Here is a 57,671-nt window from a genome sequence, read left to right as displayed (position 1 = left end):
GGTAAACTTGAAAGCGTTCTAAAAGAAAATAACATTGATTTTATATGGAATGCCTACCAACAGCTTATCATTGCTATCAAAGATGATAGTGGTGAGACTAAAAAGTATCCTCTCGAACTTTCATTCCAAAGCGCCCATAAAGGTCTTACATTGAGTCAGCCCATACCTAAAGAGATATTTAGTGTGGCTGATGTACCTGTCGCTAGCCCTGAAATATTAGTGGCTCTATGGTGTTTGGCAGCAAGTAATGGCCACTCTAAGTCTTATTACGATGCCCAAATGATGATTAAGCTAAAGTTAGCAGATGTTGATAGATGCGCTGCTGTGATTGACAGTCTTCTTGAGAGTGATGCGAATAAAGTATTGCGTTCAATTCTCACAGGTAATGCTATGTATGTCGATACGATCAATATGGAGGAGGCGTTGATGATGCCGTCTGAACTAATCCAAACTCATGAAGAGATTGAGCGGGCGAAAGCTCATCGCTATAACGCTGCACAAGAGCGTCGGCGTCAATTGTGTAAGGCAATACAACAGACGAAATAAGATGATCGTTTGCGCTTTTATTATACTGATGTTATAAGCTGGTAGAATGGGCGAATAATAAAAGTGTTAGCTTGGTGGTATGCATATTTAAGCAGACTGCTCTAAAGCATTCGTACAAGCTTCAGCCAAATAAGGATCAACCGTATCTTGTTTAAGCAGCCATTTAAGATAGCCAGTACCTTCAGAGCTAGCGGCTAAATCTGCAATAGCCTGACCCTTGTATTTACCAAAGCTTAAATGCGTCGGTATACGCGCCATTTCACTAAATTCATATAAGCTTTCTATATCATTTATCTCATGGCCTTGGCTATTAGCTAAATCAATCAAACTACCTAGCACCAGCTCAGTGAAGTAAATATCAGCAATGGCAGCATGTGCATCCTTTGCTTGAGCACGGGCTATATCACGGTGAAAGTGATAGAGCAGGGATACTAGCTTATGGCTTTCAAGCGTAGGAAGCAGGAAGTTAGACATTGCATTGGTACATATCAGATTAGGTACATGGGTCACGCCAGCATTTTTAAGAACAGCCATATCAAAATCAATATTGTGACCGATCAAGTACTCAACACTACTAGGTAGTCGAAAGTCTGTGTGAGGTGGCTCATCCATCACATCCTCATCACAGATATGTGATATCGCCATAGAGCCTAAGCTGATTTCTTTTAGAGGGTTGAAGCGCTTCGCTCTCGGCTCCTGCAACACATTTACCTTACCATTAATGATATCAACAATAGAGTAGGCGGCTTCAGTCATGTGTGGCTCAATCAGCCCTGTGGTTTCGGTGTCGAGTATATAGGTGGTCATAATTGGCCTTGGTCGTTTTGACTTGTTATAAATAGCTGTATTATATCAGCCTATCTCTAATTGTTATTGTCATAGATTGATTATGTGAAACGCCTCAGCTAAATGAGGGTCAACCGTATTCTGTTTAAGAAGCCATTTCAGATATTCAGCATTACCCGAATGGGGCGCTAAATCTACAATCTAATACTTTAGCATTATTTCCGTTTTATCTTCTCTAAGTAATCAAGATATTGAGTTGTAGAGTCTTTTTTGACATTGAGGTTCTGAGTAGTGTTGTCTGTACGTCGAGTTCTTATTATTCTTGGTTTAGACTTAGTTTTTAATGGTTGTTTACTTATAGCATTAGTTGCGGATTCTCTTTCATTGGTGTTCGATGCTACTTTATCTCGTGGAATACGTACAAATCGTTCCTTAACGACTGTTTCAATCTCACTATTTGAACTAATAGTTTCTTCATTAATTAGCTTTAATTCAGACGTAAGACGCTCATTACTTTGTTCTAAGATACTGATATGTGTCTGACCTCTTTTAATAACTTCTTTCAATCTGCTTATTTCATCATTTACCTCTGCAAATAATTTACTCTTTTCAATCAGCTCATTCTCTAATTCAGTTTTTTCATAAGCTAAGTTATGGTAGATAGATAGAGTGACTGGTTTTCTTTTCTTGTTCTTTCCTATTCGTTGGTCTGTTGCTATCTCAACAGGACGCTTGCCTTCCATACCAAGATCTAACTCCAACATCTCACACCACTCATCCAACATCATTAGTTCATTTTTGAGTTGATAAATTTTATCATCTTTATTCTCAAGTATATTGAACGGTTCAAAGTTAGGTTCTAACATTGAAGTTAAGGATAAGATCCGTTCATCTTTATCTGCTACTTCAGTAGTTAGTTGCTGGTTAATAATAAGTTGATTGTGAAAGACACTTTCATAGTGACTGCGACGATTTTTGGCTGTGATCATCTCAGACTTGGTTTCCTCCATTCTATATTCTAATTTTTCAATTGCTTTATTTAAGTTCTCAATCTTTTTATCTCTATCTTGAAGAGTTTCTAGCACATTGGTTGTTGTGCCATGTATTGACTCAAACTCAGACCTGTACTTTGCAACTGCTTCACGCAACAAGTCTATAACTTTTTGCTTATTTTTCAGCCGCTTTTCTAACTTTAAATTTTCTTCATATACTTCGATAACTTCATCAAAGTCAGGATCGGTAACAATTTTAAGTACCTTTTCATATTCTACTTGAACCAGCTCTAGCTCTTTAGAAATCTTATTTTTAATAAAACCTAAGTCTTTGTTAGAGCTTTCCTCGTCAATAGAGTCCACCTGACGCTTAGACTCCTCCAGACTTTCGTATAATCGTTCTAGGTTGTCTTCTAAAAACTTTGCAAGTCCCATGTAGTAACTCCTCAATTAACTAAGACGATAGTAATCTAGTTGGTAAATAGGAAGGGTTTATCAGAGTTTAATGACAGACTACGTTGGATAGTAAAGCCTGACTAACTAGAAGCGAACTTAGCTTCAGCATTTGATTATTCAAAGCGTTTTTGAAGTGCCACAATTAACTCTAACAAAAGTAGTTTAGTCAAGTAATATCAGGGTTTAGTAGTAACTCAGGCAGTCCATCAAAGCTGACATAGACCACGGCATTTTGGCTGAAGGCACAACACAGTTTGAGGCTGGTTTCTTTATCTATCGGATAAGTAAAGAAGCTGTCTTCTCGCCACTTACCGTCCTTACTTACACCATAACCATCAATTACATTCAGGCCTCGTGTCAGTAACTCTGCTTTTAATTTTTGATTGGCTTTCTGGTTGTCTTCAACCTTTGAGCTATGCTGAAGAAACCGTAGAGATAAACTTGGTAAACTAAGCGTATTAATCGGAGTTTACCATGACCAAGAAAATAAGAACCTACAGTAACGAATTTAAAGCCGAAGCTGTTAAAAAGATCACAGACAACAACGGCAATATTTCAGCAACTGCAAAGCAGCTTGGCATCGCCATGCAAACCTTATCGAATTGGAACAACAAAGCTAATCAAGGCAAGCTTGTAGGCACTGAGCAGTATGATCCACAGCTTATAGCTGTTCTAGAAGATAACAAGCGCCTCAAACGACAGCTTAAAGTTGCCGAAGAGGAGCGAGAGATATTAAAAAAGGCGACGGCGTACTTCGCCAAGCACAGCTAGTCAGGTACGCCTTTATTAAAGACAATCAGCAGATATTTAGCATCACCACTATGTGCTTGTGTTAAGCGTCAAACCATCAAGTTATTACGACTGGAGTAGTCGCGATATCAGCGAGCAGCAGATACACCGCAACCATTGTGAGCTACTAGTTAAAGCCGCTCACAGTGAAAGTAAAGAACGTTATGGTTATGAGCGTTTGCATGCAACGCTCACCGAGCAAGGCCATGACATTAGCCTATACATGGTTAGAAGCATTAAAGAGGAACATGGCATCAAATGCCGTCGCCACAAGCGCTTTAAAATTACGACAGACTCTAATCACAATAAGCTGGTCTATCCAAACGTACTGGATCAGAAGTTTCATGCCAGTCGCCCTAACCAAGCGTGGGTCAGTGACATCACCTATATCTGGACAAATGAGGGCTGGCTGTACTTGGCAGGCGTTAAAGACTTATACACCAAAGAGCTGGTCGGCTATGCCATTAACAAACGTATGACCGCTGATCTAGTATGCCGTGCACTCAATATGGCAATCAAAAATAAACGTCCAAGCCAAGGATTGATTGTGCACTCTGACAGAGGCAGCCAGTATTGCAGTCATGCCTATCACAAAATCATCAATCAGCATCATTTTAAAGGCTCAATGAGTGGTAAAGGTAATTGCTTTGACAACGCTCCGATAGAAAGCTTCTGGGGCACATTAAAGAATGAGCTGGTGTATCACCAAGACTATAAAACAAGGTTTGTAGCGATCAGCGATATCATTGGCTATATTGAGTTGTATTATAATCAGACTAGGATTCAAAAGGGCTTGGGCTATAAAACGCCAAGACAGGTGTGGTTTGACTTTTATTGTCAGGCTGCGTAATTAAAATCTCCCAAGTTTAACTGTACGGATTTGACGGCAGGGGTCACTTAAGCTCTTTTCCTAGCGGGTTCCAAGCTGTGATAAACAATCCGCCATCAGTAGCAAATGGCCGCAAAAGAGCAGCAGCTTTCGAGGAACGCTCATCAACATTAAGTAAAATGTCGCCAAAGCAGTAGTTAGTTTGATGATAAGCTTCTAAAAGAGAAGGGTTTAACATAGCTTGCTCGCTAAAATAGTAGTTTAAGTCGTTAATGAAAATACAAAGCGATTATCACTTCAAAACCACCTTGCCAGCCGCACCATCCATTCGATAGTCTTTAATGTCTCCTTCGATAACCAAATTAATGGCTTTTTCAATCTCATCAAGGGGAACATTGAACCACTCTGTTGCCTTGTATAGGTTATCGTTTGCTGCTTTTGAGGATACTTTTACTCTTTGATCATAAAAGAAAGCGTGTAAAACACCTTCCACGCTGCGGGCATTGGCGTCATAAACTTGCCACTCAGCAATGATATCTACTGGTTGTTGTAGGAATGCGGTATCTCTAATCGAGTGCTTTGTGCGAGCCTCTCCTGTAAGGGTAGAGAAACCTACTTTATGCAGGTGCTTATAGTGTGCTAAATTGCTTGGCGTATCAGTTAGCTTGGCGACATAAATGACACCAGTAAGCTGTCTATCATCTCCGAAGTTTTTGCTAATTCATCGTCCATCCAGTCGGGATCAGTAATGAGTAGCTGATAGCTGTTTTCATATTTATATTGAGCAGTAGCTAAAGAGCGAATGAGCATGTTCGACTCAGTACCGTTAGCAAACACCAGACGAAGTCGCTGCTGGTTACGCTCATTCTTTCGATTCTCTGCTTGGTATATATCCGCCACATAACACAAAATCCCATTTAAAACGAAGACACTGCCAATATTGATATCTTTCACTGATGAAAAGTTGGTTTTAGTAAAAGCCCCCGTTTGAATGGCGTGAGATATACGCTCAAAGGTTGCCTCAAACTTATAAAAGTCCTTACATTCAAAGCGAGTTGCTATTTCTTCATCATCGTATTGATCATAAGTATTGCGAGAATTGAGCTGACTATCACTGACTAATATTTCAGAATGAATGTTGTCAAAAATACCTAGGTCATCACTGTTGAAAATATCATCTAGACTATTAATAATAGGTAGCTCGCTAACAGCCTCGGTTACTGGCTCAGCTTCTTTAGTGCTAGCGCTGACTGCGTTTTTAGACCCAGCACCCTCATTACTCATACTTTTGTCTGAGAGTGTCGGTTTGTCGTCAGATGGGGTAGACGCAGTATGTTGAGCAGTTAGTAAACCATGCTTATCTAAAGCTAGTAGTTCTTGCGAGTTTGCGTGGTTGGTTTGTATGGTAGCTAAGAGGCGAGCATTTATCTTTTCATTAATATCGCTAGCACTGCTACTAGGCACGCGCCCCTGTTGATCGATAAAAACGTTAATACTGTCAAACTGCTGCGCTAAAACGCTGTTATTTGACGAGCTTTTGGTAGCAGGCTTTATATCGTCTAGTAGACCAGTACTGTCATTTAAAAAATATCGTCTAGTGTCTTGTACTCACGACTTTGATAGATTTCATCGAGTTTAATCATGACTATTGGCTTCTCGCTTAGCTTTTTGGTTTCTGACATAGGAGATAACTTCAGTCATGCGCCGCTCGATAGCGTCTTCTGAATTTCTATTAGGCTGACGACCTTTATTTTTTATGAACGCAACTATCTTTGGCCACATCAGGACCGCTTCTGCCTCAGTGACGGTAGAGCGGCTGGCATGCACGACATCGTTAATGGTTTGTAGCACTTCTTTATCGACGGTTCTGGAGAGGACTTCATACGCATCATGAAAGGGGTTGACCGATTTCACGAGATCGATGGGAAGGTTGTTCACATTGACAAACTTACTGCCAACCTTCACAAAGCCGTTGCTAGGATTTGAGTCATTACTGCTGCTTGATTTGGTTTTAGGGTTATATATTTTTGCGTTAGCTGGCAGGTGGCGCTCTTTAATAATGTCGTTTTCATTGAGCTGACTTTTTCGTTCAGCATTTAGAGTAGCGATATCTACATACTCTGTGCCTTGCTTAATGAAACAGCGCTCATTTTCGATGATGGCATCTTCAGGAATATCTTTACCTTCAACCACGCCACCTTGGCGGTTGATTGCCATATATTGCATGACACCTTCTTGTACTTGCCGTACTTCATTGGCATCTAGTGATGGATACTTGCTACGAATAATACTTGGGATGACGGTATCCGATACAGCCTCGGTCTCGACGTTATTGGTTTCGGCGGCGATATACTTTTTAATATGATCTGCGTTCTGGCATAGCTGAGCCAATATCTCTTCACGGTCTTGGTTAAGTATATTCATCACTCGATCAGAGGGAGAATTCACAGTGTCATCAATAACAATGGTACCTGCCGGCAAGTCTAGCATGCCTAATATGTCTATCTCACTACGGCGTTTAAAGTTGATGTTAGGCTTGAGTACTTGCTCCATCAGTAGGGATAAAGTAATGGCCTTTAGTAAGTCATTAACAGAGCTTGTCACCTCAGACTTATCCGCTTCTGGCTCAGCGATTAGGTTAGTAAATTGAGCATGGTGTTTGCCCGCGCTATCTCGTGTTGAGCGCCCAATGATCTGCACCACTTCGGTCAGCGAGCCGCGATAGCCAATGGTTAATACATGCTCACAATACTCCCAGTCGAAGCCTTCTTTTGCCATCCCAAGAGCTACGATGATATCCATCTGGTCGCGAGAGGTAATATCAGCTAAGTAAGCTTGCGTATTCACCCTTATGGCGTCATCAGTGACTAGGTCTGCGAGTAGTAAGCGTCTGCCATCATGCGTACGTATGGTGATAACGCCAGTATTCTCATCACGAGATTCACTTTCACCGATAATATCTATGATGCGACCAACGGTTTCGTATTTGTCTGTCTCAGCCGTTAAGCTATTGACGTTAGGGATGTGAATAATGGTCTTTTTACTGGTATCTAAGCACTCGTTTAAAGCATCAAAGAATGACTTTTTATAAAAGTGATAGCCCAGTCCCAGTGACTTTAAGTGTTCATAACCATTTAGCTGTTCGTAATAGGTGTAAGTCACCTTATCGAACTTTTCTTCATCGCTATCTGACAAGATAGGCACTGAATCGCCACGGAAGTAGGAGCCAGTCATTGCCACGATATGCGCGCTAGTTTGCGTCATAATGCCATCTAGTATGGCTCCCAAGCGGTTAGAGTCATCTGCTGATACATGGTGGAATTCATCAATACCGATAAGTACATCGTTAAATAGCTCAATACTGCCGCCATCTTCGATTACCTTATCAAAGCCATATCGAAAGCTATGATGGGTGCAGACTAATACTTGGGGTAAGGAGTCATCACTGCTATCTGTGGTCAGAAACTCTGAGAATATAGCGGTCCTGCGCGTGTCACTTTGGGCAACACTCAAGCATAAGTTATAGCGATCGGCCACCTCCCAATCGGCAAAAAAACCATAATCACTAAGCGCGGTAGATTTAAAAGACTTGCCAATGCTCATCTCTGGCACGGCAATGATGACCTTTTTGACACCTTGGTTGATAAGCTTATCCAAGGCCAAAAACATCATGGCGCGTGACTTACCAGAGGCAGGCGGCGACTTAATAAGCAAATACTGGCTATGACGCTTCTCGAACGCACGTGCCTGCATTTCACGCATACCCATCGAATTATGTGTTTTGCTTTGACCAGTACGGGCGTACGTTTGGTTTAAAATATTAACTGGCTGAGACATGGTTTACTCTGCTATAGAAAAGATGTGTGGCGTTATTTTTTAGGCTATGATTCGTATAACAGCTACTTAGCTTTCTTTTTGATTTTACTTTGCTTTTCCGCTTCGATAAGCTGCTCATAGCGTGCCAGCAAATGCGCCAAGCGCTCTTCGGTATTGGTAAATCCTTGCGGGCGATACAGCTTATCCACTGCATCATCGAGTGTGCTATGCGCTTGTTTTAAGTCGTCAGGCATCTTATCAGGGTCATATAATTCTGCGAGAGTCATGCCAGCATTACTGGCGCGGGCAAGTAGTATTTCTTCCGCGAGATTTTCAATGTTCTTTTTCTGCTCGTCAGTGGCATCAGGAAAGGGAAAGGTGTTGTAGACGATGGTTCCAGAGTATCTGTAATCGCTTTTGAGACGTCCAGCAACTAGGCGCATCCAGTCGTTATGTGCCATTGAAGTTAATATGCCAAACTCATATAAAGTGCCATTGGGAATCATTTGATTAGCATCAGAAGATATAATGTCATGATTAAAAAATCCCATTGGTACATATTGACGACGTTCTGAAGAAACCCTAGGTACAAGAATATAGTTACCTTCTAAGGGCTGAATTACAAGTTCAAATAAATGAGGTTTCGCAGATAGCTCTCTAGTTGATAGCTTTTTGCTGGCAAGCCTCATTGTTTTCACACCCTCTAAGCGTTTGTGAATATGAGGTATTTTATTGAGTTCATCTAAACTTGTATTGACAAACCATAAGCACCATCTGTTTTCACTATGCAAAAACTCGCGAGCACCTAGAATCTTCCTTATATATTGTCTAGCAATGGGTTCTTCACTTTCTAGAGTTTCTTTTTCATCATTAGTTAAAAACAAATTGCCTCCGTCTGTTGGCATGTTTCCTCTAACCATCTTTTTACCATCATGAATAGGACGACTTCTACTTTGAACAGCAATATTTCCACCAGCTACCAGATAAGGGCTGATGTTGTTGGTAGTCTCACTATGCCAAGTTTTACCAATCAATTTAAAAATGGTTTTATAAGTACTTGGAGTGGCAGATAGACCGATAATCACTACATGAACCGCAGCATTGCTTTTGGCATTATTTTTCCAAGGAAACGTCTGATAAGCAAAGCGAATATGTATGCCCAAATCAAAAATAACAGGGAATAGCATCGCTACTTGCTCACCTTGGGCAATAGAATTGGTCGATACCAATGCGAGCTGTGAATTTGAATTGGCAATATATTGTGAGCCTTTCCAGAACCAAGAAGTGACATAATCAAGAGATTTAAAGTTTTTAAACTCTTTGAATACCTTGGTCATATCTTCGGTTTGCTCATCATTACGACTACCAGTACCTCCAAACGGCGGATTACCAATAATATAAATCTCATCACTGCCATTATTTGGACAGACTTCATTCCAGTCCAACCGTAAGCTATTGCCATGAACGATATGACCACTGTCTTTCAGCGGTAGCATCGGCTGAGAGACACCAAACTCCTGCTCACACAGCACATTCATTTGATGCTCAGCGAGCCAGAGAGACAAGCGTGCAATCTGACTGGCAAAGTCGTCATACTCGATACCGTATAAGTTATCTAAGCTCACCATACTATCAAAGCCTAAACCCAGCAGGTTGTCTTTAGAGCCTATTAAATCGCGTTGTGCCTTTAATATATCAATTTCTAGCTTCCGTAGCTCTTTATACGCAATGATCAAAAAGTTGCCTGATCCACAAGCTGGGTCAAATACTTTGATTTGGCTGATACGCTTGAGTAGAGCATCTAAGCGTTCGGCTTTATTATTCTTATGGCGATTGTCATAACTTAGCGCTATAACTGTGTCTAGCTCTGTACGTAGCTCATCTAAGAATAAGGGCTGTATGACCTTCATGATATTGCTAACACTGGTGTAATGCTGTCCTAAGCTGCCACGCTGCTCAGGATCAATCACCGCTTGAAACATGGAACCGAAAATATCTGGGTTAATCTCGGCCCAGCTTAAACGTGCGCACTCTAGCAAGATACGGCGGGTACGTGCATCAAACTCAGGAATGGCAAACTGATATTCAAATAAGCTGCCGTTCACATAGGGGAATGCACTTAGGTGAGTGGGCTTGGAATTACGTTCAGGGCTAGACTCAGGTAAGTCTAGAACCTCAAATAGCTCAAACAATGTGCTATCGACATCGCTGCCATCTATATTGGTGGTTCTATCAATAACGTCATAGAACTGGTCTGCTTGAAAAATACCCGTATCTTCGGCATAAAAGCAGAATAGTAGTCGCGTCAAAAATATATTAAGAGCGTGTAAGTCATCAGCAGTATTAAACTCGTTGAGCTTGCGGATATGGTCAAACAAGCGCCCCATTTTCTCTGACGCTTGTACATCAGCAGGGTGCTCTGAGTACTCACGCGCACGCTCTAGGCCGGCAAGTGGCAATAGGAAGTGGTAGTTTTTATAAAGATCGGTAAAGTCGCAGTCAAGCGTCTCATCATACTTAGTGTCGTTAATCAGTACGGTGTTGAAGTCCGTCACCATCACCATACGGATTTTGTGCTGGTTGATGATTGGGCTGTTCATGACATCTTTTAAGGCTTTAGCAAGGTCTTGATCTTCATCTACAGGCTTAAAGTAGATTCGATGCTTATTGGCAACCTCGCCAGCCTCAGGATTGGCGGCGACGTTAAAACGACCGTCATTCTTTTTAAGTGAGGTTATCGTAGATTTTGAGACATCTAGCAGCGTTAGAAAATCGTATATAAAGTCGTCTTTTTTATTCTTATCAATGACTTTGGTGGTTAATTTTTCTAAATTTTCAAAAAACTGGGTTTGGTTAAATGCCATGTTCGAAGCTCTCTTTCATCAATTTGTATATTAATTTTTTATGTTAGCGACTACTAATTATCAAAATCGATATATGCAACATTTCTTATAGTTTTAAGTGCCTTATTCTTACGACTAGAATCTTCTCTCATAGGCATAATAATATGTATAAAGTCATCAACACCTTCTATTGTGTACACAACTGGTCCAACTCCGTCTTTTGGATGATTTACTGGCCAAAACTGAGGAGATCTATTGGTACGTAAGAGCTTAGCAATATCGTACAAATCTTTAAGATAGTGACAATTAATTAAGGGGTTGTCAGAAGCGTTTGGTTCTAAACTTATTCTAGAAAAAACTCCTTTATCAATATCAGGATAAGGTTCATCTATCAATTTTGTGATTTTAGATATTCTAGTATGTAACGTCCCATCAGGAGTTAAGCGCACTTCATGTTCTCTTGCAAGAAGAGCCTGCTCAATAGCATCACGGTGAATAATAAATTCAAAATCCTCACCTTGATATGTTGTTGTTATTAACCATTTACTTAAACGATGGCCATCGGATGAAAAAGCCTCAACTCTTTCGTCGATGCCACGAATATAGATCCCCATAAGGTATTCACGTCTATCTTGTTTAGGTGTGGATATAAGCATTGCCTTTAGGTAGCTACTATAAAGTACAATCATTGTGAAACCCTTCTAGGGTTGATTATTATTAGCATATTGTCTCACATAGCCTTAATAGGGCAATAGGTAAACTCATGTTTAATTTATTTTTCTAGATAAAAAATTAGAAGATAGTAGGATTATTGCGAAAGCATAATCCTACTAATATTAACTATGGAAGTTTATACCCCTAAAGATGAAAAGGTTTTATACACATTCTTGAAGAGGGTTTCTACTGTTCCTTATGTTTACTATGTTTTTGGACTCTCAGGACCATCTATTATTTCTTAAATGCTAATTCTCAATCGCTCTTTGTTCATTCATTTATGTTACCATTATGTTATCTTTTTACATAATGTAACTAAAGGTATGGTCTATTATTTTGAGAATTTATTGACACATATCATTCGAAATGAAATTAACTTGACTTTAATTTAGCGTTATTAGGGTGTAGCAGCTTGAATCATAAAGCGAATGCTCTTTTATTTTATCTGAACGGGTGGTATTGATGGATTGGTTCAAAATAGCTCAATTTGTGCAAGAGTATTATGTTTTTCCTATACTGGTTTCCATCTTTCTGATATTTATTCTTATTCGATTTATCTTGAATTATTTTATACCTGCTCATGTACTGAGTAATAAACTATCGAAATTAACTGATGAGTTAGATAGTCTGGATGGTAGTTCTAATATCGATAAGGATTTATTGGATGCAAGTTTTGAAGACACCCTATACTTAAAGCAGGCATGGCTAAATTATAAAAAAACCTTCCATGATATTCATGACGTGAGAGACGGTGAAAGCGTTATAGATCACTCGCGGGCAACGGTGCCAAGTGAAGTATTTTTTACCGAATCAATTATCATCGATACGCCCTTAAAAGTAGATTTTTATAAGCATTTACCCGGTATGATTACTGGTGTTGGTATTATCGTGACATTTGCAGGTCTGTTGATTGGATTATTAGCTTTTGATCCGGCAGGAAACCCTGACAATGTTCAAGACAGCTTAACGTTATTGCTAAAAGGCGTGGGAGGCCTTTATGGCTTCTGGATTGGCTATTTTCACAGCCATGGTTATTACGTTTTTTGAAAAATCTTTATTAAGGAAATGTTATGAAAAATTACAACGTTTAAATACTGCCATAGATAATGCCTTTACTTTTGATGAAAGTGGTGAGGAATATCTGGCTAAATTACTTAAGTCTTCTCAAGCAAATGAAGCTAATGCTCGGCAGCTTAAAGATAGTCTGGTTAATGATTTAAAAGCTATGATGACTAACTTGGTCGAAGAGAATAAAAGAAATCAAGCTGCTTTTGCTTCACAACTAAGTGATTCTTATGCGCAAACAAGCCAGTCGATGGCAACACAGATTGGCGAGTCTATTAAAGATAGCCTCCAAGACCCTTTAGATAAAATTGCTTCAAGCGTGCAGCAAGTCAGTGGTGACCAAGGCTCGGCTGTGCAAGATCTTATGACTGATGTGCTAACTGCGTTTATGAGTAAGTTAGAAACAACGTTCGGTGGTCAAATGACGGGCATGAGTGAGATGATGACCCAGTCTGTTACTGCTATGCGCGAGATGCAGTCAGGTTTCTCTCAATTAATGATAGATATGCAAACTAACAGTGAAGTGTCGACTAAAACGTTAGAGACACAAATGGCTAAAATGATGGAGGATATCCATCAAAAGCAAAATGAGATGTCTACCCAAATGAATGAGATGGTAGAAAATCTATCTGCAGGTTCGGCTAAAATTGGTGAGCAAGGCCTACATGTGGTTGAGCAGTTGAATAGTAAGGTTTCAGATCTTGTCTCAGGTTTAGGTACTTCAATGTCAGATCTACTGTCAAATGTTGCAGAGCAACGTATCGAGCAAGATCGGCAGATATCAGATAATCAACAAAAACTACACGAACAGTCCTCTGTATTGATTGATAACTTAGGTAGTGAAATTAAAGAGCTCATTACGCATAGCAAAGAAGCCGTTCAAACTCATAAAGAAAACATCCAAAAACTGTTTCAAGTAACCACCGATAGTATCACTGGTATGAATAGTGGTGCAGAAAGAATGCGCTTGGCTGCTGAGCAGTTTACTACGGCTGGTAGTTCGCTAAGCACAGTGACTAGTAAGACATCAGAGCTTATTGCACAGGTTAATACGACTTCAACCAACATGACCAGTGCAAGCAGTAGCCTTATTGAGTTGATAAGAGATTATAAGAATTCTCAAAACAGTGTTAATACTGCCATTGAAGCACTAGAAAGTCTCATTCAGCAATCAAAGTCTGAAGCTGGAATGACTAGTCAAATGCTTAATGATATGCAGAATATGACGACAGCTTTAAGCCAAGTAAAGAGAGAGATGCAAGAATATTTGGCAGAAGTTAGTGATGTTCTAGTGAAGAGCTTTGATAGCTTTGGTACTTCCGTTGAAAGTAGTTTAAATCAATCGTTGGTGTCTTTTGACAACACACTTAATCAAGCCGTTCAACGCCTTGCAACTGGTGTTGAAGGCTTAGGTAATGTGGTTGAAGACCTTGAAGATCTTACCCAAAGAACTAGACGCTAATTTTGGAGTGTATCGCTAATGATTGGTAATAGGTACGCTAAAAACCTCGTTCGAAGGATGAGGGTGAGAAGCCTTTTTGGATCTCATTTGCTGACTTAATGACAGCACTAATGACGCTCTTTTTAGTAGTGATGGCAGTATCTTTAATGGTAGTCACTAAGAAAATTAACGAAGCAACGCAAGCTGAAAAAGAACGCAGTTCAGAGATCTTGGATATTTGTACGAGTATTAAAGACGACCCTACTTTAAAGAATCAGCTTATCACCGTAGACTGTAAAGAGAACCGTATTAACTTTGGTGAAGCAGGTCGCTTTGGACACAATGATTACCGATTGAATGCAGAGGGCATAAAAGCTCTAAGTGCTTTAGTACCTGTGGTCTTGGAAGCAGCTAATAGTGAAAACGGCAAAAAATGGTTTAAACAGATTGTAATTGAAGGTTTTACAGATACTGATGGATCATATTTATATAACTTGAATTTAAGTCTACGCCGTTCGGAGTGGGTGATGTGTAGCTTATTGGATCCTACATTTAACCCAGAGCTCACTTTAACTGATGAGCAAAAAAACCAAATAAAACAGCTGTTCCTAGCTGGAGGTGTATCGTTTAATGCAGCAAAAGACAGTAAAGAAGCTTCGCGCCGTGTAGAACTAAGAATGCAGTTTTATGGTTTAAAAGAAAAAGAAAGTGCTGAGGCGCAGCCTATTTTCGTTTCTGCCCCTATTGAAACCTGTCAGCTGGCAAGGTGAATGTGATGAGTATCGCTATATTAAAGCAGAGGTTAAATCAGAGTGTCGATAAGTTCTCTGAACCTGCCCAAATGCATAATAAATTTGCCAGACCAAAAAAATTAATTAAGACATTAGAGCTCATTGAACGTAAGTTTGATGATATGGAGAATACTCAGCCTATCGAAGAAAAAATTGTTAACTCAATTTTAAAATTAGAAAATCATGGTACCGACTATCTAACAAAACGCGATTGGAAGAACCTAGCGTGGTCACTCAGTAAAAAGCTGCTAAGTTATGAGGACAAGATGCTTTTCACTTTCAAAGGTAGCGAGCTCATTGAACAATTTAGCAAAATGGAGCCTGATTTACTAAAAGCTGTTTATTTCCCTCTGCTTTATAGTTATTTTGCGGTAGAACAAGATGAGATAAATAAACGGCCAAATAACTGGATTGGGCTCAGAAATATCTTAAATACCAACCGTTCTACGTTGTTTCAAGCCACTCTTAGGCCTAAAAAATGGCTTACTACGTTAACTGATCATCCTGAAGTGCTTTCGCTAGATCCTTCCAAAAGATTTATTCATGACTTTTTACATAATAGTGATGACAGTAGAGTGAGTAGTCAGTTAGAAAGCTTAAGTATCGCTCCTAATAGCTGGTTCTGGGATAGCTTAGTAAGTTCATCTATCAAATCAGTTAAGACAATGAAAGAAGATGACTACTTTAAACTGATACCTCGTTTCTTGCTCCTCCTCGAAAAAAATCCAATTTATACCACAGCTATTTTAACGGCTCTACTTGAACGTTATGCTTCTACTTCAAGACGTACACTTGTACACGAAGCTTTAAAGTATGTTTGTTTGACGCAATGGGGTAACCCGCAATATGACTCAGCAGCAGGTTGGCGGAATGTAAACCCAGATACTAGAAAAATGGTAGTTCAGTGGTTTGTCAGAGCAGATTTAGAGGCTTTCTTTAAATTATTCAGCCAAACAGCTGATGTCGACCGCTTTGATTATTGGATTAAGTTTATTGATAAAATCTCGTTTTCGCAGATATTTTTAGGCCCAGCCGCCGTGCAATCTAGACATGCTGAGCATAGAAAGTTCAGAGAGCTTAATCATGGCAGATTAAAAAATATTACGGGTTCTACTCCTAGTAACAATGCTTTTCTACTTAAAATTGATAACGTTCATATTGTTGATTTTTCAGATACTGGGAATGCCTGCTATGGATATAGTGACTTACCTTTCAATCTTAGTAAGAAAAACATCACGGTTCATGAATTAAAAAGCAAACAGCATTCAATCTTTAAAAGTGATTCTGGTCGGGGGATGAGTTTGAGTCATTCAGGGAACTGGGAGGCAAGATTTGATGAAAAACTCGCTGAGCTAGGCGTCTTTGCCAGCCAATCCAGTAGTCCAAAATACAAAAAACGTTATTAAAGAGCTGATATGAAACTAGCGTTCTGGAAAAGAAAAAAATCCGTTGAGCAGGCTTCTGCAGAAGATGAATTAGCAAGTATCGTGCCTTTGCAGCTGCAATACGATGATATTGGCTTAAAGCACGGCTATACAGCTGTGGCTAAAACGGATGCAGATTTCTATTGGGAGAGCCTAGCTGATGAGGAGGTTGCCTATCAGTCGGATGATAACTATATCTTACCATGGGAAGAGCTTTTTCAGATCCAACAAGACTCTGAGCATGATGGCGTTATTGATCTGCTCAATCTGCCGTCCTCAAATGATTTATACCCGATTATTCGTAGTGAAAATGGTATAAGTGATTCGGATTTTCAAATTATTTTGGATGGCTGGTGTGATAACAACAAGGTTAAATTCAAAGGCTCAGTCAAGCGTACAGGGGCAATCATTAGTCTTGCCGGTAAAGAACATTTATTGAGTGAGGCGACTTGGAAGCTATTAGAGAAAACCAAAGAATTCTCTCGTGTCACGGATAAAAACAAATCATTAAACCAAAAGTATTGGGCGCAAATACGCAGTTTAGCGAATAAAAGTGAGGCGAACTTAGATGAGTTTCTGCGTAAAACCATCGTACTTGCTCCAGAGGAGCTGCAACTCAATCTCCGTAAAAACTTAGTTAGTACAGAGTCAGTGGTAGAGGTGCAGCCTGATTTTAAAGACTCGCCCTCAAATTGGCTACAAACTTTTGATAAGTATAATGAAGTGCAAGATGAATATACGATCAGCTTACCAGAAGGAGGTCTGGCTCACGTTATTATCGAGCCGCAAGTTAAGAGTGTACTCAATGAAATTAAAAAGATGCCAAATCGTCGGATAGCTGGCGAGCGTGCACAGACCTTTTTACATAACCCCTTTGCTCAGTTAGGGGAAGATGCTGTAGAGGTGATATCTCCAGAGGGCTTTGAGCAATCCAAAGAAGAGGCAGAAATCTATAGCTACCGTTTGTTAATAGATAAAACCTATGATGAAGCATCACATTTTAGTTCGGCTCAACTAACGTTACATGAAAACTCAAGTAGAGCACAAGACCCTATTCTGTTAGAACTTTCAAATCTAGAGCAAGCTCAACACTTTATTGCTACTTATGAGAAATCATCACCAGTGTTCCTATGGGCAGGCTACAGTATAGATAGAACAAACTACTTAGATAACCAAGTGGAAGAACTGAAAAGTGATCTAGAAGAAATTCGGCAGCATGAAGATGATTTACAAGCTAAAAACGTACTAGATTTAAATAATTACAGCGATCGAGTAATTGGTATTGGTGAAGCCGAAAAATTGAGTTCTGAAGCCATTCAAAAAGATAGTGGTGAATCCGAATGGTTACCACAGAATCTTATAGATGGGTCAGCCGACTTATCTCAATTTACTTCTGATAATACTGATGCCACTACTGAGCTACTTGAGCAACGTATCCAGCATGCAGAGGCAGAAGGCGAGAGCTTTGTTATACATCCGGACAGCAACGTCTCCATTCCATTAGATGATGCAAAAAAATTACTTAATGATCTGCGTGATTCAAAGAGTGATGACCCAGCGGAAAACGACATAGAGCAAGAGCAGCCAGAAGCTGATGAAACAAAGAAAAATCTACCTTATTGATTGCCAATAATATCGATGAGGCTGACTTTACTAAGAAGCGAGCCGAGACTCTGACTTTTGATGAAAGCCGCCGCCCTCAGGCCAGATTGCCATCAAGTTTTAGAAGCCAAGAATTTAGTTTAAAAAAGCATCAAGAGTATGGTATCGCTTGGCTACAAAACCTATATCAGTATGCGCCAACTCAGGTTAGCGGCTGCTTATTAGCTGATGATATGGGATTAGGAAAAACGCTGCAGTTACTTTGTTTTATTGGTGAATATCTAGAAACCGCAGAATATAAAAAGCCTGCATTAGTCGTAGCACCAGTTTCTTTATTAGAGAACTGGGAGGCTGAAATCAATAGGTTTTTTAGTGCAAAATTCGGAAAAGTGTTAAGTTTATATGGCGATAATTTAAAACAGCGAAAAATACCCAAACACCTAATATCTTCTCAATTAAGAAATGATTATGGAATAACAAATCTACTTGAAGAAAATTGGTTAGGCGGGGCAGATATCGTATTGACTACTTATGAAACCATGCGAGACCTTGAGTTTCTTTAGGGAGGGTAGATTGGAGTATCATGATATGTGATGAAGCCCAAAAAATAAAAGTGCCCACTGCAATGGTCACTAAAGCCGCTAAAGCCCAAAAAGCAGACTTTAAGATCGCTTGTACAGGCACGCCTGTAGAGAATTCACTTGTTGATCTATGGTGCTTATTTGATTTCATTCAAGAAAACCTGATGGGTTCGCTTAGTGAATTTAATAAAGAGTATCGACGTCCTATTGAAAAGAAAGACGATGAAGACAACGCGATAATAGATGAGCTTCGTCAATTGATAGAGCCGCAAGTATTAAGACGTATGAAGCATGATGTCGCTGAGTTGCCAGCAAAACACGAAATTAATGATTGTAAAAATATTGAAATATCAACGCTGCAACGCACACTTTATAAACAAGTATCAAATGATTATAGAAGTTTATCTGAGCAAGGCCATAAAGGCGTTATGTTAAAAGCACTACATGACATGCGAATGATTTGTGCTCACCCCTTTCAAGAAAAAGCGACTATCAAGGATTCGCCTAAAGCCGAATGGTTAATAAACACTTTAGAGACCATAAAACAAAAAAATGAGAAGGTTATCATTTTTACTGAGTTCAGGGCTATTCAAGTGTTTTTAAAGCGACTTCTCCTTGAGCGGTTTGGATTAAACGTTACTACAGTGAATGGGGATTCAAATACTAATAGTAGAGTAGGCTTAACGCGGCAGGGCATTATTGATAAGTTCCAAGAAACGAATGGTTTCAATGTGATTATCTTATCCACGGTGGCAGTTGGCTTTGGTGTGAATATCCAAAAAGCAAACCATGTTATCCACTATACACGCAGTTGGAACCCAGCTAAGGAAGATCAAGCAACTGATAGAGCTTACCGTATTGGGCAAGATAAAGAGGTTTTTGTTTATTACCCATCTATTGCAGCAGATGATTTTGAAACCTTTGAAATCAAACTGGATAAGCTACTATCTAGTAAGCGCAGTCTGGCTGATGATATGTTGAAACCAAACGTAGAGCTTACTCAAGAACTGATTCAGTCGATTTATTGAGTAAGATTTTTAACAGGTGGCTGTAGTAGATAAGCACTATGCTAGACTATTTTTATGAAGATAACTGGTTGTAAAGTCCTAGCAGATACTGAACAGACCACTCTAATGTCCGTCATCAAGCATAAAATAAAGCCTGACAGGCTTGTTTATACTGATAGCTATCAAGGTTGCAATGTATTAGATGTGAGCTAGTTTAATTTATTTATGGGTCATCATCTAACTAGCTTAAAATTCTGAGAAAATTGAGTGGTATTTACTCCTTATCTACTACAGATCCTAATTCTGAGTGACATAGATAAAGGTATGGTTCCCTAACGAGCTAGCAGGAATTTTAAAGTAGTGGAAGGTTTTTATAAATTGACTACAATGAGCTTAAGCATAGCTAGCCTTACTCTACCTGCTTATTTTAAAGATTTTTTAATGTTATAAGCCTTTAGACTAACAAAGGTATTAGTAGTTATCTGATAAATATGCATGGAGAAAAATCTTGTTTTTTATTTATACAATTATTTTTGCAGTAGTTACTTTTCTTTTCATAAAGAATGTCGCTTACCCGTATGCTATAGATCGTTACTTTAAGAGTGAGGAATTTCTTGCCATAAAAGAAAGTATCTCTCAGCATGTACAAGACTGTAATGACTTAAACCAACACATTCAAAACCTAAAGTTGTCGTATGCTGATATAGAATCCTTCGACTATGGTAAAGGGCAGTTGTCCGATACTAGTAGATACAACATGAAAAGAAAAAACTGGTCTGAAAGCACAAACAATCGATGGACACATCCATGCTCTCTATCTATTGTGAAAAATGCTAACGATCAGCCTTTCAAGTATCTATGTAAATATTTCAATATCAAACCGACCGAAGAAACTTTAGAGAAGTTTGAGAACGCACTAAATGATTTCTCTGCCGCCGAACAAGGCAAGGGTTTGTTGGTGCAAGAAAGGGATGATACGATAGCAAGTGTAATGGAATCCATACCACCATTTGTGCTGCGCTCTAGTGAAGATAGGATAAAGCAAGAATTAGGCTTTATGCTTGTTAGCTTATCTCAGTTGTATTTTCCTGTTTATACCTTTCAATATGTCTCAGCTGGGGGTAATAGCTCATCAAGGTTTGACTTTAGATTGGACTTAGAACAGCTAGAACGATTTATTGGGTATTTAGCTGAATTGGTAAAATTCGAGAATAGTGTGGCAGGTCAGCGAGCATTAATGACAGCCAAGTTAAGAGAGAGAATTAAAGTAAGAGATAATTTTACTTGTCAGATATGTTCCCTCTCCACTTCGGATGAAAAAAATCTTTTACTTGAGATTGACCATATCGTGCCTTTATCAAAAGGTGGTAAATCAACAGAATATAACCTACAGGTACTGTGTTGGCGCTGTAATCGCTCGAAAGGGGCAAAAATAGACCAGACTCCAAGCTTAACGCATGACCAAGTGGTTAATAAGATACCAAACCAGAAGTTGCAGCACGTTCTGCTATGCCACCAAAACTGCCACAAAGTACGCCTGTTTCTATTACTGAGTCATTTAAACAGAAACCTCAGCCGATTATACAAAAGTCGTCATTAGACATGACTCGCCCATCTGTAAAGAAACGGCCACCTGCTCATACGTCGCATTCAGCAAACGCCACCACTACGCCAGACAGCGCTGTACTGCAGCCATCATCTACAAACCTAACCAATGCTCAGAAAAATGCGGTTAGAACTGCTCAAAGCTACCTTGAAAGCTCAGGTTTCTCACGCAAGGGTTTGATTGAGCAACTAGATTATGACGGCTATACAATTGGTGATGCGACCACAGCAATAGATAGTTTGGATATGAACTGGCTTAAGCAAGCCAAGAAAACGGCGAAGTCTTATCTTCAAGATTCGGGTTTTTCACGCAAGGGTTTGATTGAGCAACTAGATTATGACGGCTATACAATTAGTGATGCGACCACAGCAGTAGATAGTTTGGATATGAACTGGATTAAGCAAGCCAAGAAAACAGCGAAGTCTTATCTTCGAGATTCAGGTTTCTCACGAGATGGTCTGATTGAGCAGCTAGAATATGACGGTTACTCAGTCAATGATGCGACTGCAGCAGTAGATAGCTTAAATTTAGGTCAAGCTAAGAGCGACAAACCTAAGCAGAGCCACACAGAAAGAGCAGAAGTAATCTGTAAGAATCCTGGCGATCTAACAGGCCCTCAAAAGAATGCGGCCAGATCAGCTAAAGAGTGGCTTGATTGCTCTCCCTACTCACGTAAAGGTCTTATCGAAACGCTTTCTGAGAGTGACGGGTATGGCGTTAGCGATGCCACCTTTGCAGTAGATAGTCTAGATATGAACTGGACTAAACAAGCTAAGAAGGCAGCTAAAGAGTGGCTTGATTGCGCTCCCTACTCACGTAAAGGTCTTATTGAAACACTTACTGAGAGCGACGGATATGCTGTTGATGATTCGACTGTAGCAGTAGATGGCTTAAATATTGATTGGAATGAGCAAGCGCTGATGTCAGCAAAAGAATGGCTTGAATACTCTGGCTACTCACGTAAAAGTCTTATTGAAACACTTTCTGAAAGTGATGGTTACAGTCAAAGCCAAGCAAGTTATGCAGCAGAAAAGGCTGGCGCTTGATTATAGTTGAACATATCTCTTATAAATAAACCGAAATAAGTAAAATTTTTATCAAAAGACAGCTAATTAAGGTAACTATTCAGCTTAGCCTAATTTTATAACAATGCATAAAAATAGCGAAGGTTTTGGTAGCACACTAATTTTGGACTGTGTTTAAGAGAAGAAGTGCTGCCCACAAAAAAGCCGGACAACTTAATCTGTCTGGCTTTTTTGACGGTCAATACTAATTTGTTTTATTCATCCGTCTGTCACAAAGCATACTCACATATTGCGCATAACTAACTATCTTTTTTGCACATATGAAGAATGTTTTCAGGTACTTCAATCTGACAAGCATAACCGCAGCATTCACATACAACATCGTCTAAGTCACCTTACCACCAATACTACCCAAAAATCGACTGACAGTTTCTGATACACCCGAGAGAATAGGCTCACTAACATCCAGTTGTTCTAATGCTTTGAGATTGGTAACACTATCAGGCAGACTTTGTAGACCATTGTGATAAAGCCCAAGACTTTTTAATTGACTTAGATTGCCTATAGAACTTGGCAGGACTTGAAAATCAGAAGCACGTACTTCTAATTTTTCAAGGTTTGTTAGATTTCCGATACTCTCAGGCAAAACCTTCAAATATTCATTGGCATATAGCTCAATAATTGTGAGTTTGCTTAGATTGCCAATAGCATCTGGTAACTCATGAACTTTCGATCCTCTCATATCAAAATGGGTAAGCGATGATAGATTACCGAGCTCATCAGGAAACCTCTCCAAGCTCTTTGAAAAAATCTTAAGCGATTTAAGGTTCTTTAACTTACACAGTACCTTTGGGAATTCAGTGAAATCGCAGTTCATATACACCAGCGTCTCTAAGTTCTCTAGTTGAGCAATCTCTTCTGGCAGCTCATTAAAACCTCTGAGTCTAAGATACTTTAGATTTTTTAAATGGCCGATAGCGCTAGGTAATGGCTTAGTGGACTCACTTTCGCTTTGTAATACTGACTTATTATCAATATAACTATAACTCGTTGATTTTCCATATCCTAAATCCAGTCGCTCTAACTGGCGCAACGCTTCAGGTTCACGAGGGACGCTGCTGTCAGAGCGGCCTGCTATATTATGGTTGTCAATCCAGTCCCATATCTCTATCATCCAGTCTTCAACGTGCGTATCTTGATTGATATTTGTATTGTCATTTTGGTTGGTTTTATCGCTATATACTGTCATAAGGTTACCTTTTAATGCCTGTTAAATAATGATGGTTAAATGAGGTGAATGCATTCAAATTTTTATCTGGTTTTATTGTTATGTGTCAAACTGCAGAACAGTTGGGCACAGTAATAAAACCAAGGTAAGCCATATTCTTAACAGAGCTTGGTATAACAGTGACTGAGACTGATAAAGGTTTATGAAGCGGTTTGGAGGATTTGCTTAAAAAAGCGGAATAACAGAAAGCGCTCATAAGACTCAGTAGCTGAGTATGAGGACAATGATTAAGAAGTATAAAGGTTGCAGCTAATTGACTAGAAGTAGTCATAAAGAAATCTCCTGTTGCTCTGTCTGTGTCAAATTGAAACGACACAGTCACCTTACAGAGCAAAAAGGAGTTGTGCGTTTTACCAGTCTTTATTTTTCATCGCGCTGGAAGTAGCGGTAAACCCACGATGTTTTTTTATGATAGCAAGCGGCTTATTATTTGTCAAAAGCGAGATTGAGCTATGCTGAAAAAATTCTAGAGAACAATGGCAATATCTTAGCGACTGCAAAGCAGTTAAGATAGCCATGGAAACCTTATCTAACTGGCATAATAAAGCGAATGAAGGCTATTGTATTGTGTCAGTGTGCTGAGTCTTTGATAGTACTGTGGCAGTCTGTTATAAGTGTTTCCATTAAAGCAGTCTATTTTAAGTGGTCTATTAACAGGTTTAAAGAGTAAAACGACTGGTTCTGTTGAGATATAGGTCGCCAAGACAGGTGTGGTTTGATTTTTATCGTCATGCTGCGTAATCAAAATCTCCCAAGTTCAACTGTACGGATTTGACAGCAGGGGTCATAGAGAGTGAGATGAATTTCATAATAGAGAATACATTTACGATTGAATCTGTCCAAAACTTAATTACTGCATCTACTGCAGCGCTAGGTTGTGGACTACTCATTGGTCTAGAAAGAGAGCGTAGCAAACAACGTGAGAATCAACACAGCTTTGCAGGTATTAGATCTTTTGCAATTTGCTCTCTATTAGGGGCAATTTGTTTTTCTTTCGGTTTTTATTTCGGACTCATAGGGGCATTGATAATAGGTGGTATAAGTATCATCTCTATTCATAAACAAATTGAAGATCCAGGTGTCACCACTGAACTTGCTTTTATACTCACCTATTTTATAGGTGGACTATGTTTATGGCATATTCCTTATGCAGCGGCACTTACCGTCGTCCTTACTTTCCTTCTAGTGACAAAGCATTCAATGCATGGAGTAGCGGTTAAATGGATTACTGAGCGTGAATTCAAAGATGGTATCTTTTTACTGGCCTTACTTTTAATTGCACTTCCTTTAACTCCCGATAGGGATCTTTGGGGTTCAGTACTAAATCCTTATATTATTTTAAAATTGTTGACATTGATTTTAGCCATTCAAGCACTAGCACATATGGCAAAGAGGCTTCTACCATCACGCCACGCCATGTTTTTATCTGCTTTAGCATCAGGATTTGTCTCAAGTACGGCCACGATTGCAAGCCTTGGAATAGAAGTTCGTCAGGGTCGTGCAGATGCAAAAGAAAATGCTGGAGCTGCGCTTATATCCTGTGTCGCAACAGTGGTGCAACTTCTTATTATTGTTGCAGGTGTAAGTTTTAGTTGGCTTAAAATCTTATTATTCCCCTCTATTATTGCCATTATAATGTTAATTATTCCTGGGATATGGCTGATGAGAAAAACTCGATCCGAAGAGAAAGCTAAGTTAGCTGATACACCGATGTTTAGTCTAAAAGAGGCAGGTATCATTGTAGTTTCACTTACTATTATTCAAGTAGTTGTTTATGGTTTAAGTTTATGGCTGGGTGACGCCGGTCTTATTGCAGGAACCGTACTGAGTTCTATGTTTGAGGTGCATGCAGCAATGGCTGCCGTAGTCATGCAAGGGAACCCAACTAACCCTATTTTATTGCTCGCCTTATTATTGGGTTTAGCGACACATGCAATTTCTAAATCAATTAATGCGGCAATTACGGGTGGTTTTCAATACGCACTTGCTTTTGTTCCAATCCAAATTATTCACATGACTGTTTTAATTATATTGATATATACTATGACGAATAATTAAAAAATTTCTCTACTTCATTGGTGTAATGGACGTTTTTCATGCTGATACAGGGTCTAATGTGTAGTGGTATAATAAAATTGGACAGCTTATAAGGGGTTATACTATCTCAAAAAGCATATGTAGTGGCACACTAAATTTGGACTATATTTAAGAGAAAATATATTGCATACGAAAAAGCCAGGCAGCCCAAGCTGCCTGGCTTTAAAATCTTGAACAACTTATCTATGATTATGCTCCCGCCATACAGCATGCTCACATACCTCACAGCACCAACTGTCTTTTGAGCGCATATACGGAATGTCTGCTGGTATTTGTAAGGGACAAACATAGCCGCAGTACTCACAAAGCACATCATCTAAATAAGCAAAACACTCACCGATTGTCTCGAACAGTACTTGTGGGCTTATTTTATACTTCTCACAGACGGTCTCTATATGAGCAATATAGTCACTTTCGTTATCATATGCCCAGTAATCTTCACAGATTCTTAGATCTCGCGCATTCTGCGTCATATTAGGCTGAAGTTTTACACTCATCACATTCTCCTCAGTAGCCGCCATAGCCAGACTGCGGTAGTAGCTCATAAAGCTCGCTCTGAAGCTGACAACGTATATCTTCAATCACATAGTCAAGATTCGCATCCAAGCGCTTCTGTACCCATACCCGCATCGCCATATCGTTATTAAAGCAGTGCTTCACTTCCAAGAAGCGTGCTAGGTTATAACCCGATGAAATATACAACTCACGCATCAATGCATTAGCAATAAGGTTCGCATCTGCACTGATTGCACCGTCAGGTTTAAGTTTAGCAAACAGCTCTTCATAATTGATAATTGTCATTGTGACGTCTCCTTGTCTGTTTGTGCATTAGCAATCAGTACATCAGCTTCAGAGCTATTCGATGCGCTGGTTAGCTTCTCCTTGCTCGCCAGTAGCAGATTATCCATCGCTGAGCCATCTTGACGGGTGATATCAGGCACATAACGGCTATACACCCGAAACAGCATCTCTGTACTACTGTGACCCATCTGCCGAGCAATCCACTCAGGATTCTCACCAGCAGCGAGCCAAAGTGTCGCTGCCGTGTGCCGAGTCTGATAAGCACGCCGATGTTTCAGGCCGAGCAGGGCAAGTGTAGGCTTCCATACCCGTCTATTCACATTGCGGTATTCCATCGGATTGCCCTGTGAATTGCAAAACACAAACTCTGACTTACCAAAGGTGCGTGCCTTCTGCTCTAGTAGGGCGTCATAGACCAACTGTGACATCGCAATATCACGTTGCGAGCCTAACGTCTTCGTTGGACCCATCTCACCATTTACTAATGCACCACGGATACTGATCTCACGGCGATCAAAATTAATACAGTCCCACTTAAGCCCATCAATCTCACTGGTACGCATCCCGGTAAAGAAGCGAATGGTGTAGTAGGGCTTATAGTCAGCACGGACATGCTTTAAAATCAGCCATACCTCACTCAATGTAAACGGATTTACATCCGGACGAGCTTGCTTAAGATTCTTAATATTTTTATAAGGCATCTCAAACTCATGGCGATCAGACGCTTCTTCTAGTATCATACGAAGAAGTATCATGATCTGATTGATTCGTGCTACTGACAGACTTGACTGACCATCTTTACCGTAACGAACTTTGGCGAGAGAGCTACGGAAGGTCAGCAAGTCTGGTTTTTTTATGGCATGTACTGCTTTACCACCAAACTCAGGCAACAAGTACTTATCAAGAATAATCTTTATTTTTTGCCGATAGCTTGGCCGCCATTCAATCTTCTTCTCCTCATACCAAATCTCTGAAAACTGCCTAAAGGTAGGATTGCGACTGATACAAGCTTCCGCTCTATCAGCCAGTGCATTCATTTCCTGCGCTCGTTCACTCTTTGGGAAGTAAGTAGCGTAATCAAAGATACCTAGGGTTATTTCAGCTTCCATTTTTTTCAAGACTTGCGCTAATTTTTTACGATTAGCTGGATTGTCTTCTAAACTGGTTTTCTCTCGACAGCGCTTACCTAAGTAGCGGAAGTCTACGACCAGCTTGCCAAACCGTCCTCGCATAGTAGCCATAGTAATTCTCCTTTTATTACTGAAGTGCCATACCGTTGATGGCGCTCATAACTGGCTTACACATATCCTCTTCGATACGCTCCCATACGTACAAAATCTTGCGACCGCCGAAAGGACGAATGTAATGGATGTTTTCAATCAAAACGGTGTCTTTCATTTGATTGCGGATAGTACGTGCGTCGTACTTGATGCGTTCGGCTAACTCATCAGTTGTTAAATAAGTATTGCTCATAGTGTTTACCTCTTTTCAGTTATTAAGTCATTGCATTAAGTGATAGAATAGAAATTATTTTATCAGCCTTAAAAATGCACCTTTGAAGTATCAGCTGTTATTTACCTGCTTAGAGGTAATTAGTAACCGATTTGTGTACTATATTATCTTTTTACCTCAATGTAAAGCATTTTTACCCGAAAAGAGGTATTAATTATGATTGTGTCTAAACTTCCTGTAATTTTGGCAGAGAAAAAGTTGCGTGTAGCAGATGTTGTAAGAGCAACAGGTATGAGTAAATCAACCCTTCATAAGTTATACAATGAAGAGTCATCAAGAATTGACTTCAATACCATCGACCAGTTATGTGAGTTTTTAGATGTGCAGGTGGGTGACTTATTTATTTATAAGCCAAATAATAAAGATAATGAAGAGTCTTGAGGATCTACAAAATTGAAAAATATGCGCAGAGAAATAAGTGGCAGAGCGATATATATAAGGCGTTTCAAGGTGTGAAATTAAGGTTGGGGTTATTATTAATAATTCCTTTTTCATGATTTGGTCACGTTTTGGTCACGCAATGAGCTTAATTTGCAAAAGCAGTGAAAAAATAAAAACCATGCTAAGAAATATTTTCTTAGGATGGTTTTTTATAAAGATAAGAATAATAAGTTGGGGTCAGTTATAGAATCAGTATTTATAGCATGGGCACGAAATGGTCACGTTTTGGTCACGGTGCTGATTTTTGAGCTTTTAATATGTTAGATAAACTTAGCAATTAGACTGAATAGCTCATGCTGAAAAACGCTACAGCCCTTAAAAATCGGACAAAAAAAAGCCTCACTGTTAAGTGAGGCTTTTTAAGTATTTGGAGCGGGAAAAGAGATTCGAACTCTCGACCCCAACCTTGGCAAGGTTATGCTCTACCACTGAGCTATTCCCGCTAATTATCAATTAACTATCGTCAGTTGATGAAGGCGTATTATACGCAGTTTTTTGAACGTGTCAACAGTTAGTATGAAAAAAAGTAAAAGATAGTAAATTGGCATATTATCCTAGCCTTCATCTGTGATATAACAGATTGTTGTAATCTATATTCCAAAAGCTTTGCTTTCTATAAATAGGCTGGAATAAAGTTTTATAATGACTTTAACCATATTAATCATTTTCATGATTTATAAAGATAACACTTAAGGATAAGTACTATGAGTCAACAATATACCATCGCTGATTATTTGTTTGATCGTGTCGCAGAAGCAGGCGCATCAGAGATATTTGGCGTACCTGGTGATTTCAACTTAACTTTTTTAGACAATATTATCGCCTCTGATAAGCTGCGCTGGGTGGGTAACACCAATGAGTTAAATGCAGGTTACGCAGCTGACGGCTATGCACGTGAGCGCGGCTTTGCGGCGATGGTGACGACCTTTGGAGTGGGAGAATTGTCAGCGATTAACGCGACCGCAGGCTCTTTTGCTGAGTATGCACCAGTGCTTCATATCGTGGGCGCGCCAAGTACGGCTCTACAAGATTCAAAGCGCCGCATCCATCACTCACTTGGTGATGGCGTGTTCAATCATTTTATTAAAATGGTAGAGCCGGTCACGGTAGCACGAGCGCAGCTTACCCCTGAAAATGCTGCCTCAGAAATCGACCGTGTGATTCGCTTAATTCTTAAAAAACATCGCCCGGGCTATCTGTTACTATCGCCTGACGTTGCTCGTCAACCTATTTATCCACCGACTACAAAGCTTGTTGATAGCCAAGAAGACATCACCAGTCAAGCAGCATTGGCAGATTTTAAACAAGCGCTCATAGAGTTTCTGCCAAACAAAACCACGACGCTGATGGCAGATTTGATGGTGCATCGTTTGGGACTACAAAATCAGCTTAAAGCACTTATCGCTGATACAGATATTCCTTATACGACGTTGTCATGGGGTAAAACTTTGCTTGACGAGAATAGTGAGCGCTGGGCAGGGACTTATGCTGGCGTGGCATCACGTCCCGTGGTCAAGGATGCAGTCGAAAACTGTGAGTGCTTAATAAAAATCGGTGTGCAATATACCGATACGACCACCGCAGGATTTAGCCAAGATATTGATGAAAATGCGGTGGTTGATTTGCATTATGAGCGCGCGAGCATTGCTGGCAAAAACTTTGCGCCCATCGCCCTAAAAGACGCCCTAAAAACGCTACATGAAGTCTTGACCTCAGATGTTAATATCGTGCCAAAGCGGTTCTGTAAAGAAGTCAAGCCGCATGAGCAACAGGGTAAGGACAGCGAGTCTATTCTTCAAGATGATCTATGGCATATCATTGCCGATCATCTAGACCATAATAATTTGGTGTTTGCAGAACAGGGAACGGCGTATTTTGGCATCAGTGATGTGCGTTTACCAGAAGGCGTGACTTGTTATGGACAACCAATGTGGGGTTCGATTGGTTATACGCTACCGGCAAGTTTGGGTGCGGCTATTGCATCGCCAAACAAGCGCAGTGTCTTATTGATTGGTGATGGCTCAGCTTTGTTGACCATTCAAGAAATCGCGGTGATGATTCAAGAGCATATCAATCCAGTGATTGTACTGATTAATAATGATGGCTATACCGTGGAGCGGGCGATTCATGGTGAAAACCAGCGCTATAATGACATTCCTAAGTGTAACTGGCAGATGATGCCAAAAGCTTTTGGTGCTACCGATGATAATAGTCTGCTGCTAAAAGCAGAAACAGCAGGCGAGTTAAAAGCAGCTCTTACGCAAGCAGCGGCTGTAAAAGACAAGTTGGTTATGTTGGAGGTCATCGCTGATAAGCATGATATCCCGCCACTACTCGCCGATATCAGTGCCGCACTGAAGCCAAAAAACGATTGAGTGATTAATAAAAAACTCGCTTCATAAAAATGAATAGCCCCATTTAGCACCATTGCTAGATGGGGCTTTTTGCACTTTTTTATCATATAGATTAATTAATCAGCTATTACTCTTATGTCGGTTTGCAGACTTTAGTATCATGGTGGATTGGGCTATTTCCAGCCCTTATCATTCCATAGGAGATGACCCCGTCGTGATTTGGTTAAAAATGCTTATTGGTGCTCTAATGGTATTGGCGATTCAATTATTCGCGCAAACCAGATTTTTTTATTTGGCAGCACTCGCGCCATTGTTCCCCACATTTACATTAATCAGTCACTTTATTGTTGGTACTGAGCGTAGCCCCGCTGATTTAAAAGTCGCATTAATATTTAGTATGCTCGGTGTCATACCGCACCTTATTTATACCTTTGTGGTATTTTTTAGCATCGGTTACGTCAGCTTATATAAGGCATTACTGTTCGGCGTTGTCGCTTGGACAATAGCCGCAGCGATTTTGGTCCTTACATGGCAGTACATTCAGGCTTAGTTGTGGTTAGAAAAAAACGTAAACTCTGTCAAAGGGCAATATATCAAAGGTATATATAAAATTCGGTACATATTTCTACAGATAATTTTTATAGATTCGGTCGTAGATGTTATTCTTAAGAGCGATTTTATGGTGCTACCTGTAGCAAACTAAAATTAGAATGATCGCGATAACTCCATTCATTACAATTTATAAAAATAGGGCTTAAAAAAAGATGGATACCTTAAATATCATCTATCTCGTAGGGGCATTGTTAATTTTCGCCAGTATTATGGCAAGTACGTTATCGGCGCGCTTAGGCGTTCCGCTATTGCTGTTGTTTTTGATCGTAGGGATGTTGGCAGGCGAAGATGGTATTTTAGGTATCGAGTTCGCCCAATACGGGCTTGCTAATTTCGTTGGGCAGGCGGCACTTGCTTGTATCTTGTTAGATGGTGGGCTACGCACGTCTTTTAAGTCATTTCGAGTCGGTCTTAAGCCTGCTATTACCTTAGCCACTTGGGGCGTACTTGCGACGGTAATGATACTGGGTGTATTCGTCACTTGGCTACTCGATGTCGATTGGCGACTTGGTTTGTTGATGGCGGCCATTGTCGGTTCAACCGATGCAGCAGCGGTATTTTCGCTATTGCGTAATGGCGGCGTCAAGCTCAACGATCGTGTGCAAGCCACACTGGAGCTAGAATCGGGCGCGAACGATCCTTTGGCTATTTTGCTGGTGACAGGATTAATCGCTTTAAATGTTGATCCCGCTGGACAGACGGTACTGGGATTTTTAGGGCTGCTATTACAGCAGCTTGGCTTTGGTTTGGGCATGGGCTTACTGTTTGGTTATTTATTGGCAAGGCTATTACCAAAAATACACTTGGCAGAAGGTATGTATGCCATTTTGATCATGTCTGCGGGCTTGGCCGTTTTTGCCGCAACCAATCTGATTGGTGGCAGTGGATTTTTGGCAATTTATCTCACCGGTGTGCTAATTGGCAACCATAAAGTGCGCTCAACTGAGCATGTGATGCGGGTGATGGATAGCTTTGCGTGGTTGTCACAAGCGGTATTATTTGTGGTACTAGGGTTATTGGTGACGCCATCGCATGTAATTGATGTTTGGTATTACTCCGTCGCGATTGCTGCTTTTATGATTTTTATTGCTCGCCCTATTGCGGTCTATACCAGTGTGAAACCCTTTAAATTTAAAGACAGAGAAATCGGCTTTATTTCTTGGGTAGGTCTGCGCGGCGCGGTTCCTATTACGCTTGCCATATTACCGGTGATGGCGGGAATAGATGGCGCTTTTATGTTGTTTGATATTGCTTTTGGCGTGGTGGTTTTGTCTTTGATTTTACAAGGCACGACCATTCCTTTTATGGCAAATTTATTTAAAGTGCGTATTCCTAGTAATAAAGATCCAGAAGAAGAGCATGAGGTTTGGGTATCTGACAAAGCAAGCATTACTTTATATGAGTTTGAAGTAAAGTCAGGGGCATTTGCGATTGATCGTCATCCAATGGCCATCTCTAAGCGCATAAACCCTGATGAAATCAGTGTCTTTGCCTTGGTACGCAGGCAGCATATAATCGTTGTTGATGAAAACACCAAGCTCAAATGCGGTGATAGGGTGTGGTATGCGATGACAGGAAACCACGCCACCCAAATTGCTAAGATTTTCAACGATACGACCCTTGACCATAAAGCCATGGATGACTTCTATGGCGATTGGCTGCTATCCCCAAGTGTGAAGCTTGGAGATTTGCCGTTTTTTACCGGTATTATGGCGTCTGAGTCGCTGGTCGATAAACTCAAATCCAAATCTGAGGACAGCGCCAAAAGCATGTGGGATCAAACGGTCGCTGAATATATCAATGATAGCTTAGAAATAAAGCCAGTATCGGGTGATACGGTCGACATCAATGACGAATGGTCGTTGGTCATAAAAGAAGTGGATAACAAAGGAAAGCTTAGAACGATTGGTTTAAAGCATCTAGAGTGATTAACAGCAGGGTAGCTATTTGCCGTTATTATTCACAAAAGACGCGTCATTTGACTTAAGAACTCGGCGACTTGTTTGTGTAAGTTTTCTCGATAAGCCCAATGATGCTTGACCTCGTAACTGGCCTCATTGGGCAGTAGTATTTTCATCAGCCCCATTTCTTCATAACGCTTGGCTAAATCATTAGGCAAGTAACCAATATGGTGACCCGCCAGAATGAGCTGCGCAGTTGCCTCCATATGATAAGTGGTGGCACTCAAGGTTTTTGGGCGGACATGATTGATACTCAAATCGGTAATATAGCCTCGTTTTATCCATGGATAGTTTTGTTCCAAATCCTCAAAAGTTAACCCTTCTGCTTCATAAAACAGTCGATGCTCGCGCCCACAGCACACCACTTGCTTTTCAATAAATGCTGGCTGAAAAGTGAGTAGTGGTGGAAAACTGCCAAAATATCCCACACCAATATCACTCTCATTGCTTAGCAGCTTCTCTAGCATGCTTTCAGGGCTTTGCACATCGATAGAAAAGTGGATAAGGGGATTGTCACGATAGCTAGCAGCCAAACATTGGCGCAAGGCATCATAAAAAAACGTCGGCATCTGGTCAATGAGACACAGTCGGATATGACCGCCACGCACCGAATCCAATTGGCGAATATAGTGCAGTTGATGCTGAAAACTGGCAACCGCTTCGGTAAAACTCAAGCAAGCTTCATATACTGCTGCACCATCTTCTGTGAGCTTAAAACCCGCGCGTCCGCGATGACAAAGCGTCATGCCTAAGCGATCTTCTAAATGGGTCAAATGACCACTAATGACAGAGGTCGTCACATTTAAGCGAGACTGTGCGGCTGTCACGCCCTGACATTCTACGATTGCCATAAAGCTACGCAAGGTTTTGATGTCTATTTTTATCAATTCATCTAGCATCGGTCATTATTCCTCAGTACCTCTGATGCCCATCAAAACGCATCTTCTATTTATCACTTTTCTAACATCAAATTTATATCAAACTTCTGATAATAACGGTTAAATCTAAATTACTACGAAAAATCAGAAGTTTACTTCTAAATTTTACCATGGTCTGACTTCAAATATTTAGGTATTGTCAAAGCATATAAAAAATTGCCTATTTTAAACAAACTGAAACAAGGATGTGATTTATGAAATTCAATCAACCATTAAGCGGCAACGATATGCCAAGATTTGGCGGCTTTGCTTCTATGATGCGCTTGCCGACTCAAGCTGATGCAGAAGGGTTAGATGTGGCGTTTGTGGGTGTGCCTTTAGATATCGGTGCGTCAAACCGTAGCGGTGCGCGATTGGGTCCACGACAAATTCGTGATGAATCACGCATGATTCGTCCCTATAATGTCGCCACTCGTGCAGCGCCTTTTGAGTCTTTACAAGTTGCTGATATCGGCGACGTGCCTATCAATACTTTCAACTTGCTAAAAAGCATTGATATCATCGAAAAATTCTATACTGATAAAATCGTGAATCATGGGGCTATCCCATTGACTTTGGGCGGCGATCATACCATTGCCTTGCCTATCTTACGTGCGCTTGCCAAAAAACATGGCCCTGTCGGCATGGTGCATATCGATGCGCATGCAGATATCAACGATGAGATGTTTGGCGAAAAAATCGCTCATGGTACACCGTTCCGCCGCGCTGTTGAAGAAAACTTAATCGATGGCAACCGTGTGGTACAGATTGGCTTACGTGGTACAGGCTATAGCGCCGAAGAGTTTGATTGGTCAACCCAGCAAGGCTTTCGTGTGGTACCTGCCGAGGAATGCTGGTACAAGTCGCTGACACCATTGATGGCAGAAGTACGCGAAAAGCTCGGTGATGGCCCTGTCTATTTAAGTTTCGATATCGATGGTATTGATCCTGCGTTTGCACCGGGTACGGGCACTGCTGAAATCGGCGGCTTGACCTCAACGCAAGCGATAGAAATCATTCGCGGTATGCGCGGACTTGATGTGGTGGGTGGCGATTTAGTAGAAGTGTCTCCTCCTTACGACCCCTTTGGTAACACCTCTGTATTGGCGGCAAACTTGCTATTTGAGATGTTATGTATCTTACCGGGTGTGCGCTATGACGATAAGGTAAAGGCGGTGTATTAAGAATGATTTGTAATCGCAAACTGCTTTTATTAAGCTGCTTTTTATAAGGGATTAAAGGGCAGCTTGGGTTTGACACTGAACAACTTATTTAAACGCGATTGAACTTTTTAGGATGATTAACTCATGACGCAAACGCTTCAAACATCTTCTTCAGCGCCCGCCACGCCGTCTCTGACATGTGGTGAGCTGCTCGTACAGTGGCTAGAGTATTATGGGGTAGAGACCGTATTTGGTATTCCGGGTGTGCATACGGTCGAGCTATATCGTGGTCTGCCAAACACCAACATTCGCCACGTGACACCGCGTCATGAACAAGGTGCGGGGTTTATGGCTGATGGCTATTATCGCGCGTCTGGTAAAGTGGGGGTTTGCTTTATTATTACAGGCCCCGGTATGACCAACATCATGACGGCTATGGCACAAGCATTGGCTGACTCCATCCCGATGCTAGTGATTTCTAGTGTTAATAAAGTGAAAGATACGGGCAGCGGTGAAGGGCACTTGCATGAATTACACGATCAGCAAGGCATGGTCAGTAAGGTTGCACTCATGAGCAAAACTATCTGGCAGCCTGAATCGCTACCCAAGGTCATCGCTGAAGCGTTTGCATTATTTAATGGCGCACGTCCAGGGCCAGTGCATATCCAGTTGCCCATTGATGTGATTACCACAGATGCCAGCCATGTCGCAAAGCCCTCTAATTATTTAAATAAATTTGTAAAAAATTCAACTGATGCACATGGTTTAACGTTACCTCAAGTAATGAGACCGCTGCCCAATCCTATCCAATTAGATTTGATCGTTGAATCTCTAAAAGCGGCAAAAAATCCAGTGATACTTTATGGCGGTGGCTGCGTCGATGTCGATCATGATGCGCAAAAACTGGCAGAGCTGATAGATGCACCGACATTTCTGACCATCAATGCCAAAGGTTTGCTGCCACCTAGCCACCCATTAAGTTTGGGTAGCAATCAGTCATTAGAGGCAGGTCGCGCCGTTATTGCTGAGGCTGATTGGGTATTGGCGATTGGTACTGAGCTGGGTGAGACTGATTATGATGTGTTCTTTAATGGCGAGTTTAAAATCAATGGCACGCTGATTCGTATCGATTGCGATGCCCAGCAATTACAGCGTCCTTTTAGAGCCGATATCGCGGTATTGTCCGATGCGCAAATGGCGGTAAGTGGTCTCTGCAAACGCTTAGAGGGTCAGGCGTTAAATCATCAAGCGGCATCACGAGTAAACGAGGCAAAACAAGCACTATTAGAGGGAATGACACCAGACTTTGCTGGGCAAAATGCGCTACTTCAATTGATTCGAGATGAAGTAAAAGACGTCATCTTCGTTGGTGATTCAACGCAGCCTGTCTATAGCGGCAATCTTGGTTTTGAGGCATTGGCGACGCGTCGATGGTTTAACTCGTCAACAGGGTTTGGCACGTTAGGTTATGGTTTGCCTGCTGCCATTGGTGCCATGATTGGTTCCAACAGTCCAGTGGTCAGCTTGATTGGCGACGGCGGTATTCAGTTTACGATTGCAGAACTTATCTGCGCCGCCGAGCTTGAGCTGCCATTGATTGTGCTGCTGTGGAACAACCAAGGCTATGGCGAAATTCGTCGTTATATGGAAGAGGGTGGATTGCCACTAATCGGGGTTAATATTAAGACGCCGAACTTTGAGCCGCTGGCAGCAGGACTTGGTGCAGGTTATCGCAGAATCACAGCCAAACAGCAATTGCTCGACGCTCTAAAAGAAGATATCAAGGGCAAGCAACCCATCATCTATGAAGTTGATGAAACCGATGACTTTTTGATTGAAATGGGTAAAACGTTCACCTGCTTTAGCTAACAATATAGTTAATCCTATATAAATCAGATACGGTGTCAGGCTCGCTTAGTCTACTATTTGTAGTACTTTCACTCGCCTTCCTTGTATCTAAATTATATTGAACCAACTATACCAACACTAAGCATAATAAAGGCTGGTCGCTCAAGGAAGAACGTCTATGATGCCACATGCTAACCGCTCGTCTGGTCGCTTGAGTACCTCGCTGGCAAGCTTATTAACGGATTTATCCGCCGTTGTTGGCGCGACCAATGTATTGACCAAACCCAGCCAGCAGCAGTCGTATACACAAGGGGCGATTGCTTCTATCACCGATGCTGTCGCGGCAGTTGTGATACCAGACTCTCTTGTGGCACTATGGCGCGTCATTAATCTCTGTGCGGCGGCTGATGCGATTATTATTGCACAGGCTGCTAACACAGGGTTGACCGGAGGCTCGACACCGTACGGAGAGTACGATCGAGCAGTCGTCGTGATTTCTATGCAACGATTGGGCGGTGTTCATCTGCTCAATGATGCAGCAGAGCTGGTTGCCTTGCCAGCGGCTAGCCTCCAGCAGTTGGAGTCTGAGCTTGCGCCGTTAGGGCGTGAGCCGCATTCAGTACTGGGCTCTAGTTGTGTTGGTGCTTCAGTGATTGGCGGTATTTGCAACAGCTCTGGCGGTATGTTGGTGCAGCGTGGTCCGGCGTATACCGAGATGTCGCTATTTGCCAAACGTAATGCCATGGGTGAGTTTGAATTAATCAATCACTTGGGCATTGATTTAGGTGCAGATCCAGAAGAGATGCTTAGAAACTTACAAACTGGCACGTTCAATAAAAATCCAGAGAGTGCCAACAGTAAGTCCTGTACAAACCACCATTATCAACACAAGGTGCGCGATTGCGTGGCAGACACACCTGCTAGATTTAATAATGACCCTAACGGATTATATGAAGCCTCTGGTTCAGCAGGCAAAGTCATCGTCTTTGCGGTTCGAGTCGCGACATTTGCCAAACCGACGCAAGAGCAAACGTTTTATATCTCGACCAATGACGCCGATACTTTAACCACACTCAGGCAAGAGTGGTTAAAAAGCGAGCTAAACCTGCCTATTTTGGCAGAATATATGCATCAAGATTACAACGATATTACCATGCGCTATGGCCGTGATACTTGCTTGAGTATGCGAAAACTGCCAGCCAGTAAGATAGGAGCGCTGTATCGGTTACAAGCCAAGATTGGCTATTATTTGGATAAATGGCGACTGCCTCAGACGTTACCAGATCGGATGCTACAAATGACTGGTGTTTTCATGCCGCCGTCATTACCCAATTCTTTGGCGAAGCAGGCGTGCTCCTATCGTTATCATTTAATCATCAAAGTTGCGGATGGCAATAATACGGACGATGATAATAGCAATGGCAATAATAGCGGCAGTCATGGTCATATTGCCGCCGCTCAAGTATTTCTACAGTCTCATATGCAGCAGCATCAAGGCGTCGTACATCTTTGTACAGCAGCAGAATCCCAAGCATTATTGGTGTTTCGTAGTGCGGCAACCGCTGCCATGTTTCGTTATCACAATCTTAACCACACAAGGTTTGGCGCGCTATTATCTACCGACATTGCCTTACCACGGAATGCTGTAGATTGGGATGAAGTGCTACCTATTAACTTACAAAAGCAGGTCAGTAAAACCTTTTATTTGGGACATTTTTTTTGCCATGTCATGCATCAAGATTATCTGTTATACCCTGAAGTGGATGCAAAAAAATTCAAGGATGAGCTGTTGGCGTTTTATGATCGACGTCGTATAGAGTACCCTGCTGAACACAACGTGGGTCATGTCTATACCGCAAAACCTGCACTACATACTTTTTATAAAAAACTAGATCCGACCAATTCGCTAAATCCAGGCATTGGTCAGACAGCAAAATGGAAAAATTGGCGATCGTCGCCCATCAAGGAGGAATTAAATGACGAATTATCTCGATAAGTCGCAGCAACCGATATTAGGAAACGATGTTGTCGATTCAGAAACACCGCAAGGAGAGCAGTGGCATGCGTCAATGTGGAAGTTTTTATTGTTTTCAGCATTGGGCATTGCACTATTTATAATACCGTTTCAATGGGACGGAAAGGTTACGATTTTATTGGGTGTGTTAACGGACGCTTTGCAAGCTTTGTTGGGCGGTTCTGTCGTTTATGTGGCAATGGCAATCGTGACGACATCCTTTCTTGGGGCGCTGGCTGTGAAGGTGTTAAAGCCCAACCTACATGAAGACTCTATGGTCAAAAAACTCTTCGATGTTGATTGGTTTTGGCTCACCGCCCGATTGCTAGGGATGGTGTTTGTCTGGATGATTTATCTGCAAGTCGGCCCTGAGTTTATTATTAACCGTAATACCGGCGGCGTTATTTTTGAAGATTTGATTCCGATTTTGATTCCTTTGTTTTTCTTCGCCATTTTATCGTTGCCGTTTTTGACAGATTTTGGTTTGATGGAGTTTTTGGGCACACTGGCGAGCAAAATATTTGTCAAACTGTTTAAGTTGCCAGGACGCTCAGCGGTAGATGCGATGTCCTCTTGGTTTGGCGCGGCTTCTATCGGTCTACTGGTGACCATGCAGGAGTATGATAAAAGCTACTATAGCCAGCGTGAAGCGGCGATTATCGCGACGACTTTTTCGGTGACTTCTATCGCTTTTACTTACGTCGTCGCCAAAACCATCGGCGTGGATGATAACTTTGTTTATTTTTATCTGACCATTGCTTTAACAGGCTTTATCGCCGCGATTATTATGCCACGTATACCGCCACTTTCCTTAAAGCCTGACACCTATCATTCTGGAAAAAGCATGCTCGATGAAGGGATTCCTGCTCAGTACACGACCTACCAATGGGCGGTCAATCGTGCTGTGACGCGCGCGCACTCAATGCCAAGTCTGGGTCAAGTGTTCAAACGTAGTGTAAAAAATTTATTCGATATCTATTTTGGGCTAATCCCCGTGATTTTCGCAATTGGTACGATTGGTCTGGGCTTAGCCGAGTACACGCCTGTGTTTAAATGGTTGTCTGCACCGTTAGTGCCATTGCTGGATTTGTTACAGATTCCAGAGGCAGCAGAGGCGGCTCCAGCGATGATTATGGGCTTTGCGGATATGTATTTGCCAGCCTTGGTCGGTAAAAGTATTGAGAGTGAGATGACAAGATTCATCGTTGGTGCATGTTCTATTACTCAGATTATTTACATGTCTGAAGTGGGCGCGCTGATTTTGAAATCAAACATCAAGCTTAATGTGTTAGAGCTGTTTATGATTTTTATTCTTCGTACTCTGATCAGTTTGGTGGTGATTACTTCAGTGGCGCATTTACTTTACTAGCTATGTAGCCAATATCAACCCAGCCTCTAGCATAACGATAATGTGCTAAATAATCGGTTTATCTAACTAAAGAATAAACTGATTATTTAGCGAATGATTTATAGAAACACTTATAAATGCAATTAAAGACAATAGGTATAACAACAATTATATCAAACCATATAAGGTGATTGACCATCATGGAAATGACGAATGCTAACAGTTTAACGAGAGAAAGCGCCATCCAAACGGTTCAAAATGAAGTGATGTTAAATGCAGCCTATATAGATGGCAAATGGATGACTATTGAAGCGCCTGCTACCGATACTGCTGATGCTGATAGCTATGATTCGAATCATGATTCAAGTTATGATTTATATGATTCAAATTCGGGAACAATCATCGCTACCACTCGATTGTGTACCAAGGTACAGGTAGAAATGGCAGTCAATGCGGCTTCTGCGGCGTATCCATCTTGGTCGCAAACCACCGTAAGCACGCGTGCATCGTATCTCAATGCCATTGCCGAGACGATGGAGCAGCAGTTTGACAAATTGGTGGGATTGTCTGTGTTAAATAATGGTAAGCCCATTGAAGAGGCAAAAATAGACGTGAGCGATGCCATTGCCTGCTATCGCTATTATGCCAATCTCATCACAGAACAAGCGACTTGGTCGGAGGTATCCACCAGCGAGTCAGGCATACGTTTGCTAAAAACGTATGCGCCTGTTGGTATTTGCGCCCTTATAGTCCCATGGAATTTCCCAATGGTGACCACTGCTTGAAGTTAGCCCCTGCATTGGCTGCAGGCTGTACGGTACTATTAAAGCCCTCCGAGGTGACATTATTGCCAGAGTTGATGTTGGGCAATATATTGTCTGCTATTAAACTACCGAAAGGAGTCGTTAATATTTTACCGGGTGCAGCTGAAGTGGGCGCTGCCATGACCTGCCATCCATTAATCGACAAAATTTCTTTTACTGGTAGCAACACCGTTGGTGAAAAGGTAATGAGCCAAGCGGCAAAAGGTATCAAGGATATCAGTTTAGAGCTGGGCGGTAAGTCAGCCATCGTCGTATGTGCAGATGCTGATATCGACCACGCTTGTGATTTAATCATCGGTGGCATATTTACCAATGCCGGTCAGATCTGTTCAGCCACCTCAAGACTGCTCGTTCATGAAAGCATTGCTCAGTCGTTGTTCGACACATTAAAAGTTAAGACAGAAAGTTTGCAAATTGGTGATGGCTTTGACACTGATACGCAAATGGGTCCACTGGTTAGTGAGCAGCAGCTGAATCAAGTAAAAAAATATTTCGACCTTGCTACTGCCGAAAACCTGACTTGTCTCACAGGTGGTGAGGTCTTAAATCGACAAGGGTATTTTGCGATGCCGACGATTTATACCAATGTTCCAGTGACCAGTCAGTTATGGACAGAAGAGGTTTTTGGGCCGGTCTTAGTGAGTCAAACGTTTACCGACCATGCAGAGGCGATTGCTTTAGCCAATGATAGCCAGTTTGCTTTGGCCGCGAGCATTGTCAGCGTTGATGAAACGGCGGCAGTCGAGATGGCGCTACAGATTCAAGCAGGTCATATCTGGATCAATGAACAGCAAATTGTACTGCCAGAGTCAGGGTGGGGCGGCTTTAAGCAAAGTGGTATCGGTCGTGAGCTGGGCGTAGACGGCTTGTCTGCGTATCAAAAAAGCAAGCATGTGCTATTGAGTCATTAAACGTTGGGCGCTTTCATATCTTATTTAGCCATTAATATTGCTACCAATGGCTAAATAAGATATTTGCTTTGTAAATTAACTTTACTGGACTAAGAATGCCATTCGATATAAAATTGAGCAATCATTCAAATTTTATCGCTGTGCTTATTTTTATATGAGATTACAGCTTTTGAGATGGAAAAACTATGTCACGTACCGCACTTTATAACCGTCAAGATGCCTTAGAACGCGCGTTACAGCTTTTTTGGCAAAAAGGCTTTCATGCTACTTCGTTAAAAGACATAGAAGAGGCGCTCGATATGCGTCCAGGAAGCATTTATGCTGCGTTTGGCAGTAAAGATGGATTATTTCAAGAAGCGTTAGACTACTATGCTCGCCTAGGTTTGAGTGAGCTTGAGCGGGTAATGGGCGCTTATCAATCACCGCTGTTGGGGTTAGCCGCTTTCGTGCGTCAGCTGGGCGGTATTCGTGATAAAGGGCTGCCGAGTCAGGCTTGCATGTTGGTCAAAAGCTTACTGGAGCTTGGTGCTCGTGAGCAGACAGCGCTACAAAAAGTTGAAATGCTGCTAGCAGGTATGGAGCTGCGTTTTATAAATTACTTTACCGAAGCACAGCGGCTGGGTGAGCTTGATACTGAGCTTGACGCGACTAGGCTTGGACGACGACTACAGGCGGAAATCATGGGGCTGCGTGCTTTTGCGCAGCGTGATGTCGAGAGTGCAGCGGTGCAAGCGTTGGCTGAAGATATGGCGCTCTCTATAGAAGCGCTGCGTATTGATAAGCCTGTTGGCGTGTAGTTCATGTTGACTATTTGCAAATAAGCACTGCTAAAGGGTTATTGCCGATTAAGTAAGGCTAATTGCTAAGATATTTTTGGTATGAAAAAAAGGGTTTTAGCGTTACTGCATAGTCTCGGGCTATACAGTAACGCTAAAACCCTTAGCTTTTCTAAAACTCTTAGTCTTGAAAACTCTTAGTCTTGAAAACTCTTAGTCTTGAAAACTCTTAGTCTTGAAAACTCAACCACCAACAGATGATTTAGTCTGGCATGTCAGCCAACTGCTGCAATATGCTTTTATAATTTTCAACGCCTTGAGCACCGCTAATTAAATGACGCTCATTGAAAACCATAGATGGCACACTTTGAATGCCTTGTTGCTGCCAATGCTGCTTTTCTTTTTCTACCGCTGCAGCAAATCGCTGATCTTTTAAGACCGCTAGTGCTTCGCTACGATCCAGTCCAAAATCGGCCGCAACATCGGCAAGCACACTATAATCTGATATATTTTGATTATCGACGAAGTGTGCGACGAACAATGCTTGCTTTAGCTCGTGTATACGTCCTTTCTGATCGGCCCAATGCAGCAACTGATGCGCATTAAAAGTATTGTAAGTACGAAAGTCATCGGTAAACTGAAAATTAAATCCAGCTTCAGCACCTACTTCTGTCATTCTAGCTCGGTTCTCTTGAATGTCCTCAGCAGTCGTACCGTACTTCTCCATGATATGCTCACGATAGTTTCGTCCTTCGTGCGGCGTATTAGGATTTAACTCAAATGGATGCCAGTGAATCTCGTGTGGAGTGTTGGTTTGTTTTAATGCCTCGGCTAGTTGACTATAGCCGATAGCGCACCAAGGGCAGACCACGTCTGACACGATATCTATTCGTAATGGCTTTTTTAAATTACTCATAGTGGCTCCTTATTTGGTTCTTATATAATTAGACAGCTTTATGCCATTCAAACTTTTGGAAAGGCTTGTCGATTGGCGTGTTGGCCAAATGGTTGGTGTAGTTGCTCATCACCTTTTGAGCCGCAGCAAGAACCACTTCCAAAATCTGACGTTTAGTAAAGCCTGCATCTAAGAACGCTTGCACTGCATCATCATTCACATTACCACGATCACGAACGACCGATAGCGTAAAGTCGCGTAATGCTTCTAGTTTTGCAGTTGGTAGTGGTGTCTCATTACGTAATGCATCAGTGATTGCGTCATCCACTTTCATGCTTTTGGCGATGCCAGTATGAGCGGGTACACAGTAATGGCACTCATGTTCGACGTTGATGGTTTGCCATACAACAGTGACTTCCTCATCATCGAAACTGCTGTCTAAAAACAGTTGATGTAGCTGTTGGTAGCCTTCGAGCAAGCCAGGCGCTTCAGCCATGACTGCATGTAGATTAGGTACCATGCCAAACGCTTTGATAGATACATCAAGCAAATCTTTACTTTCTGCTGGGGCTGTGTCTTTGTCGTGTAGAGTAAATTCAGTCATATTAAAACCTTTTAATCATTATTAGTGAATGGTTGTAAAAGTAAGTGTGTATAAGCAACTTGAGAACCTATTATATAGTTGAGTGAATACTCAATTTAATAAGTGAGATTTTCGTGAGTCGCTCAACAACTGCAGCCACTATAATCCATTTTGAGCAATCGTTCAAATAATATTTGAGTGAATGCTCAAGTTGTTTGTAACTTTGACTTACATTCAAAGCTAGGCGGCATCACGACAGTTATTTGTTTTTCTTAACCAAGTTATTGCTAAATGGCATGGTTAACAATCCCCATAGCGAAGCATTTTGTTTGGCTGCTGGGTATTCTTTTAGTCCAATATCTAGCTCATTATCAGACTGCTTTGCTTTACCCTTATAACTACCAAAAATCCAATCCCACCAAATGACACTAAAACCATAGTTTGAGTTGGTCTCACTGACGCATTGGCTATGGTGAATACGGTGCAAAATCTGCGTCATCAATATTAAGCGTAGCGGTTTTTCAAGCGCAGGTGGCAGGCGAATATTGGCATGGTTAAATATCGCTAAGCCATTTAACGCAATCTCAAATATCAATACGGCGATGGCAGGAACACCCAATAAGCTGACGGCAACGAGCTTTACTAGAATGCTTAAAATGATTTCAATGGGATGAAACCTAAGCCCTGTGCTGGCATCAACATGCGCATCAGCGTGATGGACTTTATGTAAACGCCATAGCATAGGCACGCGGTGAAATAGTCGATGTTGCCAGTAAATGATGATGTCGAGCAATATTAAGCTTAGTATGACGACGACAATGCTTGGCAAATTGATGATATTAAATAGACCAATCCCATGCTGCTGATTATAAAGCGCCACAGCCGTTAGACCGACAGGCACCGCTAGACGAGCAATAACTGACGAGATAAAAACCAAGCCAAAGTTAGCGAACCAGCGTTTGCTGCTTTTGATCGGTGCTTGACGTGCAGGCATGCGCCATTCTATCAGCATCATAATCACTAAAATGCTTAAAAAGAACCCAAGCCGCCACCATACTTCGTTAGTCATTAGCTGCCTCTTAACTTATTCTATTTATATACTGTTTTTATCTATTTCTAGCTGCTTAAGGGTATGATAGCCGCCATGGATACGGGTAAAAATCGTAATCGCGCAAGCAGTGGCAAAGATGCCAGCGAGTAATACAAAGTGCTGTGGCCACAGGCAAAAAGCGACAAACAGTGCGATGGTTTCGGTGCCTTCCGTCAAACCGTTTAAGTAATAAAAGCTTTTATATTTAAACTGTGGTTTATTCAGTGTAAACTTTTCTGCAGCAATGGCAAACGCTAAGAAGCTAGAGCCTGTGCCAATAAAGGTCGCGAGTAATAAAGCGCCAGCAATGGCATTCTGTTCAGGATTTGCCAATATAAAACCCAGCGGGATGGCGGCATAAAATAAAAAGTCGAGCGTAATATCTAAATAGCCGCCTGCGCTAGAGCTTTGCTTTGCATAACGGGCTAAAGCGCCATCAAGACCATCAAAAATACGATTTAATGCAATGGCTGCCAGTGCGCCATACCAAAGCTCAAATGCGAGTAACGGCACCGCTAACATACCGATTAAAAAGCCTGCCACCGTGAGTTGATCAGCCGTAATACCGCGTTTGTGCAAGACAACGACGACAGGGCTTAGTATCGGCTTAATCATGGGCGTAATAAATTTATCTAGCATGCGCTTGCCTTTTGTATTTCGCTTTGACGTTTAAGACTTTATGTATAAAACGATAACTCTAAAACTACAGTTCTAAATGAATGACTTTACCGTTTGCGGCCTCGGCATCGCTATAATCGTGGGTGACCATGATGGCGGGAAGTTTATGAGTGCGGATTTGCTCAAATACCAGTTGCCGCGTATCTACTCTTAGCTGAGTATCCAGCTTGCTAAAAGGCTCATCGAGTAGTATCGCTTTTGGTGCGCTCAGTAGCGTTCTAAGTAGTGCCACTCGCGCTTGTTGTCCGCCTGATAAATTATCGGGATGGCGATTTCCCATGCCTGCTAAACTAACTTGTTCAAGTGCCTGCTCTATTTTTTCACGGCGCTGTTTTTTATTGAGCTTCTCAGCGCTATTCTTATTGTCTTGAGGCATCGCAAAAGCAATATTACCTGCGACCGATAAATGCGAAAACAGTAGGGCGTCTTGATACAGTACCCCAATATGACGCAAGTGCGTCGGCAAATGACTTACATTTTTATCATTTAACCAAACCTCACCAGTAGCGGTGAAACCATTTGACAATATACCTGTGAGCCAGTTCAACAAGCTCGATTTACCACTACCAGACGGACCCATGACGGTTAGTATTTCACCACCAGCAATCTGCTCATCTAGGCTCAGTAATAGCTCGCCTTGTCGATATAACTGTAAGTCTTTTATCTGTAAAGAGGATTGCATCAAGAGCCCTTTTCTTTGCGTTTTTATTATTAGGTATTTTCAAAATTAGTGCTATTTAGAATCAATGCTCTTCAAAACGAATATATTTTAAAAAACGTTTTAACGGCTGCTATTTTTATCACTTTTAAAGAAGTACTTTGGCAATATCCAAGCCAATATAAAACCAACTAAGGGTAGCGCCATTTGGATAATGGCATACACTGCACTGGTGCGTCTACTGGCACCATTAGCGAGGGTTACGGCTTCTGTGGTTATGGTGGCGATTCGTCCGCCACCTGCCAATAATGTCGGTAAGTATTGACCAAAGCTAATCGCTAAACCAAGAGCAATGGCTATTAATAATGGCGCAAACAGTTGTGGTAATTTCACCTGCAAAAATACTTTGGCTGGCGTTGCACCAAGGCTTGCCGCTACATGAGCAAAACGAGGGTCTAGACGTCGATAACTGCTGGCAAGCGATAAAAACACATAGGGCAGCACAAAGAGCAGATGGGTAAATGCCACATTAAAAAACGCTGTTTGGTTATTCACCAGTTGCTGTAGCCATACTAAGCCAAATAAAAAAGCAATGCTCGGCACTAACAGCGGCAAATAGATAATTAAACTGGTAAATGTTGAAAGTGGTTTTTGACTTAATTGCTCAGCTTCCAAACATAATAATGTCAGCACAATGGCAAATACGGTACTCACGATACCAATCGTAATGGTATTAAATAATGGCGTGCTCATTTGCGTAAAGGCACTTTGAAAATGTAATAACACCAACTGTTCTGGCAATACGGCTGGAAAGCGCCAAAAACCAGCTACTGACCACATGACCAGACCAATGAGCGCCAGCAAAATAAAGCCAATCACCACAGTGGTCAATGCTGCGGTAATTTTTTGCCATAATGCATCGGCATAGTGGCGCTTGCCATTGACCAACGTGCGATTAAAGCAATTTTTTATCGCTCTCTCGCTACCAAGCCACAAGGCGATTAAACTACCCGTCAAAGCGAGCTGTAATAACGCGCCCGCCGAGGCTTTTATACGTAAGTTTAAATCAACATCGTTAAACCATTGCATGATGGTGACCGCCAGTGTTGGCGGCGTGTTTGGACCGAGTATCAATGGCATCTCGACACTGGCACTGGCATAGGCAAGCACGGCTAAGATAGGCAAACGTAAAAAAGGATAGAGGACAGGAAGTACGGCTTTAAAAAAGGCAGTAATGGGGTAATAGCCGAGATTTAGCGCGACTTTATACTGCTGACGTAGCTTTTTACCAAGCTCAGGTTGTGCCAAAGCGCCTAGTGCCATGAGTAATAAAAATGGCAGTTCTTTTAAGGTTAAACCCAAGATAATACTGATACCGTAGGGATCATGTGGAAATATACCGTCTGGAGCCAATTCCCAGCCACTTAGCCATGGTGATATAAGGCGTGAAAACATACCAGAAGGCGCAATTAAAAAACCAACCGCTATGGCTGCCGCTGCATGAGGAATGACTAAGATTGGACTCAGCAAACGCTCAATACGAGTCAGCCAAACGCTATTAAAAAAAGCCGCCAAAATCATTAAGGTCATGACAAAAGCGAATAGCGTGCTGATTAATCCAGTAGCGATGCTTAAAGCGACCATTTGAGTAAGACCAGGCGTCTGCCAAAGATCATGAAAGCCTTGTAGACTAACAGTCGTTTGCTCAAGTGCAGGCACCCAGCTAAAGGCAGGCAACAGCACGCACACCAAACCACCGAGTACCGGTAATATCAGTAGCAGCAGTAAAAATGTCGGACTCAAGGAGACGATACGCGTAAATAGATCTGTTTTATAAGGCGCGGTTATGCCAGTAATTGTTGCAGAATGGACTTTTTCTTTTGCCGTTTTATTATTAGTATTTTTACTCATGGGCTAACCCCATAACGCGCTTGCCAGCCTTGCATAATGGCATCAACCCAGCTTGGATGTGGTTCACTCACGGTACGTTTGATGCTATCAAAGGGCAGGGCGCTAGGGTGTGGTTTATTTTCTTTAAATAGCGCTTGTTGTTCAGGATTGAGCGTAGAGGGAACGAGTACGGTTTTATCACCCCATATATCAGGGGTTTGCTTTTTGGCCTGTGCTTCTGGGCTCATTAAAAAGTTTGCTACTAGCTGCGCAGCTTGCTGGTGACTGGCGTTATAAGGAATGGTCACAAAATGGGTGTTACTTAAGCTGCCATCGCTCATGGCATAGCTACGAATACTCTGGGGTAAATCATAACGCTGCACGGCCGCTGGTACTTCAGGTGCAGAAAAAGTAAAGGCCAGACTCAGCTCGGTATCATCGACCAAGCGCCGCATGTGTGCGCCCGTTTGCACAAATTGCTCACCCTTACGCCATAGAGTGGGATGTAAGTCATCTAAAAATTCCCATAAAGGGGCTAATACCATATCTGTATTTTGCTCAGTGGCTGGCAGGTTGAGCTGTGCCTTGATGTTTTTGCCTGTCTTAGCATCCTGATTTTCGTGCAGCATGACTAAGGCATATTTTAAAAAGCTCATTCCTAAAAAGTCAGGTGGCTTTGGATAGCTAAAACGCCCGGGGTTTTGCGCTGTCCAATTGACTAGCTCATTTAAGGTGGTTGGTGGCTTGTCAGTTGATAAACTGTCGTAATAAAAAGTCAACGAAGCTTGTCCCCATGGCGCTTCCATGCCGTTGGTCGGCACACCAAAATCAAAGTTAACCGCAGGATTGTTCTCTGGGTCGGTCAACGCAAAGTTAGGGAGCTTATTCGCCCATTGTTTGAGTAATAATGAATTCTCACTCATGGTGGCAAAATTGGCACCATTTATCCAGATGAGATCCACGCTGCCTTTATCATTGTTGTTGGCAGACTTTTCTGCGAGTACGCGACTGACGGCTTCACTGGTGTCACTCAATTTGACATGAACCATATTAATATTATATTTGACATTCACTTCTTCTGCGGCCCACTGTAGATAGGCATTTATCTGCGGGTCACCGCCCCATGCATAGAAATAGACGTCTTGGTTTTGACCTTGCGCCTCAATCTGCTGCCAATACGAGGACTCTGCTGCACTAGCAACGGTAGTGGAGGAGGCGGTGCTGGCGGATATGCTTGAAGAAATAACTGCACAAATGCTAAGCACTACAGCATATGTGCTATATCGCGTGAGATATTTTAGCGTTGGCATAGCTGGTAAAGATTTAATAACGTACATTTAAGTTTCCGTTATGATGATATAGTCAGTTGAAAATAAACTGTTATATAAATTTAAACGCGCTACTGGTATAAATTTTACTTGCGTGCTGCTTTCCCAGAGGCTGCGCAACCTACATTTAAAGACAGCATCCCAGTAGCGCTATGCTCTTTTTAGAGTGCATCGACTATATGTTTTTAGCGCAGTGAATAAAAATTCAACTAACCTCGACGCCATGTATGGTATTTCTCAAGCCAGTTTAATACCGTTTCGGGCGCATGATTGCGCTTCCATTCACCAGCAGCGTACTTATTAGCCTCTGCCCATGTGGGATACATATGAATGGTGCCGAGTATTTTATTCAGACCTAAGCCATGTTTCATCGCTAATATAAATTCCGGCATTAAATCACCAGCATGTTCAGCGACGATGGTCACGCCAAGTATTTTATCTTTACCTTTAGAGGTAATGACTTTGATAAAACCATGATTGGCACTTTCCGTCACCGCGCGATCTAAATCTTTAAAGTCGTAGCGGGTAATCTCAAAATCGATACCTTTTTCGATAGCTTCTTGCTCATTTAAGCCCACGCGTGCGACTTCTGGATCGATAAAGGTTGTCCACGGAATCACACGGTAATCTACTTTAAACTTCTTTAAATGTCCAAATAAACCGTTTACGGCAGCGTACCATGCCTGATGGGAAGCCACATGAGTAAATTGATAAGGGCCGACGACATCACCTGCGGCGTACATATTGGGGTAAAGGGTTTCTAGGTAGTCATCCGTCTCGATGGTACGCTCCGTTTCGATGCCCAAATCTTCAAGACCATAACCTTCTAAGCGGGCACTACGTCCAACGGCACAAAGCAATTCGTCATATTCAATCGCGATTTCTTGCTTGTTTTGACGGTCTTGCTTAACGGTACGGCCGCCTTGCGCTTCAACGATAATGAACTTTTTACCATCGCGCGCTTCACAACGAATCGCTCGATGCGAGGTTAAGACATTTACGCCGCTCTCAACGAGGACTTTCTGTGCAAATTCAGAGACTTCCACGTCTTCTTTTTTCATAAGACGCGCGCCTCTTTCGATCTGGGTCACATCGGAGCCTAAGCGGGCAAAGGCTTGCGCCAGCTCAGAGCCAATTGGCCCACCACCAAGTACGACCAGCTTTTTCGGCGCTGCTTCTAATTCGGCAAATTTATTCCATATGGTGTCGCTGGTCACATAGCCGGTTTCTTCCAAACCCGGCAAATCTGGGATAAATGGGCGCGCACCAGTAGCGATAACGATGGAACGTGCGGTGAGTGTTTGCGTGCCGCCATCGTTTAGCGCAATCTCTACTGTCCACGGATCGATGAGTTTGGCATAGCCTTTTAATACTTCGACACCCAAGTCCGTATAACGCTCGACGCTATCATTTGGCGCGATGTCAGCGATAACTTGATGGATGCGGGTCATGACGTTCTTAAATGAAAATTCTGGTGGGGTATTTTCCAAGCCGTAACGCTCAGCATGGCGCATTTGTTCTGCCACTTTTGCGCTTTTAATGAGGGCTTTACTGGGTACACAGCCATAGTTTAAGCAGTCACCGCCCATCTCGCCCGCTTCGATTAAGGTTACTTTTGCTCGGACGGTCGCCGCGATATAGCTAGTGACTAGCCCGCCAGCACCTGCGCCAATCACAATCATATTACGGTCGAATTTTTTAGGTTTGCTATAGTTTTTATAGACGCGGCGTTTTTTTAGCATATTTAATATGCCTTTTGCGATTAATGGGAAGAAACCTAACAACGCAAATGAGACAATCAAATTAAACGATAAAATCCCCGACAAACTGTCGATTTGCGCCAATTGCGTACCTGCATTGACATATACGAAGGTGCCAGCGAGCATACCGATTTGGCTTACCCAGTAGAATGTCCTCGCTTTAATCGCGGTGACGCCCATGAGTAAATTAATCAAAAAGAAAGGAAATATCGGCACTAAGCGTAGGGTAAATAAGTAAAATCCGCCTTCTTTTTCAACGCCAGCATCAATGGCTGCTAAGCGCTCAGGAAAGCGCTGTTTAATCGTATCACGCAGTAAATAACGTGAGGTTAAAAAGGCGAGTGTCGCACCAATACTGGAGGCAAATGAGGCGACCAACAAGCCTTGCCATAAACCAAATAATGCGCCAGCTGCCAAGGTTAAAATAGCGGCACCCGGTAAGGATAGAGCGGTGACGACGACATAAAGTAAAAAGAATCCACCGATAATCAATAATGGTGATTGCGTTTTATAGTCGTTAAATTGCGCCATCGAGCCTTTTAAGCCGTCAAGCGTCAGTAATTGATTGAGGTCAAAGTAGAAAAAGCTTGCTGCCAATATTAATATTAACAGTATTAACAATATTCTTTTAATCATAAAATATCCGGCTAAGTAGTAGAGCGAAGGCTAAAGTCATCGTCATTCTTTTATGATTAAGAACCTTGACCATGTTAGTGGTAATGACAAGTTAGTGGTAACGATAATTGCGTTAAGTTTTTTGCATGCTTTGTGCATTTCTATACAATAAAACAGCTAACTTAGTAGTCTTCATAGTATAGAGCTTGAGTTTCGGAGGCTAGTATTTATATTTTTGCATGTTCAACCCAGCCCAATCTAACGATAAATATGACTGATGTTTAGGCTAAAGAAACTTTTTTGCCCAAGGTTAAGGTATCCCAATCTCTCATTAAGAAAAGCGCCAAACACGCAGCCAACATCGGCCATGCTGCAAAGAACAACAAGTTATCAAAAGGCTTGAGATATAAGCCAAAGGTTGAGAACGTTGAAATCGCATGAAGTAGCAAGATAATGCCGTAAGTCCAAGTTTTGAAGAATCCTGTGACAAATAACAGAATGAGGATGAATTGAGCCGCGCCAATGACATAAAACACGGTGTCGCCTATACTTTCAAAACCATAAAAACTAGAAAAGACGCCTGCGGCATGATCAGGATTAATCAGCTTATCTAAAGTCCAGACTAAAAAAACAATGAAAATACCCAGTCGAAGCAATAACAGTGAAAGAGGGAGATGTTTTGGCATAAGTTATTTATTCTTAATAAGCGTTAAAAGTGAGTGCAAAAGAGCTTGGCAAGTCTAATCAATGAAATATCTGGCAATGACTACTATTGTCAGGCAGTAAGCATGAATAAAGTGTTTATTTTGAGTGATTACTCAAAATTAGACAAAATATTACCGCTCAGTAGGTTAATAAACCGCATTGTAGTTGTTATTGAGTGGTTGTTCAAGTTCGTAGCCTCAAGCATGCTACTGTTCCAGAGCATCGTTACGTTTTTCAACCAAAGCAGCAATGCTGGGTTAAAGGTGGTCGCTTTTCGTACAATAAAAAGCCCTTCATAGACTGGGATAGTCCATGAAAGGCTTTTGGCTTATATCATAAGTATGATGAAATTAAGCGGTTACCACATCAAATCATCTGGAATCACATAGGCGGCATAAGGATCATCTTCTGCCAGTACTTCTTCTGATGTATCGTTAGACACGACCATGAAGCCCTCCATTTTTGCATCGATGCGATCTGCCAACGGACGAGGAAGTAGGGCATAGCCTTCTTCTAAGCGTGCAATCACCACATGACCGGCGACGATTTGGTCATATAGTTTTTGAGTGACAAAGATTTTTTTGACCTTAGCATTATCGACAAATTGATAATTAACATCGCCATTGGTATCGGCAATCTGATGCTGCTTAATCATTTGGACGATATTAGCCTTGAGCATCTTCTCTTCTAAAATACGTTGCTTTTCTTGATTGAGCTTTTGATCTTTCTCTAGTTTTTTTGCTTGGGCTTCTGCCAACGCTTTTTTCGCTTCCATGCTTTCTGAGTCACCAGTACGCTTGGCATGCTGAGTCTGCTTGCTGATTTTCTTGGCTTTTTTGCTATCCACCAATCCCGCTTTTAATAACTGAGCCTGTAGGGCATTTTTTGCCATAATTCCATCACCTAGATAAGGATACTTAAATCATAAATGCTAAAAAACCATTGTAGCAAAATTCGCTACGGCATGTTGTTAGACGATGACAAGACTTTTTTTAATTATGGTAGAAGTGGGCACACATCGCTGGCTGAAGCCGTTTAAATTGGTTATTATCAAGGCAATGGATACGCTTTTTCTGCCGTTATGTTTTTTGGTAACCATGTACTTTGGTAACCATGTACTTTGGTAACTATGTTTTTCGGTGACCATATTTATAGTGGGTATAGAAAGCTGTATAGGATGAAATCGTTAAATTTAAGGACGGAATATGACAACATCACAGCACATTTTAGCCTGTATAGACGGCTCGGCAGTGACTGAATCGGTTTGTGACTATGCAGCATGGTATGCCAGTAAGTTAAATTTACCCGTAGCGTTGTTGCATGTGAGTGAGGTTCCAGCCTCGACCAGACGCGATTTGTCAGGCGCAATAGGAGTCAATAGCCGCCAGTTTTTATTGGAGGAATTGACACAGTTAGACGAGCAAAGAGCGAAGGTAGTGAACAGTTATAGCAATGCTTTGGTACAAGACGCAAAAAGCCATATTCAAGGTAACTTTACTCAGGTCGATATTCGTATCTATCAACGTCGCGGCAAGCTGTTACCTGCCATTGAGCATTTTAAAGCAGAAAATCGTGCCATCGTCATGGGACGCCGAGGTGAAGATCACAAAAGCAGCCGTATTAATATCGGTAGCCAAATCGAAACCGTTGCCCGTGCATCTGACGTTCCTATATTGATTTGCTCAGAGACGTTCAAAGAGCCTAGCTCATATATGATAGCTTTTGATGGTAGCAAAACGGCTATTAAAGCAGCATGGATGGTTGCAAGAAGTCCTGTATTAAAAGGATTGCAAGGTCATATCGTCATGATAGGCAATCATAATGACGCGTCAAAACAAAGCTTAAGCGCCGTAGCGGCACAATTGGAGGACGCAGGTTTTAGCGTAGCGGCACATCATTTATCTGCCTCCGATGCCGTTGACGGCTTGTTAAGGTTTCAGGTAGAAAACAACATTGATATCATGGTGGTGGGTGCTTATGGACATTCGAAATTGCAACAATTATTTCTTGGTAGTACCACGACAGAAATTATCGCCAGCACGCTATCTCCTGTGATTTTAGTACGTTGAAAACTCGGTAAGGTTTATAATAGCGAGGTGCAATCATTGCGCCTTTAGCTGTCGATAACGTTCAATAATCATATCTGACGTTTGCTAAAGGATCATCTCATCATACTATTTTTGGACATGGCTTATGCTTATTCATGCAGACTTTACTCGCCGCGCTGCCCTTACACCTGAGCAACACCAGTGGATTAAGTCACCACAAAATAGGGTAGAGCGCGTGATGCTTGACCGTGTGGGTGCAGAAAAAGCACGTGCCACTAGCCTTGTACGCTATGCGCCCAATTCTTATTTTCCGCATCATCTACATCCGGGTGGTGAAGAGATTTTAGTATTGTTAGGTACTTTTTCTGCAGATGACAAACATTACCCAGCAGGTTGGTATTTGCGCAATCCACCGACCTCAGGACACAAGCCCTATAGTGATGAAGGCGCAGTGATTTTCGTCAAGCTACGTCAAATGCCAGCTGATGAACCTCATTATGTGGCTATCGATACTAAAGATAAGGCTCATTGGCAACAGCAGGGCAGCCGTGATGTTTGTCCTCTATTCTCAGGTGATAATGAGCAAGTGAGTTTGCAGCGTATCAAGGCAGGCGAGTTACTGTTTAATGAGGCAGTCTGTGGCGGTGCAGAAATACTGGTATTAGCAGGTGAGTTGATAGATGAGGGTCAAGTTTATCAGCGCGGCGGCTGGATACGTCTGCCAGCAGGTGAGCATGCGCAAATACAGGCAGGATCTGAAGGAGCTACAGTGTATCTCAAGACAGGGCATTTAATGCAAGTGATAGGGTTGTAAGGGTAGTGATCACATTTTATGAGCAGCTCACCAGCTGCTCATATTCTACAATGTCACTATATTTTGTCACTATACTTTTATTTAGCCAACAAAAATATATAAGCAGTGGGGTAATGATTAGTAACGCAAAATTTATCAATCATTATTTAAACCGCTTTCAAAATAGTTCAAAAATACAAAACGTCATTGCTTATCATTCTATACTTTGGGCATCCTCTCGTTTGACAATTTTATGCTGGTCTTCTGTACTATCGACTTTCCAATAGCTAGATATGTACAAATGCGTTTTTGGTATTGGGCGATCTACCTTAAAGTAATGGCGTAGGGCGCGCATACTATGGAACTCGCAAGCTGCCCAAACAGCAGGTTGTCCTGCTAGCCACGTAAGCGTTTTAACGCGATCAAGTAATGGGCTAGTTTCTGCATTTGGATGCGTGTTTATCACCCAATGAATGTCAAGGTTGTCTGGCTTCTTGAGTAGTTGCTTATCTGCTTCATTGGTAATCTCAAGGACTGCATAGCCGCGTGCGTCAGCAGGTAGCTGGGCAAGATTGACGGTAATCGCCGGCAGCGCTGTCATATCACCGATCAATAAAAACCAATCAGCCTCATTGTTAATCAGCTTCTTCGGTCCAGGGCCGCCTACCAATATTTGCTCGCCCACTTGGGCGTTACGTGCCCATGCTGAAGCAGGGCCTTCTGTCTCATGCAACGCAAAATCGACATCTATTTCGTCATCACGTTGAACGCTGACGGTATAGGTGCGCATCAATGGTCGAGCCTCATCGCCTTGAGGGAATATCAGCTTAATGTACGCGCTTTCTTGATCTGCCGGAAAATCAGTCAGTCCAGCACCGCCAAGCGTGACACGGCACATATGTGGCGTGAGGTATTTACTGCCAATTACATCTAGCATTCTTGGGGTAGGTTTTGCCATATTAATACTTTCCTTCATTTAACTATTTGATAGTTTAGGTCATCATTTGAGATGAGACCACTCTATAAGATTGATATTCTCTAGTAATGGTAAGTTCTACATTGCCTAAAAATTGGCTTTTAGGCTGACGGACATTTGGCGCTCAGGTCCCATCCAGCAATTGTTAATATCATAACAAGCGCCGACATAGGTCTTATCAAAGAGATTGTTGATACTCGCGCCGACAGTGAGCATCGGATTGATTTGATAATTACCGCCAATGTCTACCAACGTCACGCTTGGTAATTCGTCTGAGTTTTGCTTATCAAGTTGCATACCGCCTTCATAGCGTACGCCAGCATTGAGACTGAGCTTGTCAGTAGCATAATAATCTGCCCACAATGTTGCCTTGTGCTTCGCCGTTTGCGCAGGGGTATTGCCAACCACCTCAGGGTTGAATTCATCTTCTGTAATTTCAGCATAGGTATAGCTATAACTGGCGGCAATATCT

Annotated in this window: 49 protein-coding genes, 1 tRNA gene and 3 pseudogenes (2 of these 53 running past the window's edge); 25 read left to right on the top strand and 28 right to left on the bottom strand. The window is 41.8% G+C overall.

Translation table 11 applies throughout. From position 1 onward, the window contains the following. Window positions 1-546, top strand: the 3' portion of a protein-coding gene (locus JMW85_RS09025) for a hypothetical protein (protein WP_201581516.1). 87 nt of this gene lie to the left of the window's left edge; the window shows 546 of its 633 coding nt (coding positions 88-633); its start codon lies off the left edge, out of view; its stop codon occupies window positions 544-546. An 87-nt stretch (window positions 547-633) separates the two neighbouring features. On the opposite strand, the gene JMW85_RS09020 is transcribed toward JMW85_RS09025, so the two are convergent. The 3 genes from JMW85_RS09020 to JMW85_RS14570 all read right to left on the bottom strand — a co-directional run bounded on the left by JMW85_RS09020 (window position 634) and on the right by JMW85_RS14570 (window position 3,243). Beyond that, complete coding sequence (locus JMW85_RS09020) at window positions 634-1,353, bottom strand: 3'-5' exonuclease (protein WP_201581515.1); 720 nt, start codon at window positions 1,351-1,353, stop codon at window positions 634-636. Between the two features lie 194 nt (window positions 1,354-1,547). Then, window positions 1,548-2,759: a hypothetical protein gene (locus JMW85_RS09015; protein ID WP_201581514.1), complete on the bottom strand. Its 1,212-nt coding sequence runs from the start codon at window positions 2,757-2,759 to the stop codon at window positions 1,548-1,550. A 187-nt stretch (window positions 2,760-2,946) separates the two neighbouring features. Continuing rightward, window positions 2,947-3,243, bottom strand: a complete 297-nt coding sequence (locus JMW85_RS14570) for a DUF3293 domain-containing protein (protein WP_201581817.1) — start codon at window positions 3,241-3,243, stop codon at window positions 2,947-2,949. A gap of 11 nt (window positions 3,244-3,254) precedes the next feature. Here JMW85_RS14570 and JMW85_RS09005 point away from each other — a divergent pair. Beyond that, window positions 3,255-4,419: pseudogene (locus tag JMW85_RS09005) on the top strand (IS3 family transposase). A gap of 43 nt (window positions 4,420-4,462) precedes the next feature. On the opposite strand, the gene JMW85_RS09000 reads toward JMW85_RS09005, so the two are convergent. From JMW85_RS09000 to JMW85_RS08975, 6 genes are all read right to left on the bottom strand, one after another. Further along, complete coding sequence (locus tag JMW85_RS09000; protein WP_201581513.1) at window positions 4,463-4,636, bottom strand: hypothetical protein; 174 nt, start codon at window positions 4,634-4,636, stop codon at window positions 4,463-4,465. 54 nt (window positions 4,637-4,690) lie between these two features. After that, window positions 4,691-5,023, bottom strand: coding sequence for a GIY-YIG nuclease family protein (locus JMW85_RS08995; RefSeq protein WP_265090750.1), 333 nt, complete (start codon window positions 5,021-5,023; stop codon window positions 4,691-4,693). 35 nt (window positions 5,024-5,058) lie between these two features. Then, entirely contained in the window at window positions 5,059-5,862 is an 804-nt protein-coding gene (locus tag JMW85_RS08990; RefSeq protein ID WP_201581512.1) for a hypothetical protein, read from the bottom strand. A 171-nt stretch (window positions 5,863-6,033) separates the two neighbouring features. Continuing rightward, window positions 6,034-8,235, bottom strand: a complete 2,202-nt coding sequence (locus tag JMW85_RS08985) for a DEAD/DEAH box helicase (RefSeq protein ID WP_201581511.1) — start codon at window positions 8,233-8,235, stop codon at window positions 6,034-6,036. A 62-nt stretch (window positions 8,236-8,297) separates the two neighbouring features. Further along, the gene (locus JMW85_RS08980) at window positions 8,298-11,078 is read right to left on the bottom strand and encodes a DNA methyltransferase (protein WP_201581510.1); all 2,781 of its coding nucleotides are present in this window, start codon (window positions 11,076-11,078) and stop codon (window positions 8,298-8,300) included. Between the two features lie 53 nt (window positions 11,079-11,131). Continuing rightward, window positions 11,132-11,746: a hypothetical protein gene (locus JMW85_RS08975; protein WP_201581509.1), complete on the bottom strand. Its 615-nt coding sequence runs from the start codon at window positions 11,744-11,746 to the stop codon at window positions 11,132-11,134. Window positions 11,747-12,233: 487 nt separating this feature from the next. On the opposite strand from JMW85_RS08975, the gene JMW85_RS14295 reads away from it, so the two are divergent. The 9 genes from JMW85_RS14295 to JMW85_RS14270 all read left to right on the top strand — a co-directional run bounded on the left by JMW85_RS14295 (window position 12,234) and on the right by JMW85_RS14270 (window position 22,334). Then, window positions 12,234-12,818, top strand: coding sequence for a hypothetical protein (locus tag JMW85_RS14295; RefSeq protein WP_227681758.1), 585 nt, complete (start codon window positions 12,234-12,236; stop codon window positions 12,816-12,818). Continuing rightward, window positions 12,769-14,298 carry an anti-phage ZorAB system protein ZorA gene (gene zorA / locus JMW85_RS08970; RefSeq protein ID WP_227681756.1) on the top strand — a complete coding sequence of 510 codons (1,530 nt, stop codon included), beginning with the start codon at window positions 12,769-12,771 and terminating at the stop codon, window positions 14,296-14,298. The genes JMW85_RS14295 and zorA overlap by 50 nt, the downstream gene beginning before the upstream one ends. A 98-nt stretch (window positions 14,299-14,396) precedes the next feature. Continuing rightward, entirely contained in the window at window positions 14,397-15,047 is a 651-nt protein-coding gene (locus JMW85_RS08965; RefSeq protein ID WP_374220452.1) for a hypothetical protein, read from the top strand. Between the two features lie 5 nt (window positions 15,048-15,052). Further along, window positions 15,053-16,474, top strand: coding sequence for an EH signature domain-containing protein (locus tag JMW85_RS08960; RefSeq protein ID WP_201581508.1), 1,422 nt, complete (start codon window positions 15,053-15,055; stop codon window positions 16,472-16,474). Between the two features lie 9 nt (window positions 16,475-16,483). Next, entirely contained in the window at window positions 16,484-18,115 is a 1,632-nt protein-coding gene (locus JMW85_RS14290) for a hypothetical protein (protein ID WP_227681754.1), read from the top strand. Beyond that, window positions 18,112-18,657, top strand: a complete 546-nt coding sequence (locus JMW85_RS14445; protein WP_265090739.1) for an SNF2-related protein — start codon at window positions 18,112-18,114, stop codon at window positions 18,655-18,657. The genes JMW85_RS14290 and JMW85_RS14445 overlap by 4 nt, the downstream gene beginning before the upstream one ends. Window positions 18,658-18,677: 20 nt before the next feature. Further along, window positions 18,678-19,703 (top strand): DEAD/DEAH box helicase, encoded by a 1,026-nt coding sequence (locus JMW85_RS14440; protein WP_265090738.1) that lies wholly within the window; start codon window positions 18,678-18,680, stop codon window positions 19,701-19,703. Between the two features lie 487 nt (window positions 19,704-20,190). Next, the gene (locus tag JMW85_RS08950) at window positions 20,191-21,282 is read left to right on the top strand and encodes an HNH endonuclease (protein ID WP_201581507.1); all 1,092 of its coding nucleotides are present in this window, start codon (window positions 20,191-20,193) and stop codon (window positions 21,280-21,282) included. A 2-nt stretch (window positions 21,283-21,284) separates the two neighbouring features. Beyond that, on the top strand, window positions 21,285-22,334 hold the full coding sequence (locus JMW85_RS14270) for an Ltp family lipoprotein (RefSeq protein ID WP_227681752.1): 1,050 nt from the start codon (window positions 21,285-21,287) through the stop codon (window positions 22,332-22,334). Between the two features lie 364 nt (window positions 22,335-22,698). On the opposite strand, the gene JMW85_RS08925 is transcribed toward JMW85_RS14270, so the two are convergent. Next, window positions 22,699-23,562 carry a leucine-rich repeat domain-containing protein gene (locus JMW85_RS08925; protein WP_201581506.1) on the bottom strand — a complete coding sequence of 288 codons (864 nt, stop codon included), beginning with the start codon at window positions 23,560-23,562 and terminating at the stop codon, window positions 22,699-22,701. Window positions 23,563-24,031: 469 nt separating this feature from the next. Here JMW85_RS08925 and JMW85_RS08920 point away from each other — a divergent pair. Further along, window positions 24,032-24,159: pseudogene (locus JMW85_RS08920) on the top strand (IS3-like element ISPssp1 family transposase); the annotation flags it as partial. Between the two features lie 240 nt (window positions 24,160-24,399). Beyond that, window positions 24,400-25,659 (top strand): MgtC/SapB family protein, encoded by a 1,260-nt coding sequence (locus JMW85_RS08915; protein ID WP_201581505.1) that lies wholly within the window; start codon window positions 24,400-24,402, stop codon window positions 25,657-25,659. 218 nt (window positions 25,660-25,877) lie between these two features. Here JMW85_RS08915 and JMW85_RS08910 read toward each other — a convergent pair whose 3' ends face one another. From JMW85_RS08910 to JMW85_RS08895, 4 genes are read right to left on the bottom strand one after another with little or no spacing between them, the layout of a single operon-like run. After that, the gene (locus JMW85_RS08910; RefSeq protein ID WP_227681750.1) at window positions 25,878-26,195 is read right to left on the bottom strand and encodes a hypothetical protein; all 318 of its coding nucleotides are present in this window, start codon (window positions 26,193-26,195) and stop codon (window positions 25,878-25,880) included. 10 nt (window positions 26,196-26,205) lie between these two features. Next, entirely contained in the window at window positions 26,206-26,499 is a 294-nt protein-coding gene (locus JMW85_RS08905; protein ID WP_201581504.1) for a hypothetical protein, read from the bottom strand. Continuing rightward, on the bottom strand, window positions 26,496-27,740 hold the full coding sequence (locus JMW85_RS08900; protein WP_201581503.1) for a site-specific integrase: 1,245 nt from the start codon (window positions 27,738-27,740) through the stop codon (window positions 26,496-26,498). Before JMW85_RS08900 ends, JMW85_RS08905 begins: the two co-directional genes overlap by 4 nt. 16 nt (window positions 27,741-27,756) lie before the next feature. Continuing rightward, on the bottom strand, window positions 27,757-27,972 hold the full coding sequence (locus JMW85_RS08895; protein ID WP_011513303.1) for a hypothetical protein: 216 nt from the start codon (window positions 27,970-27,972) through the stop codon (window positions 27,757-27,759). 195 nt (window positions 27,973-28,167) lie between these two features. On the opposite strand from JMW85_RS08895, the gene JMW85_RS08890 reads away from it, so the two are divergent. After that, window positions 28,168-28,392, top strand: coding sequence for a helix-turn-helix domain-containing protein (locus tag JMW85_RS08890; protein ID WP_105245245.1), 225 nt, complete (start codon window positions 28,168-28,170; stop codon window positions 28,390-28,392). Between the two features lie 428 nt (window positions 28,393-28,820). Here JMW85_RS08890 and JMW85_RS08885 read toward each other — a convergent pair. Beyond that, window positions 28,821-28,895, bottom strand: a tRNA-Gly gene (locus tag JMW85_RS08885). A gap of 261 nt (window positions 28,896-29,156) precedes the next feature. Between JMW85_RS08885 and JMW85_RS08880 the strand changes: the two genes are divergently transcribed. The 3 genes from JMW85_RS08880 to JMW85_RS08870 all read left to right on the top strand — a co-directional run bounded on the left by JMW85_RS08880 (window position 29,157) and on the right by JMW85_RS08870 (window position 33,346). After that, window positions 29,157-30,827: an alpha-keto acid decarboxylase family protein gene (locus JMW85_RS08880; protein WP_201581502.1), complete on the top strand. Its 1,671-nt coding sequence runs from the start codon at window positions 29,157-29,159 to the stop codon at window positions 30,825-30,827. A gap of 193 nt (window positions 30,828-31,020) precedes the next feature. Continuing rightward, window positions 31,021-31,356: a GlpM family protein gene (locus tag JMW85_RS08875; protein ID WP_227676529.1), complete on the top strand. Its 336-nt coding sequence runs from the start codon at window positions 31,021-31,023 to the stop codon at window positions 31,354-31,356. 214 nt (window positions 31,357-31,570) lie between these two features. After that, window positions 31,571-33,346 carry a potassium/proton antiporter gene (locus JMW85_RS08870; RefSeq protein ID WP_201581501.1) on the top strand — a complete coding sequence of 592 codons (1,776 nt, stop codon included), beginning with the start codon at window positions 31,571-31,573 and terminating at the stop codon, window positions 33,344-33,346. Window positions 33,347-33,378: 32 nt separating this feature from the next. On the opposite strand, the gene JMW85_RS08865 is transcribed toward JMW85_RS08870, so the two are convergent. Beyond that, window positions 33,379-34,278 carry a LysR family transcriptional regulator gene (locus JMW85_RS08865; RefSeq protein WP_201581500.1) on the bottom strand — a complete coding sequence of 300 codons (900 nt, stop codon included), beginning with the start codon at window positions 34,276-34,278 and terminating at the stop codon, window positions 33,379-33,381. A gap of 233 nt (window positions 34,279-34,511) precedes the next feature. Here JMW85_RS08865 and speB point away from each other — a divergent pair, with 233 nt between their 5' ends. The 6 genes and pseudogenes from speB (at window position 34,512) to JMW85_RS08830 (ending at window position 43,201) form a co-directional block, all read left to right on the top strand. After that, window positions 34,512-35,480: an agmatinase gene (speB, locus tag JMW85_RS08860; protein WP_055125012.1), complete on the top strand. Its 969-nt coding sequence runs from the start codon at window positions 34,512-34,514 to the stop codon at window positions 35,478-35,480. Between the two features lie 123 nt (window positions 35,481-35,603). Continuing rightward, on the top strand, window positions 35,604-37,328 hold the full coding sequence (locus JMW85_RS08855) for a 5-guanidino-2-oxopentanoate decarboxylase (protein WP_201581499.1): 1,725 nt from the start codon (window positions 35,604-35,606) through the stop codon (window positions 37,326-37,328). Between the two features lie 157 nt (window positions 37,329-37,485). Beyond that, window positions 37,486-39,303 (top strand): D-lactate dehydrogenase, encoded by a 1,818-nt coding sequence (gene dld, locus JMW85_RS08850; protein WP_201581498.1) that lies wholly within the window; start codon window positions 37,486-37,488, stop codon window positions 39,301-39,303. Beyond that, a complete protein-coding gene (locus tag JMW85_RS08845) occupies window positions 39,284-40,690 on the top strand; it encodes a YjiH family protein (RefSeq protein WP_201581497.1) in 1,407 nt (468 codons plus the stop codon). The genes dld and JMW85_RS08845 overlap by 20 nt, the downstream gene beginning before the upstream one ends. Before the next feature lie 179 nt (window positions 40,691-40,869). Next, window positions 40,870-42,404: pseudogene (locus JMW85_RS14565) on the top strand (aldehyde dehydrogenase family protein). A gap of 185 nt (window positions 42,405-42,589) precedes the next feature. Then, entirely contained in the window at window positions 42,590-43,201 is a 612-nt protein-coding gene (locus tag JMW85_RS08830; protein ID WP_201554052.1) for a TetR/AcrR family transcriptional regulator, read from the top strand. Window positions 43,202-43,442: 241 nt separating this feature from the next. Here JMW85_RS08830 and JMW85_RS08825 read toward each other — a convergent pair whose 3' ends face one another. The 10 genes from JMW85_RS08825 to JMW85_RS08780 form a co-directional block, all read right to left on the bottom strand. After that, a complete protein-coding gene (locus JMW85_RS08825) occupies window positions 43,443-44,096 on the bottom strand; it encodes a DsbA family oxidoreductase (protein ID WP_201581494.1) in 654 nt (217 codons plus the stop codon). A gap of 28 nt (window positions 44,097-44,124) precedes the next feature. Then, window positions 44,125-44,679, bottom strand: a complete 555-nt coding sequence (locus JMW85_RS08820) for a carboxymuconolactone decarboxylase family protein (protein ID WP_201581493.1) — start codon at window positions 44,677-44,679, stop codon at window positions 44,125-44,127. A gap of 238 nt (window positions 44,680-44,917) precedes the next feature. Next, window positions 44,918-45,727, bottom strand: a complete 810-nt coding sequence (locus JMW85_RS08815; protein WP_201581492.1) for a sterol desaturase family protein — start codon at window positions 45,725-45,727, stop codon at window positions 44,918-44,920. A gap of 24 nt (window positions 45,728-45,751) precedes the next feature. Then, window positions 45,752-46,387, bottom strand: a complete 636-nt coding sequence (locus JMW85_RS08810) for a CDP-alcohol phosphatidyltransferase family protein (protein WP_201581491.1) — start codon at window positions 46,385-46,387, stop codon at window positions 45,752-45,754. 64 nt (window positions 46,388-46,451) lie between these two features. Further along, window positions 46,452-47,108 (bottom strand): ATP-binding cassette domain-containing protein, encoded by a 657-nt coding sequence (locus JMW85_RS08805; protein ID WP_201581490.1) that lies wholly within the window; start codon window positions 47,106-47,108, stop codon window positions 46,452-46,454. A 99-nt stretch (window positions 47,109-47,207) separates the two neighbouring features. Continuing rightward, window positions 47,208-48,995, bottom strand: coding sequence for an ABC transporter permease (locus tag JMW85_RS08800; protein ID WP_227681748.1), 1,788 nt, complete (start codon window positions 48,993-48,995; stop codon window positions 47,208-47,210). Next, complete coding sequence (locus tag JMW85_RS08795) at window positions 48,992-50,311, bottom strand: ABC transporter substrate-binding protein (RefSeq protein ID WP_201581489.1); 1,320 nt, start codon at window positions 50,309-50,311, stop codon at window positions 48,992-48,994. Before JMW85_RS08795 ends, JMW85_RS08800 begins: the two co-directional genes overlap by 4 nt. Before the next feature lie 200 nt (window positions 50,312-50,511). After that, entirely contained in the window at window positions 50,512-52,698 is a 2,187-nt protein-coding gene (locus tag JMW85_RS08790; protein WP_201581488.1) for an FAD-dependent oxidoreductase, read from the bottom strand. 260 nt (window positions 52,699-52,958) lie between these two features. Next, window positions 52,959-53,363: a hypothetical protein gene (locus JMW85_RS08785; RefSeq protein WP_087814190.1), complete on the bottom strand. Its 405-nt coding sequence runs from the start codon at window positions 53,361-53,363 to the stop codon at window positions 52,959-52,961. A gap of 377 nt (window positions 53,364-53,740) precedes the next feature. Beyond that, window positions 53,741-54,274 carry a DUF2058 domain-containing protein gene (locus JMW85_RS08780; protein ID WP_087814189.1) on the bottom strand — a complete coding sequence of 178 codons (534 nt, stop codon included), beginning with the start codon at window positions 54,272-54,274 and terminating at the stop codon, window positions 53,741-53,743. Between the two features lie 313 nt (window positions 54,275-54,587). On the opposite strand from JMW85_RS08780, the gene JMW85_RS08775 reads away from it, so the two are divergent. Both JMW85_RS08775 and JMW85_RS08770 read left to right on the top strand, forming a co-directional pair. Continuing rightward, entirely contained in the window at window positions 54,588-55,451 is an 864-nt protein-coding gene (locus tag JMW85_RS08775; RefSeq protein ID WP_087814188.1) for a universal stress protein, read from the top strand. A gap of 124 nt (window positions 55,452-55,575) precedes the next feature. Next, complete coding sequence (locus JMW85_RS08770) at window positions 55,576-56,244, top strand: cupin domain-containing protein (protein ID WP_087814187.1); 669 nt, start codon at window positions 55,576-55,578, stop codon at window positions 56,242-56,244. Between the two features lie 193 nt (window positions 56,245-56,437). Here JMW85_RS08770 and JMW85_RS08765 read toward each other — a convergent pair whose 3' ends face one another. Next, window positions 56,438-57,181, bottom strand: coding sequence for a siderophore-interacting protein (locus JMW85_RS08765; RefSeq protein WP_087814186.1), 744 nt, complete (start codon window positions 57,179-57,181; stop codon window positions 56,438-56,440). 105 nt (window positions 57,182-57,286) lie between these two features. Further along, window positions 57,287-57,671 carry the final stretch of a TonB-dependent siderophore receptor gene (locus tag JMW85_RS08760; RefSeq protein WP_227681746.1) on the bottom strand. It continues 1,832 nt past the right edge of the window, so 385 of the gene's 2,217 nt are visible here — the last part of the coding sequence; its start codon lies off the right edge, out of view; the stop codon is at window positions 57,287-57,289.

The sequence above is a fragment of the Psychrobacter glacincola genome (genome assembly GCF_904846075.1).
Lineage (GTDB): Bacteria > Pseudomonadota > Gammaproteobacteria > Pseudomonadales > Moraxellaceae > Psychrobacter > Psychrobacter glacincola_C.
The sequence above is the reverse complement of the archived record's forward strand: the minus strand, read 5'-3'. Positions and strand labels throughout refer to the sequence as shown.

What these genes read in the sequence shown, in the direction of transcription:
- JMW85_RS08910 (WP_227681750.1), bottom strand. Translation starts at nt 26,195, where the DNA reads ATGAGTGTAAAACTTCAGCCTAATATGACGCAGAATGCGCGAGATCTA.
- JMW85_RS08905 (WP_201581504.1), bottom strand. Translation starts at nt 26,499, where the DNA reads ATGACAATTATCAATTATGAAGAGCTGTTTGCTAAACTTAAACCTGAC.
- JMW85_RS09000 (WP_201581513.1), bottom strand. Translation starts at nt 4,636, where the DNA reads ATGTTAAACCCTTCTCTTTTAGAAGCTTATCATCAAACTAACTACTGC.
- JMW85_RS08880 (WP_201581502.1), top strand. Translation starts at nt 29,157, where the DNA reads ATGAGTCAACAATATACCATCGCTGATTATTTGTTTGATCGTGTCGCA.
- JMW85_RS08965 (WP_374220452.1), top strand. Translation starts at nt 14,397, where the DNA reads ATGACAGCACTAATGACGCTCTTTTTAGTAGTGATGGCAGTATCTTTA.
- JMW85_RS08975 (WP_201581509.1), bottom strand. Translation starts at nt 11,746, where the DNA reads ATGATTGTACTTTATAGTAGCTACCTAAAGGCAATGCTTATATCCACA.
- JMW85_RS08865 (WP_201581500.1), bottom strand. Translation starts at nt 34,278, where the DNA reads ATGCTAGATGAATTGATAAAAATAGACATCAAAACCTTGCGTAGCTTT.
- JMW85_RS14270 (WP_227681752.1), top strand. Translation starts at nt 21,285, where the DNA reads ATGACTCGCCCATCTGTAAAGAAACGGCCACCTGCTCATACGTCGCAT.
- JMW85_RS08960 (WP_201581508.1), top strand. Translation starts at nt 15,053, where the DNA reads ATGAGTATCGCTATATTAAAGCAGAGGTTAAATCAGAGTGTCGATAAG.
- JMW85_RS08980 (WP_201581510.1), bottom strand. Translation starts at nt 11,078, where the DNA reads ATGGCATTTAACCAAACCCAGTTTTTTGAAAATTTAGAAAAATTAACC.
- JMW85_RS08925 (WP_201581506.1), bottom strand. Translation starts at nt 23,562, where the DNA reads ATGACAGTATATAGCGATAAAACCAACCAAAATGACAATACAAATATC.
- JMW85_RS08770 (WP_087814187.1), top strand. Translation starts at nt 55,576, where the DNA reads ATGCTTATTCATGCAGACTTTACTCGCCGCGCTGCCCTTACACCTGAG.
- JMW85_RS09020 (WP_201581515.1), bottom strand. Translation starts at nt 1,353, where the DNA reads ATGACCACCTATATACTCGACACCGAAACCACAGGGCTGATTGAGCCA.
- JMW85_RS08785 (WP_087814190.1), bottom strand. Translation starts at nt 53,363, where the DNA reads ATGCCAAAACATCTCCCTCTTTCACTGTTATTGCTTCGACTGGGTATT.
- JMW85_RS08915 (WP_201581505.1), top strand. Translation starts at nt 24,400, where the DNA reads ATGAATTTCATAATAGAGAATACATTTACGATTGAATCTGTCCAAAAC.
- JMW85_RS08810 (WP_201581491.1), bottom strand. Translation starts at nt 46,387, where the DNA reads ATGCTAGATAAATTTATTACGCCCATGATTAAGCCGATACTAAGCCCT.
- JMW85_RS14440 (WP_265090738.1), top strand. Translation starts at nt 18,678, where the DNA reads ATGATATGTGATGAAGCCCAAAAAATAAAAGTGCCCACTGCAATGGTC.
- JMW85_RS08775 (WP_087814188.1), top strand. Translation starts at nt 54,588, where the DNA reads ATGACAACATCACAGCACATTTTAGCCTGTATAGACGGCTCGGCAGTG.
- JMW85_RS08815 (WP_201581492.1), bottom strand. Translation starts at nt 45,727, where the DNA reads ATGACTAACGAAGTATGGTGGCGGCTTGGGTTCTTTTTAAGCATTTTA.
- JMW85_RS08855 (WP_201581499.1), top strand. Translation starts at nt 35,604, where the DNA reads ATGACGCAAACGCTTCAAACATCTTCTTCAGCGCCCGCCACGCCGTCT.
- JMW85_RS08805 (WP_201581490.1), bottom strand. Translation starts at nt 47,108, where the DNA reads ATGCAATCCTCTTTACAGATAAAAGACTTACAGTTATATCGACAAGGC.
- JMW85_RS08790 (WP_201581488.1), bottom strand. Translation starts at nt 52,698, where the DNA reads ATGATTAAAAGAATATTGTTAATACTGTTAATATTAATATTGGCAGCA.
- JMW85_RS08870 (WP_201581501.1), top strand. Translation starts at nt 31,571, where the DNA reads ATGGATACCTTAAATATCATCTATCTCGTAGGGGCATTGTTAATTTTC.
- JMW85_RS08890 (WP_105245245.1), top strand. Translation starts at nt 28,168, where the DNA reads ATGATTGTGTCTAAACTTCCTGTAATTTTGGCAGAGAAAAAGTTGCGT.
- JMW85_RS08900 (WP_201581503.1), bottom strand. Translation starts at nt 27,740, where the DNA reads ATGGCTACTATGCGAGGACGGTTTGGCAAGCTGGTCGTAGACTTCCGC.
- zorA (WP_227681756.1), top strand. Translation starts at nt 12,769, where the DNA reads ATGGCTTCTGGATTGGCTATTTTCACAGCCATGGTTATTACGTTTTTT.
- JMW85_RS08895 (WP_011513303.1), bottom strand. Translation starts at nt 27,972, where the DNA reads ATGAGCAATACTTATTTAACAACTGATGAGTTAGCCGAACGCATCAAG.
- JMW85_RS08780 (WP_087814189.1), bottom strand. Translation starts at nt 54,274, where the DNA reads ATGGCAAAAAATGCCCTACAGGCTCAGTTATTAAAAGCGGGATTGGTG.
- speB (WP_055125012.1), top strand. Translation starts at nt 34,512, where the DNA reads ATGAAATTCAATCAACCATTAAGCGGCAACGATATGCCAAGATTTGGC.
- JMW85_RS08825 (WP_201581494.1), bottom strand. Translation starts at nt 44,096, where the DNA reads ATGAGTAATTTAAAAAAGCCATTACGAATAGATATCGTGTCAGACGTG.
- JMW85_RS08820 (WP_201581493.1), bottom strand. Translation starts at nt 44,679, where the DNA reads ATGACTGAATTTACTCTACACGACAAAGACACAGCCCCAGCAGAAAGT.
- JMW85_RS08830 (WP_201554052.1), top strand. Translation starts at nt 42,590, where the DNA reads ATGTCACGTACCGCACTTTATAACCGTCAAGATGCCTTAGAACGCGCG.
- JMW85_RS08795 (WP_201581489.1), bottom strand. Translation starts at nt 50,311, where the DNA reads ATGTACGTTATTAAATCTTTACCAGCTATGCCAACGCTAAAATATCTC.
- JMW85_RS14290 (WP_227681754.1), top strand. Translation starts at nt 16,484, where the DNA reads ATGAAACTAGCGTTCTGGAAAAGAAAAAAATCCGTTGAGCAGGCTTCT.
- JMW85_RS09015 (WP_201581514.1), bottom strand. Translation starts at nt 2,759, where the DNA reads ATGGGACTTGCAAAGTTTTTAGAAGACAACCTAGAACGATTATACGAA.
- dld (WP_201581498.1), top strand. Translation starts at nt 37,486, where the DNA reads ATGATGCCACATGCTAACCGCTCGTCTGGTCGCTTGAGTACCTCGCTG.
- JMW85_RS08765 (WP_087814186.1), bottom strand. Translation starts at nt 57,181, where the DNA reads ATGGCAAAACCTACCCCAAGAATGCTAGATGTAATTGGCAGTAAATAC.
- JMW85_RS14295 (WP_227681758.1), top strand. Translation starts at nt 12,234, where the DNA reads ATGGATTGGTTCAAAATAGCTCAATTTGTGCAAGAGTATTATGTTTTT.
- JMW85_RS08845 (WP_201581497.1), top strand. Translation starts at nt 39,284, where the DNA reads ATGACGAATTATCTCGATAAGTCGCAGCAACCGATATTAGGAAACGAT.
- JMW85_RS08985 (WP_201581511.1), bottom strand. Translation starts at nt 8,235, where the DNA reads ATGTCTCAGCCAGTTAATATTTTAAACCAAACGTACGCCCGTACTGGT.
- JMW85_RS08800 (WP_227681748.1), bottom strand. Translation starts at nt 48,995, where the DNA reads ATGAGTAAAAATACTAATAATAAAACGGCAAAAGAAAAAGTCCATTCT.